Annotated in this window: 55 protein-coding genes, 4 tRNA genes, 1 pseudogene and 1 riboswitch; of the genes and pseudogenes, 24 read left to right on the top strand and 36 right to left on the bottom strand. The window is 41.3% G+C overall.

Features of this window, described 5'->3' with window-relative positions:
- Window positions 1–96: transposase domain-containing protein (locus FTU36_RS10285; RefSeq protein WP_141192730.1), on the top strand; the 96-nt coding region annotated here is incomplete at its 5' end.
- A 102-nt stretch (window positions 97–198) separates the two neighbouring features.
- Here the strand turns inward: FTU36_RS10285 and FTU36_RS10290 are convergent.
- Complete coding sequence (locus FTU36_RS10290; RefSeq protein ID WP_180117790.1) at window positions 199–3,093, bottom strand: valine--tRNA ligase; 2,895 nt, start codon at window positions 3,091–3,093, stop codon at window positions 199–201.
- A 184-nt stretch (window positions 3,094–3,277) separates the two neighbouring features.
- Between FTU36_RS10290 and FTU36_RS10295 the strand changes: the two genes are divergently transcribed.
- The 3 genes from FTU36_RS10295 to FTU36_RS10305 all read left to right on the top strand — a co-directional run bounded on the left by FTU36_RS10295 (window position 3,278) and on the right by FTU36_RS10305 (window position 5,891).
- The gene (locus tag FTU36_RS10295) at window positions 3,278–3,949 is read left to right on the top strand and encodes a hypothetical protein (RefSeq protein ID WP_180055776.1); all 672 of its coding nucleotides are present in this window, start codon (window positions 3,278–3,280) and stop codon (window positions 3,947–3,949) included.
- A 44-nt stretch (window positions 3,950–3,993) separates the two neighbouring features.
- Complete coding sequence (locus FTU36_RS10300) at window positions 3,994–4,800, top strand: SDR family oxidoreductase (RefSeq protein ID WP_078191399.1); 807 nt, start codon at window positions 3,994–3,996, stop codon at window positions 4,798–4,800.
- 74 nt (window positions 4,801–4,874) lie between these two features.
- Window positions 4,875–5,891 (top strand): hypothetical protein, encoded by a 1,017-nt coding sequence (locus FTU36_RS10305; protein ID WP_180117792.1) that lies wholly within the window; start codon window positions 4,875–4,877, stop codon window positions 5,889–5,891.
- Window positions 5,892–5,924: 33 nt separating this feature from the next.
- Here the strand turns inward: FTU36_RS10305 and FTU36_RS10310 are convergent, their stop codons facing one another.
- The 8 genes from FTU36_RS10310 to sdsA all read right to left on the bottom strand — a co-directional run bounded on the left by FTU36_RS10310 (window position 5,925) and on the right by sdsA (window position 16,642).
- The gene (locus FTU36_RS10310; protein WP_168378127.1) at window positions 5,925–6,368 is read right to left on the bottom strand and encodes a YbjQ family protein; all 444 of its coding nucleotides are present in this window, start codon (window positions 6,366–6,368) and stop codon (window positions 5,925–5,927) included.
- 3 nt (window positions 6,369–6,371) lie between these two features.
- Entirely contained in the window at window positions 6,372–6,728 is a 357-nt protein-coding gene (locus tag FTU36_RS10315; RefSeq protein ID WP_078192212.1) for a YbjQ family protein, read from the bottom strand.
- A gap of 150 nt (window positions 6,729–6,878) precedes the next feature.
- Window positions 6,879–8,333, bottom strand: coding sequence for a multidrug efflux RND transporter AdeIJK outer membrane channel subunit AdeK (gene adeK / locus FTU36_RS10320; protein ID WP_078191396.1), 1,455 nt, complete (start codon window positions 8,331–8,333; stop codon window positions 6,879–6,881).
- Window positions 8,333–11,512, bottom strand: a complete 3,180-nt coding sequence (locus tag FTU36_RS10325) for an efflux RND transporter permease subunit (protein ID WP_180005072.1) — start codon at window positions 11,510–11,512, stop codon at window positions 8,333–8,335. The genes adeK and FTU36_RS10325 overlap by 1 nt, the downstream gene beginning before the upstream one ends.
- Before the next feature lie 12 nt (window positions 11,513–11,524).
- Window positions 11,525–12,790: an efflux RND transporter periplasmic adaptor subunit gene (locus FTU36_RS10330; RefSeq protein ID WP_180117794.1), complete on the bottom strand. Its 1,266-nt coding sequence runs from the start codon at window positions 12,788–12,790 to the stop codon at window positions 11,525–11,527.
- A gap of 42 nt (window positions 12,791–12,832) precedes the next feature.
- Complete coding sequence (locus tag FTU36_RS10335) at window positions 12,833–13,429, bottom strand: phosphatase PAP2 family protein (RefSeq protein ID WP_180005070.1); 597 nt, start codon at window positions 13,427–13,429, stop codon at window positions 12,833–12,835.
- Between the two features lie 152 nt (window positions 13,430–13,581).
- Window positions 13,582–15,633 carry a site-specific recombinase gene (locus tag FTU36_RS10340; RefSeq protein WP_180117796.1) on the bottom strand — a complete coding sequence of 684 codons (2,052 nt, stop codon included), beginning with the start codon at window positions 15,631–15,633 and terminating at the stop codon, window positions 13,582–13,584.
- Between the two features lie 31 nt (window positions 15,634–15,664).
- A complete protein-coding gene (gene sdsA, locus FTU36_RS10345) occupies window positions 15,665–16,642 on the bottom strand; it encodes an All-trans-nonaprenyl-diphosphate synthase (protein WP_078191391.1) in 978 nt (325 codons plus the stop codon).
- A 459-nt stretch (window positions 16,643–17,101) separates the two neighbouring features.
- On the opposite strand from sdsA, the gene rplU reads away from it, so the two are divergent.
- From rplU to FTU36_RS10395, 10 genes are all read left to right on the top strand, one after another.
- Window positions 17,102–17,413 (top strand): 50S ribosomal protein L21, encoded by a 312-nt coding sequence (gene rplU / locus FTU36_RS10350; RefSeq protein ID WP_078191390.1) that lies wholly within the window; start codon window positions 17,102–17,104, stop codon window positions 17,411–17,413.
- Between the two features lie 19 nt (window positions 17,414–17,432).
- A complete protein-coding gene (gene rpmA, locus FTU36_RS10355; protein WP_067764378.1) occupies window positions 17,433–17,687 on the top strand; it encodes a 50S ribosomal protein L27 in 255 nt (84 codons plus the stop codon).
- A 181-nt stretch (window positions 17,688–17,868) separates the two neighbouring features.
- A complete protein-coding gene (locus tag FTU36_RS10360) occupies window positions 17,869–18,039 on the top strand; it encodes a hypothetical protein (protein WP_180117798.1) in 171 nt (56 codons plus the stop codon).
- Between the two features lie 92 nt (window positions 18,040–18,131).
- Entirely contained in the window at window positions 18,132–19,259 is a 1,128-nt protein-coding gene (locus FTU36_RS10365) for a YadA-like family protein (protein WP_180117800.1), read from the top strand.
- 232 nt (window positions 19,260–19,491) lie between these two features.
- A complete protein-coding gene (gene lolA, locus FTU36_RS10370; RefSeq protein ID WP_111885313.1) occupies window positions 19,492–20,187 on the top strand; it encodes an outer membrane lipoprotein chaperone LolA in 696 nt (231 codons plus the stop codon).
- Between the two features lie 160 nt (window positions 20,188–20,347).
- Window positions 20,348–21,139: an RsiV family protein gene (locus FTU36_RS10375; RefSeq protein WP_180021965.1), complete on the top strand. Its 792-nt coding sequence runs from the start codon at window positions 20,348–20,350 to the stop codon at window positions 21,137–21,139.
- Window positions 21,140–21,256: 117 nt separating this feature from the next.
- Entirely contained in the window at window positions 21,257–22,528 is a 1,272-nt protein-coding gene (gene serS / locus FTU36_RS10380) for a serine--tRNA ligase (RefSeq protein WP_180066755.1), read from the top strand.
- Window positions 22,529–22,601: 73 nt separating this feature from the next.
- Complete coding sequence (cysG, locus tag FTU36_RS10385; RefSeq protein ID WP_180117801.1) at window positions 22,602–24,002, top strand: siroheme synthase CysG; 1,401 nt, start codon at window positions 22,602–22,604, stop codon at window positions 24,000–24,002.
- A 368-nt stretch (window positions 24,003–24,370) separates the two neighbouring features.
- The gene (locus FTU36_RS10390; RefSeq protein WP_111885295.1) at window positions 24,371–24,850 is read left to right on the top strand and encodes a tRNA (cytidine(34)-2'-O)-methyltransferase; all 480 of its coding nucleotides are present in this window, start codon (window positions 24,371–24,373) and stop codon (window positions 24,848–24,850) included.
- 168 nt (window positions 24,851–25,018) lie between these two features.
- Complete coding sequence (locus FTU36_RS10395; protein ID WP_218954400.1) at window positions 25,019–25,519, top strand: hypothetical protein; 501 nt, start codon at window positions 25,019–25,021, stop codon at window positions 25,517–25,519.
- A 112-nt stretch (window positions 25,520–25,631) separates the two neighbouring features.
- On the opposite strand, the gene FTU36_RS10400 is transcribed toward FTU36_RS10395, so the two are convergent.
- Window positions 25,632–27,281 carry a PT dipeptide repeat lipoprotein gene (locus FTU36_RS10400; RefSeq protein WP_180117803.1) on the bottom strand — a complete coding sequence of 550 codons (1,650 nt, stop codon included), beginning with the start codon at window positions 27,279–27,281 and terminating at the stop codon, window positions 25,632–25,634.
- A 70-nt stretch (window positions 27,282–27,351) separates the two neighbouring features.
- Window positions 27,352–27,747 carry a hypothetical protein gene (locus FTU36_RS10405; protein WP_180055768.1) on the bottom strand — a complete coding sequence of 132 codons (396 nt, stop codon included), beginning with the start codon at window positions 27,745–27,747 and terminating at the stop codon, window positions 27,352–27,354.
- A 152-nt stretch (window positions 27,748–27,899) separates the two neighbouring features.
- Between FTU36_RS10405 and FTU36_RS10410 the strand changes: the two genes are divergently transcribed.
- From FTU36_RS10410 to FTU36_RS10420, 3 genes are all read left to right on the top strand, one after another.
- Window positions 27,900–29,096, top strand: coding sequence for a cupin-like domain-containing protein (locus tag FTU36_RS10410; protein WP_180117805.1), 1,197 nt, complete (start codon window positions 27,900–27,902; stop codon window positions 29,094–29,096).
- 66 nt (window positions 29,097–29,162) lie between these two features.
- The gene (locus tag FTU36_RS10415; protein ID WP_180117807.1) at window positions 29,163–29,975 is read left to right on the top strand and encodes a DUF6502 family protein; all 813 of its coding nucleotides are present in this window, start codon (window positions 29,163–29,165) and stop codon (window positions 29,973–29,975) included.
- Window positions 29,953–30,591: a hypothetical protein gene (locus tag FTU36_RS10420; RefSeq protein ID WP_180117809.1), complete on the top strand. Its 639-nt coding sequence runs from the start codon at window positions 29,953–29,955 to the stop codon at window positions 30,589–30,591. The genes FTU36_RS10415 and FTU36_RS10420 overlap by 23 nt, the downstream gene beginning before the upstream one ends.
- Window positions 30,592–30,652: 61 nt before the next feature.
- Here the strand turns inward: FTU36_RS10420 and FTU36_RS10425 are convergent, their stop codons facing one another.
- The 6 genes from FTU36_RS10425 to rpoD form a co-directional block, all read right to left on the bottom strand.
- Window positions 30,653–32,050 (bottom strand): APC family permease, encoded by a 1,398-nt coding sequence (locus FTU36_RS10425; protein ID WP_111885298.1) that lies wholly within the window; start codon window positions 32,048–32,050, stop codon window positions 30,653–30,655.
- A gap of 265 nt (window positions 32,051–32,315) precedes the next feature.
- Window positions 32,316–33,500 carry an iron-containing alcohol dehydrogenase gene (locus FTU36_RS10430; RefSeq protein WP_111885299.1) on the bottom strand — a complete coding sequence of 395 codons (1,185 nt, stop codon included), beginning with the start codon at window positions 33,498–33,500 and terminating at the stop codon, window positions 32,316–32,318.
- A gap of 3 nt (window positions 33,501–33,503) precedes the next feature.
- Window positions 33,504–34,037, bottom strand: coding sequence for a hypothetical protein (locus FTU36_RS10435; protein WP_168378113.1), 534 nt, complete (start codon window positions 34,035–34,037; stop codon window positions 33,504–33,506).
- A gap of 76 nt (window positions 34,038–34,113) precedes the next feature.
- Window positions 34,114–34,773: a lipoyl(octanoyl) transferase LipB gene (lipB, locus tag FTU36_RS10440; protein WP_168378112.1), complete on the bottom strand. Its 660-nt coding sequence runs from the start codon at window positions 34,771–34,773 to the stop codon at window positions 34,114–34,116.
- A 157-nt stretch (window positions 34,774–34,930) separates the two neighbouring features.
- Window positions 34,931–35,218, bottom strand: coding sequence for a YbeD family protein (locus tag FTU36_RS10445; RefSeq protein WP_180117831.1), 288 nt, complete (start codon window positions 35,216–35,218; stop codon window positions 34,931–34,933).
- Window positions 35,219–35,345: 127 nt separating this feature from the next.
- Window positions 35,346–37,235 carry an RNA polymerase sigma factor RpoD gene (rpoD, locus tag FTU36_RS10450; protein ID WP_180117811.1) on the bottom strand — a complete coding sequence of 630 codons (1,890 nt, stop codon included), beginning with the start codon at window positions 37,233–37,235 and terminating at the stop codon, window positions 35,346–35,348.
- Between the two features lie 399 nt (window positions 37,236–37,634).
- Here rpoD and FTU36_RS10455 point away from each other — a divergent pair, with 399 nt between their 5' ends.
- Together FTU36_RS10455 and FTU36_RS10460 are read left to right on the top strand one after the other, a co-directional pair.
- Window positions 37,635–37,844, top strand: coding sequence for a PA3496 family putative envelope integrity protein (locus FTU36_RS10455; RefSeq protein WP_078191373.1), 210 nt, complete (start codon window positions 37,635–37,637; stop codon window positions 37,842–37,844).
- Window positions 37,845–37,911: 67 nt separating this feature from the next.
- Window positions 37,912–38,436, top strand: coding sequence for a YecA family protein (locus tag FTU36_RS10460; protein ID WP_078191372.1), 525 nt, complete (start codon window positions 37,912–37,914; stop codon window positions 38,434–38,436).
- Window positions 38,437–38,516: 80 nt separating this feature from the next.
- On the opposite strand, the gene FTU36_RS10465 is transcribed toward FTU36_RS10460, so the two are convergent.
- The 5 genes from FTU36_RS10465 to FTU36_RS10485 form a co-directional block, all read right to left on the bottom strand.
- Window positions 38,517–38,933 carry an ABZJ_00895 family protein gene (locus FTU36_RS10465; RefSeq protein WP_180117813.1) on the bottom strand — a complete coding sequence of 139 codons (417 nt, stop codon included), beginning with the start codon at window positions 38,931–38,933 and terminating at the stop codon, window positions 38,517–38,519.
- A 123-nt stretch (window positions 38,934–39,056) separates the two neighbouring features.
- Window positions 39,057–39,467 carry an ABZJ_00895 family protein gene (locus FTU36_RS10470; protein ID WP_078191370.1) on the bottom strand — a complete coding sequence of 137 codons (411 nt, stop codon included), beginning with the start codon at window positions 39,465–39,467 and terminating at the stop codon, window positions 39,057–39,059.
- Window positions 39,468–39,488: 21 nt separating this feature from the next.
- Window positions 39,489–40,100, bottom strand: a complete 612-nt coding sequence (locus FTU36_RS10475) for a DedA family protein (protein WP_180117815.1) — start codon at window positions 40,098–40,100, stop codon at window positions 39,489–39,491.
- A gap of 389 nt (window positions 40,101–40,489) precedes the next feature.
- Window positions 40,490–40,786 carry a hypothetical protein gene (locus tag FTU36_RS10480; RefSeq protein WP_180005055.1) on the bottom strand — a complete coding sequence of 99 codons (297 nt, stop codon included), beginning with the start codon at window positions 40,784–40,786 and terminating at the stop codon, window positions 40,490–40,492.
- 194 nt (window positions 40,787–40,980) lie between these two features.
- Window positions 40,981–41,913 carry a rhodanese-related sulfurtransferase gene (locus FTU36_RS10485; RefSeq protein WP_180025801.1) on the bottom strand — a complete coding sequence of 311 codons (933 nt, stop codon included), beginning with the start codon at window positions 41,911–41,913 and terminating at the stop codon, window positions 40,981–40,983.
- A gap of 189 nt (window positions 41,914–42,102) precedes the next feature.
- On the opposite strand from FTU36_RS10485, the gene FTU36_RS10490 reads away from it, so the two are divergent.
- Together FTU36_RS10490 and FTU36_RS10495 are read left to right on the top strand one after the other, a co-directional pair.
- A complete protein-coding gene (locus tag FTU36_RS10490; protein ID WP_111885315.1) occupies window positions 42,103–42,591 on the top strand; it encodes a DUF1289 domain-containing protein in 489 nt (162 codons plus the stop codon).
- Window positions 42,592–42,654: 63 nt separating this feature from the next.
- A pseudogene (locus FTU36_RS10495) lies at window positions 42,655–43,264 on the top strand (LysE family translocator).
- 86 nt (window positions 43,265–43,350) lie between these two features.
- Here FTU36_RS10495 and ribB read toward each other — a convergent pair.
- A complete protein-coding gene (gene ribB / locus FTU36_RS10500) occupies window positions 43,351–44,010 on the bottom strand; it encodes a 3,4-dihydroxy-2-butanone-4-phosphate synthase (RefSeq protein ID WP_180117817.1) in 660 nt (219 codons plus the stop codon).
- Window positions 44,011–44,113: 103 nt separating this feature from the next.
- Window positions 44,114–44,267: riboswitch (FMN riboswitch) on the bottom strand.
- A 170-nt stretch (window positions 44,268–44,437) separates the two neighbouring features.
- On the opposite strand from ribB, the gene FTU36_RS10505 reads away from it, so the two are divergent.
- Entirely contained in the window at window positions 44,438–46,279 is a 1,842-nt protein-coding gene (locus FTU36_RS10505) for a DUF2157 domain-containing protein (RefSeq protein WP_180021954.1), read from the top strand.
- Window positions 46,276–46,890, top strand: coding sequence for a GDYXXLXY domain-containing protein (locus tag FTU36_RS10510; RefSeq protein ID WP_257224835.1), 615 nt, complete (start codon window positions 46,276–46,278; stop codon window positions 46,888–46,890). Before FTU36_RS10505 ends, FTU36_RS10510 begins: the two co-directional genes overlap by 4 nt.
- Before the next feature lie 73 nt (window positions 46,891–46,963).
- Here FTU36_RS10510 and panD read toward each other — a convergent pair whose 3' ends face one another.
- The 11 genes from panD to FTU36_RS10565 form a co-directional block, all read right to left on the bottom strand.
- A complete protein-coding gene (gene panD, locus FTU36_RS10515) occupies window positions 46,964–47,344 on the bottom strand; it encodes an aspartate 1-decarboxylase (RefSeq protein WP_078192181.1) in 381 nt (126 codons plus the stop codon).
- 150 nt (window positions 47,345–47,494) lie between these two features.
- A complete protein-coding gene (pth, locus tag FTU36_RS10520; protein ID WP_168378106.1) occupies window positions 47,495–48,070 on the bottom strand; it encodes an aminoacyl-tRNA hydrolase in 576 nt (191 codons plus the stop codon).
- Between the two features lie 20 nt (window positions 48,071–48,090).
- A complete protein-coding gene (rplY, locus tag FTU36_RS10525; RefSeq protein WP_078192179.1) occupies window positions 48,091–48,387 on the bottom strand; it encodes a 50S ribosomal protein L25 in 297 nt (98 codons plus the stop codon).
- A gap of 98 nt (window positions 48,388–48,485) precedes the next feature.
- Entirely contained in the window at window positions 48,486–49,439 is a 954-nt protein-coding gene (locus FTU36_RS10530) for a ribose-phosphate pyrophosphokinase (RefSeq protein WP_078191360.1), read from the bottom strand.
- A 37-nt stretch (window positions 49,440–49,476) separates the two neighbouring features.
- Window positions 49,477–49,551, bottom strand: a tRNA-Gln gene (locus FTU36_RS10535).
- A 91-nt stretch (window positions 49,552–49,642) separates the two neighbouring features.
- Window positions 49,643–49,717: transfer RNA gene (locus FTU36_RS10540), tRNA-Gln, on the bottom strand.
- A gap of 28 nt (window positions 49,718–49,745) precedes the next feature.
- Window positions 49,746–49,820, bottom strand: a tRNA-Gln gene (locus FTU36_RS10545).
- Window positions 49,821–49,858: 38 nt separating this feature from the next.
- Window positions 49,859–49,933 (bottom strand) — tRNA-Gln (locus FTU36_RS10550).
- Between the two features lie 3 nt (window positions 49,934–49,936).
- On the bottom strand, window positions 49,937–50,776 hold the full coding sequence (gene ispE, locus FTU36_RS10555) for a 4-(cytidine 5'-diphospho)-2-C-methyl-D-erythritol kinase (protein ID WP_180011570.1): 840 nt from the start codon (window positions 50,774–50,776) through the stop codon (window positions 49,937–49,939).
- Window positions 50,777–50,804: 28 nt separating this feature from the next.
- Window positions 50,805–51,383 (bottom strand): lipoprotein insertase outer membrane protein LolB, encoded by a 579-nt coding sequence (gene lolB / locus FTU36_RS10560; protein WP_180117819.1) that lies wholly within the window; start codon window positions 51,381–51,383, stop codon window positions 50,805–50,807.
- Window positions 51,384–51,392: 9 nt separating this feature from the next.
- Complete coding sequence (locus tag FTU36_RS10565) at window positions 51,393–53,105, bottom strand: hypothetical protein (protein ID WP_180005451.1); 1,713 nt, start codon at window positions 53,103–53,105, stop codon at window positions 51,393–51,395.
- Between the two features lie 78 nt (window positions 53,106–53,183).
- On the opposite strand from FTU36_RS10565, the gene hemA reads away from it, so the two are divergent.
- A complete protein-coding gene (gene hemA / locus FTU36_RS10570) occupies window positions 53,184–54,467 on the top strand; it encodes a glutamyl-tRNA reductase (RefSeq protein WP_180073599.1) in 1,284 nt (427 codons plus the stop codon).
- 55 nt (window positions 54,468–54,522) lie between these two features.
- Here hemA and FTU36_RS10575 read toward each other — a convergent pair whose 3' ends face one another.
- The gene (locus tag FTU36_RS10575) at window positions 54,523–56,451 is read right to left on the bottom strand and encodes a DNA primase (RefSeq protein ID WP_180117821.1); all 1,929 of its coding nucleotides are present in this window, start codon (window positions 56,449–56,451) and stop codon (window positions 54,523–54,525) included.
- A gap of 212 nt (window positions 56,452–56,663) precedes the next feature.
- On the bottom strand, window positions 56,664–57,656 hold the full coding sequence (locus tag FTU36_RS10580; RefSeq protein ID WP_180039560.1) for an outer membrane protein assembly factor BamD: 993 nt from the start codon (window positions 57,654–57,656) through the stop codon (window positions 56,664–56,666).
- Window positions 57,657–57,671: the final 15 nt, after the last annotated feature.

The raw sequence follows: 57,671 nt of genomic DNA on the forward strand, positions 1-57,671 counted from the left end.
GCCTATTTAAGTGATGTGCTGAAAAGGTTGCCGACACATAAAGTGACTCAGATTGAAGAATTACTGCCACATCGCTGGAAATCCAACTCAAATTAAAAAATAGGCATGGGGTTCAGCGGACGCTTACAATTATCCAAACATATTGGAATTAAAAAAATCCCCTCATTCGAGGGGATTTTTTTGAATCAAACTACAGTATTAAAGTGCTGCAATCTGCTCCATATTCGCTTTAATTTTCGCTAACTGATCAGCAAACTCAGCAAGTTTCACTTTCTCGCCTTCAACCACAGCCGCAGGTGCTTTGCTTACGAAACCTTCGTTAGAAAGTTTGTTGGCAATTTGGTCATGCTGTTTTTGAACCTTGTCTAAGTCTTTTTGTAGACGAGCCAATTCCGCTTTAGGGTCAATTAAACCCTTCATTGGAACGAATACAGACACATGACCGACTACAGATGAAGAAGACAATGGTGGTTGTTCAGCATCTGCAAGGAAAGTAATGCTTTCAACTTTTGCCAATGCTTTAAACAACGGCTCAATACGAGCAATCTGTGCTTTTTCAGCATCAGTGGTGTTTTGAAGTAGAACAGGCAACAAGCGAGCATTACCTAAGCCCATTTCACCACGGATGTTACGTACAGCACCAATCAAACCTTGAAGCCATTGCATATCTGCTTCAGCTTGCTCATTCACTAACGCTTGGTCAGCAACAGGGTACTGTGCAAGCATAATCGTTTCGCCCGAAATGTTTAACTTCGGCGCAAGTGTTTGCCAGATTTCTTCGGTTAAGTAAGGCATTAATGGATGCGCTAAACGTAAAGATGCTTCCATCACAGAAAGAAGCACACGACGTACTTCAGCTTTACGCTCAGTTGATACGTTTTCGTCATTTAGAACAGGCTTAGTCAGCTCTACATACCAGTCACAGTATTCATTCCAAATGAACTCATAAATCGCTTGTGCAGCCAAGTCTAAACGATACGTCGCGAATGCTGTTTGCACCGCTTGTTCTGCTTTTTGCAGACGGCTCACGATCCACTGTTCAGGCAATTCCCAAAGGTCTTGACGAGCATCGATACCAATCACTTGCTCTTCGCAGTTCATCATCACGAAACGGGTAGCGTTCCAGATTTTGTTGGCAAAGTTACGGTAACCTTCAACACGTTTCATGTCGAACTTAATGTCACGACCAGTGTTGGCAAGCGCACAGAACGTGAAACGAACCGCGTCTGTACCGTAAGATTGAATACCTTCAGGGAATTCTTTACGGGTAGATTTTTCAATCTTGGCTGCTTGTTTCGGGTTCATCAAACCAGTCGTACGTTTTTGTACTAAAGTTTCAAGATCAACACCGTCAATCAAGTCTAATGGGTCAAGCACGTTGCCCTTAGATTTAGACATTTTCTGACCTTCGCCATCACGTACTAAACCGTGAACGTACACAGTTTTGAACGGTACTTGTGGCGTGCCATCTTCATTCTTCATGAAGTGCATGGTCATCATGATCATACGCGCCACCCAGAAGAAGATGATGTCAAAACCTGTCACCAATACATCAGTTGAGTGGAAGGTATTTAAGAAGTAGTTTTCTGCATCTTTCTTGGCATCACCCGTCCAACCTAAGGTCGAGAATGTCCAAAGTGCAGAGGAGAACCATGTATCCAGTACGTCTTCGTCTTGGTTTAATTGAATATCGGCAGGGATATTGTTTTTCGTACGAACTTCTTCTTCGTTTCGACCTACATAAACATTGTCTTCAGCATCGTACCAAGCAGGAATACGGTGACCCCACCACAATTGACGCGAGATACACCAGTCTTGAATGTTGTTCATCCACGCCATATACATATTGCTGTATTGCTCAGGCACGAACTTGATGCGACCATCTTGCACCGCTTCAATTGCAGGTTGCGCTAACGGTGCAATTTTCACATACCATTGGTCAGTCAATAATGGCTCAACAATTACGCCCGAACGGTCACCGCGAGGTGGTTTCAAGGTGTACGGTTGGATTTGATCTAACCAACCTTCGCTTTCCGCTTGTTCAACCAATTGTTTACGTGCTTCAAAACGCTCTAAACCAATGTAGTCTGCAGGTGCAGGAATGGTTTTAGAAATTTGTTCACCTGCTTTTGCGATATATTCAAATTCAGCCAATACTTCAGCATTTTTGTTGAAGATGTTGATGATTGGCAATTCGCAGCGTTTACCCACTTCATAGTCATTGAAGTCGTGTGCAGGGGTAATTTTTACACAGCCTGTACCAAATTCTTTATCGACATATTCATCTTTTACGATTGGAACGGCACGACCTGTAATTGGGAGGATGATGTTTTGACCAACAAGGTGCGAGTAACGCTCATCATCAAGGGCAACCGCAACCGCAGTATCACCCAGCAATGTTTCAGGACGAGTGGTTGCCACTACAATGTGATCTTTACCATCGTGAGTGCGTAGTGATTTATCTTCAAAGAAATATTTGAAGTGCCACAATGAACCTTGTTCTTCTTTATCCGACTCAACTTCTAAGTCAGAAAGGGCAGTTTGTAATTTTGGATCCCAGTTTACAAGGCGTTTGCCGCGGTAAATTAAACCTTCTTCGTGTAATTTCACGAAAACTTCTTTCACCGCATTCGATAAGCCTTCGTCCATAGTGAAGCGTTCACGTGACCAGTCTACAGATGAGCCTAGACGACGAATTTGACGGGTAATGTTACCGCCAGATTGTTCTTTCCATTCCCATACTTTTTCGATGAACTTTTCACGGCCTAGGTCGTGACGGCTGATGCCTTCAGCGCCCAATTGACGTTCAACAACCATTTGCGTTGCGATACCGGCATGGTCAGTACCCGGCTGCCAAAGGGTATTTTTGCCAGACATACGGTTATAACGAGTCAACGCATCCATAATGGCATTGTTGAAACCATGACCCATGTGCAAGCTACCAGTGACGTTTGGTGGCGGAATCATAATACAGAATGAATCACCTTTTTGAGATGGCTTGAAGTAGCCTCTCTCTTCCCAAGTCTTGTACCATTTTTTTTCGATCTCGGTCGGATCGTAGGTCGTAGCAATATTTTGCGCTGAATCAGTCATAGTCTAAACAGATCAAAAGTGGATAAAAAATTAGATCTATTGTAGCAAAAAAAATGGTGAATTAGGGATGTTGGGCGAATGTTAACTTTTAGGATTTGGCAGTAAATAAAAGAGTCCGTATGATAGGACCTAAGATAAGAAGTATCCATTGATCCCAAAACTAAGATAAAAGGAGCAATATCAAATGACTTATTCTATTTCTTTAAAGATTCAACCTACGACATATCAACGTTTTGAGACGATTCATCAAAAACTTAATGCAGGTGAAACAGAAAGTCAGTCCAAAGCCTTAGGGGATAATCTAGCGGATATTGCATGTGAAATTTTAGATCAAGTTTTTGGTCAAATGGCGCGCATGAATAAGTCTGGAGACAATGAATCCGAAAAAATTATTCAGCAAATACGTGAAACGACCCGTAAATATATGCCGTGGTCTGTGTCTTTTTTCGGCAATGACCGCCTTGTACCGATGGTGAATTATTTATATGGACGTTTTTATAGCGAAGATGGTCAGCATTTTATGCATTACCCGATCGATGCCTCTCTAGCGAATGACTTGCTAGGCTTTGTCAGTCAGATGAAAGACGGGCAAAACCAATATGTGCCGCTCGCGTTGAAAGCATTCACGCAAGTGGTCGATGCAGGGGTGACGCATTTGGTGCGTGAACCAAAAAAAATGCTGAAATTTAATATGGTGGTGGATAAAACTTTAACCGGTGTCATCAATCTCACCACGCAACTCGGATATAAACGCTTCGATAAACTCGGCAAAATTTATGATGCACAATCGATGAGTCAGTACTTTGATCATTTTATGGTGTTTTTGAGCAATGAGCCTGTACTACATAAAGCATAAAATACATATAAATGAATAAATTAGTTATTTAAAGGGATGTCAAAATGGCAAAACGTGATGATTTGAACGGAAAAGTGGTATGGATTACTGGGGCATCTTCAGGTTTGGGTGAAGCTTTAGCGAAAGAATGTGCTTTGCAAGGGGCACAGGTCATTTTGACCGCACGTCGTTTTGAAGAGTTGGAAAAAGTCCGGGTTTCATTATTACATCCAGATCAGCATCTTTCAGTGTGTGCAGACATTACCAATGAAGAACAAGTTCGCCATGCTTATGAACAAGTCCTTGCGCATAAAGGCCGAATTGACTGGCTAATCAATAATGCGGGATTGAGTCAGCGTGCATTGATCACGGATACGACTATGCAAACTGAACGTGCCATCATGGAAGTAGATTATTTTTCGCAAGTCTATTTGACTAAAACCGTTTTACCGACTTTTTTAGCGCAAAAGTCTGGTCGAATTGCTTTTGTTTCAAGTGTTGCAGGCTTATTAGGGACACAGTACCGAGCGACCTATTCTGCTGCAAAAGCTGCCATTCATATGTGGGCGAACAGTCTACGTGCGGAAGTTGCGGATCAAGGGGTGGGCGTATCGGTGATATTCCCCGGATTTGTCAAAACCAATGTTTCATTTAATGCACTCAATGGTGCCGGCAAGCCACAAGGGCATCAGGATGAAGCCATTGAAAATGGTCTAGAAGCCAATGAGTTTGCCGAAACGGTGGTGCAATCTTTGCAACGTGGGGAAGAATACATCGTGGTGGGTGGTTCTAAAGAAAAGCTCGGTGTTTGGGTATCTCGATTATCACCGACAACGTTATATAAAATGATTCGTAAAACCAAAGTGAAGTAAATTTTATCAAGTTTAAATAGTTTAAAAGTCACTCTTAACAGTGACTTTTTTAATGAGTAACGAGATTATAAGAAATGAAAAAGAATAATTTTAACAAATGGGGAATAGCCATCATTTTGTGCGCAATCATTGGTGCAATCGGTACAGTGGCATATTTTTATTTTAAACAGAAAACTCAAAAAATTGAGCAGAAGTCAACGCTCGAAAAGCCTGAAAAAGAAATAGGAACTGTATCAGAACCAGTTATTGAATCTGTTGAGATTGAACCTAAAGTTGAAGCGGCGAGTGCAGAAGTTGTTATGCGAGGACCAAATGAGGGGTGGTTACCGATCGAAGCACTGTTTGATGAAAAAGGATTATTGAAGTCTGAGTATTACAGTCAAAATCCTCAAGATTCAGATGTTGATAAATTACCTTATAGCTCGAATAAAATTGGTGATTTTAAATGGCGAGCTGAATTTCATCCTGTTGATGATTTTAAAGGCGATCAGGCTAGATTCAAAGATCAATGTTTTGGATATTGTGTTTTAGTGAAAGGTAAGTTGCTGACCAGTGTTGAATCGACTGTATTTACGGGCGCATTTATTGCGAAAGATCATTTGATCGAAGTGATTGCACATAAGGGGAGTGGCGCATATATGCCTGTCAACTATACCTTTATCAAAATCGACAAAGCTGGTAATGCAGAGTTAATCTCAGATGATCATAATTCTTACAAAGATCAATTGGCTCGTATCAATCATTCGGGACTCGAGATTGACTTAAAACCATTTAGAAAACTTCAATATTTTCTTCTAATGAATGAATATGGTTTAAATGTGTCGATGCAAAAAACCAATAAGGTGGATGTTGAACCGACTCAGTGTAAAGAGTATTACGAAGGAACATTAGAGGCATGTCCAACTTTATATGGATGTAAAGCTGACATTGTGGTGCAAGATCTGGCACGTGCTTATGCTGGAGATGTTGCATTTAGTTATCATGATCCAAATATTGATGAAAAGAAATTTAATGAAGTTTGCTTTAAAGTTTGTCGCAATGAAAATGTGAGTTATGAAGAGTTTGAAAACACATTGTGTAAAGTAAATTAAATAGTAAAAATGAATTGGGGAGAAGTAGAGAGATCAGATGTCTCTCTTTTGAATTGCTGTTCCATACGCAAAGACTTCGACCATGCCGCCTTGCATACCCAACTCAGTGGTGCTTAAACGCAGGCCCATAATTTGCGTTGCGCCCATCTTTTCAGCTTCTTGCTTTAAACGCACCACGGCTTCACGACGTGCCCGATCGACAATGCTTTCATAACTGGTTAAACGTCCGCCAAAGAAGTTCTGAATATTGGCAATCACATATTTAAAATAATCATGTGAAATCACTACATTACTCGAAATCAGCTGTCCGAAATGTTCAGTAGTTTTAAAACGGTTGTTGTCTATTTGAATATGCGCTAAACGTTTTTCTTGAGCTTCGAGTTCTTTGAGATGTTTTTGTTCGATATGGCGACCGAAGCCCCAGCCAATACAAAAAAGCGCCACAAAGATCAGGACTTTAAAAATAAAGGCATCCATGACTTAGTCCTGAGTTGGAAATGGGTCTGGGAGTTTTGCTGAGTTGGCTTCTACGCGAACAGCCGTGCCATACACAAATAATTCAGAGGCGCCTTGAGCAATATTTGAGGTTGAAAAACGGATGCCGACGACAGCATTCGCGCCTAAGGCACGTGCTTTATCAATCATACGGCTCATAGCTTCTTGACGGGATTCTTCGAGTAGTTCTGTATAACCTTTGAGCTCACCACCCACAATATTTTTTAGGCCAGCCATAAAGTCACGACCAACATGTTTACTGCGGACAGTACTGCCATAAACGACATCAAGTTGTTGTGTAATGGTATGACCCGGAACAGATTCAAGATTACTTAAAAGCATTTTTAGTTATCAATATAAAAAGGTGAATTGAAGATAGGAAACTCTTCAACAAAAAGCAATATGTTCATTTTTATTTTGAGGCTTCGATCTAAAAATGAAAAAGCCCACCGAAGTGAGCTTTTCAAATATTACGGGCTAGGCTAAATCAAATTATTGTTTTGATGCTGCTTTACGTTCGGCAGTAGAAGGTTGGTATTGCACAGCATCAGAAGTGTTGGCTTTGATACCACCACCAAGTGTTTTATACAATTCAACTTGGTTGTTGAGATTTGCTTGTTCAAGCAACAACAAACCTTGCTCAGCTGCATAAGATGCACGCTGCGCATCCAGTACAGTTAAGTAGCTATCAATACCAGCACGGAAGCGGGCATTTGATAGTTTGTACGTTGTATTGGTTGCATCAACTAAACGGCGCTGTGCTGCAATACGGTCACCAATGTTTTGGCGAACTGCAAGCGCATCATTCACTTCACGGAAAGCTGACTGAACTGATTTTTCATAATCAGACAATGCAATTTTCTGGTCAGTTTCAGAAACTTTAATATTGGCCTGACGTGTACCCCAGTCGAAGATTGGAATATCTAGGCTAGGACCAGCAGACCATACAAAGTTGCCTGATTTAAATAGATCACCTAAGTCCGTTGAAGCATAACCCGCAGAACCTGTCAGACTAATCGTAGGGAACAGACGTGCTTTAGCTGCACCAATGTTCGCACCAGCAGCAGACAGTTTGTATTCAGCTGCACGGACATCTGGACGGTTGTTCAACAAATCACTTGGAATACCCGAACCAATGGTATTGGTCGAAGTAATTCGATTGACACGTTGGTTCGGCAGCAAGTTCGCAGGCACTTGTTGACCCACTAATAGGTTCAATAAGTTTTGTGCTTGAGCAATTTGAGTCTTGTAGTTCGCAACATCATTACGTGCAGTTTCTACAGAAATTTGAGCCTGACGAACAGGAACTTCACTGTCGATACCGACATCAAAACGCTTTTTGTTGAGATTATAAGATTCAAGCTGAGCCTTTAAGGTTTGATCCGCAAGCTTCAAGTTTGAGTTAGCGTATGCATAGTTTAACCATGCTTGAGCCACTTGACCCACAAGCGCAATTTGCGTTGCATCACGGGCACTTGCAGTTGCAAGGTAACTGTCTAAAGCATTGTCTTTTAAGCTACGTACACGACCCCAAAAATCAAGTTCATAGGCAGTGACACCTAAACCGACATTGTAAGAAGTTACAGGCTTTTGCGTATTCAACGTGTCTTGACGAAGTACGCTACCACTTGCACCAATGGTTGGTAATTGACCATTGGCAGTGATTTGATACTGTTGTTGTGCACGTTCAATATTTAAAGCAGCCGTACGTAGGTCACGGTTATTGGCTAAAGCTAAGTCAAGAACTTGTACCAGACGTTGGTCAGCAAAGAAATCTTTATATCCTTGCTCAGCCACAGAAGTGCCAGAAGCACTTGCTGTGTAGCTTTCGGGGATATTGGTCTGAACAACCGGCTCTGGACCACGCATGCTTTGGCAGGCAGCCAAAGCAAGCGCAAGTGAAGAAACCGCAATGCTACGACCTGCAATAGACCATACATTTTGCATCACGATAAATGCTCCTGATTATTTTGTTGTTTTGGTTTGTACTTAAAGATACTTCGGATCCATACGTAGAACACAGGAATAAAGAAGATACCAAGTAGGGTAGAACTGATTACGCCACCCAATACACCATAACCTACAGAGTGCTGGCTACCTGCACCTGCACCCGAAGAAAGGGCAAGCGGAAGTACACCAAAACCAAAGGCTAAAGTGGTCATGATAATTGGACGTAGACGCATTTTAGCGGCATGCAAAGTTGCGTCAAACAGATCTTCACCTTTTTCTTGAAGTTCTTTGGCAAATTCTACGATCAAGATCGCATTCTTCGCGGACAAACCAATGACGGCAATAATAGCCACCTGGAAGTAAATGTTATTCGCCAAGTTTGGATTTTTGAAGAACACCATTCCAAGGAAAGTCAGTAATAACGCACCCAATACACCTAATGGTACAACCAGTAATACTGAGAACGGAATAGACCAGCTTTCATACAAGGCAGCAAGACATAGGAAGACGATTAACAATGAAAGTGCGTATAGGAATGGTGCTTGTGCGCCAGACTCACGTTCTTCTAGAGATAAACCAGTCCATTCATAGTCAAAGCCTTGAACGCCCATCGAAGGAAGTTTTTGTACAATTTCTTCCATCGCTTTCATCGCGTCGCCCGAACTTACACCCACACCCGGTGAACCTTGAATGTTCACAGATGCGATACCGTTATAACGTTCAAGACGTGGTGAACCATAAGTCCATTCACCAGTAGCGAAGGTCGAGAATGGAACCATTGTGCCTTGGTTGTTACGGACATACCACTGGCTCAGGTCTTCAGGCATCATACGTGCCGCAGCTTCACCTTGTACATAGACTTTCTTCACACGACCACGGTCAACGAAGTCATTGATGTAAGAACCACCCCATGCCATACCCATTGTGGTATTGATTTCAGCAATGCTGACACCCATAGCACCGGCTTGAGCTTGGTCAATCGTGATTTTGTACTGTGGCGTATCTTCTTGACCGTTAGGACGAACACCCATGAGGCGTTTATCTTGAGCAGCCATACCGAGCACCATATTACGGGCATCGATAAGTTGTTGATGAGTTTGACCTGCAGAAGCTTTTAACTGCAAGTTGAAGCCGGCAGTTACACCCAATTCAGGCATTGCTGGTAATTGGATTGGCATGATGTATGAAGCATCCTTCACGATCATGTTCAATGCCATACCACGTTGAATAATCGCACCCACTTGAGATTCAGGTGATGTACGGTCTTCCCAATCTTTTAACTTGATGAATGCAAGACCTGCGTTTTGACCTACACCTGTGAACGAGAAACCGGCAACACTGAATACAGAATCGACATATTTTTCTTCGTTTTTCAGGAAGTAATCGGTCATTGCAGTGACAGTTTTATCCGTACGCTCAAGTGAGGCATTCGGTGGTAACTGTACCAGTGTCATTACAACACCTTGGTCTTCTTCAGGTAAGAATGATGATGGTAACTTTTGGAATAAAAGCACTAATAAGCCGATTACAACTGCATAAATCACACCAGAGAAAATCTTGTGGTGTGTCATGAAGTTCACGCCGCCTTGGTATTTATGCGCAACTTTATCAAAAGAGCTGTTAAACCAACGGAAGAAACGGGCAAAGATATTGTTGCTTTCAGGTTTGTTTGGATCATGTTGTTTCAACATGGTCGCACATAGGGCAGGGGTAAAGGTCAATGCTACAATCAATGACAGAATCATTGCTGTTACCAGCGTGATTGAGAACTGACGATAAATTACACCTGTCGTACCACCGAAAAATGCCATCGGCACGAATACAGCGGTTAACACAGAGGTAATACCGATTAAGGCACCCGAGATCTGTTTCATTGAGATTTCAGTTGCAGTCACTGGGTCAAGATGATCTTCAACCATGACACGTTCAACGTTCTCTACGACAACAATTGCATCATCCACGAGGAGACCAATCGCCAGTACCATCGCGAACATGGTGAGAGTGTTGATCGAGAAACCAAACATGTTAATGACAGCAAAAGTACCCAATACCACTACAGGTACAGCCAATGTCGGAATAATCGTTGCGCGCCAGTTCTGTAAGAATAAGAACATCACAAAGAATACAAGAATCACGGCTTCTACAAGGGTATGTACAACACTTTCAATCGATAACTTAATGAATGGAGTCGTATCAAATGCAAGCGTGTCTTTTAAACCTTCAGGGTAGTTTGGACGTAGTTCTTTTAAACGTGCTTCAACAGCTTCGGCTGTGTCTAATGCGTTTGCACCAGTTGCTAGTTTGATCGCTACACCACCAGCAGGTTTGTTGTTGAACTTAGAGTCAAACTGATAGTTGTCTGCACCTAATTCAACACGTGCAACATCACCTAAACGTACCTGAGCACCATCACTACTGTTACGCAGGAAAATGTTTTTAAACTGCTCTGGTGTTTGCAACAAACTTTGTGCTGTAACTGTCGCGTTCAGTACTTGACCTTCAGTTGCAGGCGCACCACCTAACTGACCAACAGCAACCTGAGCATTCTGTGTACGGATAGCCGCAGCCACATCACTCGGTGTAACTTTCAGGTTTGCCATTTTGGCTGGATCTAGCCAAATACGCATCGCATAAGAACCACCGAATACTTGGACTTCACCTACACCTGCCACACGGCTGAGAGGTTCAGAAATATTCGAGTTTACATAGTCCTTAATGTCGTCCGCAGTCAACTTACCCGACGGTGAGTGGAATGCTACAACTTGTAGGAAGCTTGCGCCAGATTTGGTGACTTTTACACCTTGACGTTGTACGTCTTCAGGTAATAGCGCTGTCGCAGACTGGAGTTTGTTCTGGACTTGAACTTGGGCGATATCTGGATCGATCCCTTGTTCAAAGTTCAATGTAATAGATGCTTGACCGTTACCCGCACTGTTTGACGAAATATAACGTAAGCCATCCAAACCATTCATTTGTTGTTCAATGATTTGGGTTACGGTGTTTTCAACTGTTTCTGCAGACGCACCAGGGTAAGTCGCAGAGATTGAAACCGTTGGCGGCGCAATGGTCGGATACTGTGCAATTGGCATATTAGATAGCGTGAGTACACCCGCTAGCATAATTACCAATGCAATCACCCACGCAAAAATGGGGCGATGAATAAAGAATTGAGCCATTCAGTCTACTCCTTATGCGTTTGAAGTAGCTTTTTGTTCAGTTTTAGGCGCTGCTTGTTCTGCGGCTTTAGCGTCTGGTTTTGCTGCAGCAGGTTGTTGAGCACCTTGAGGTGCAGCGGCCTGAGGTTGATACGGTTTGGCTACAACTTGTTGCTCAGCTTTCACTTTTGCAATACCGTCAACAATCACTTTATCGCCAGTGTTTAAACCTTGAGTCACGATCCAGTTTGCACCTTGAGTACCGACTGTTGTTACAGGACGAGATTCTACAGCACCTTTTGCATTCACAATCATTGCCATTGCTTGACCTGTAGGGGTACGTGTAATAGCAGCTTGTGGAATAAGGTAAGCGTTTGGAATCACACCCTGAACGATGCGAGCATTGGCAAACATACCCGGAAGCAATAAATGGTTCGGGTTAGAGAACACAGCACGAAGCGTAACCGTACCTGTATCAGGGTTCACACTTGCATCAGAAAATGCAAGACGACCTTCAATTGGGTATTCGCTACCATCTTCAAGACGTAATTTCACTTTGGTGTTATTACTGCTGTCTAAGTTGCCTTTGCTTAACTGTTGGCGTAGACGAAGAAGTTCAGCACTTGATTGGTTAATGTCAACGTACATTGGATCAAGACGTTGAATTGTTACCAATGGATCAGCTTGAGATGCAGTAACTAATGCACCCGCTGTCACTGTTGAACGGTTGGTTTGACCTGAAATTGGCGCACGTACAGTTGAGTAACCTAGGTTAATTTCTGCATTTTTAAGTTCTGCCTGAGATGCCGCAACGTCTGCTTCAGCCAGTTTTACTTGCGCCACAATATCGTCATATTCTTGTTTAGAAATCGCATTTGAGCCAACAAGCTGACGGTAGCGACCTTCTTTAACACGTAACACGCCTAAATTTGCTTGTTGACGTGTTAAAGCAGCACGAGCACTGTCAGCTGAAGCACGGTTTGTACGTGAGTCGATCTCGTACAAGGCTTGTCCTTCGCGAACATAGCTACCTTCTGCAAATAAACGTTTCAGTACTACACCACTGGTTTGTGGACGTACTTCTGAAATTTCATAGGCAGATGTACGGCCTGAAAGTTCAACAGATTGTTCAACGCTTTGCGGTTGGGCAACAATGACACCGACTTCAGTTGGTGGCATTTGCTGTGCAGCAGCAGCTTGCTGTGCATTTTTAGGATCTTTGCTACAACCAACAAGTGCAATACTTGTTGCCAATGCGCAAGCAGTCAGGGCGGGAGCCCAAAGCTTTGCAGACATCATTGTTCCACCTCAATTAGATATTTATCTAAATTATTCATTTGTTTACGCTTTACTGATTTTGATGTAACTCAAATAAAGTAGCGCGATCCAAATAAAACTTATGCTCCAACCGGATAAGACATCTGTCGGAAAATGAACCCCAACATATACTCGCGAAACACCCATACACAGCATCCATAACAATGCCAAAATGGTGATCAAGCGATGTTGAGCATGTTGTCGGTAAATCAAGATCATCAAACACGCAAGCGATGCAGCATAACAACTGTGTGCGCTTGGGAATGAACTCCCGTAAGACGCTACAAGATGGTACATTTCTGGGGGGCGCGGTCTGGTGAACGTAAATTTAAGCAACCATGCAAGGCCGATACTTCCAAAGATCCCTATACTGATAAAAACAATCTCTGTGTATTTTTTATACCACGCAAAGTGTAAACACCATAGCGTGGTGAAAAATAATACAAAAGGCATGCCGCCTAGCGCGGAAAGTCCGATGGCAATTTGATTAAAAACAGCAATACGGTGCTGACTCATCCATTCCACGATATTTAAATCTAATAGATTTAAATAGGTGGGATAAAGCGACAACACACTGATAATTAATGCAAAAAAACCAACAAACAGTAGCGTTCGTGGCATATTTTATTCCTTGTCATTTTAACCGGTTTGAGCTCGGTTAATTAATGGACTAAAGTGTACTCATCAGTACACTTTATTTCAAGTCTGTGTAAATCATACTGATTTTATTTTTTGTGTTCATTTACATCTTACTAAAATAAAACACAAATCTGCTAATGATTGTTCTTACTGGCTTGTGTGCCATCTTCAACTTCAAGTGGGGCTTTTGGTGGCCAGAAAAAGTCACTTGGTCGCGTTAGAAAATGAGTCATCACCAATTTAGCCAGTGGTTTCCATTGTTCAAATCTTACGCGACGTGCCCGTAGTGCCACAATAATGGTTAACGTGAAACTGACGAATAAGTTAGTCAGACCGATCAGAATAACTCCTAAGAATGACACAATGATTAAGCCAATGTCTGGTGAACCATTAATATTGATGAGGCCTTGAATGAAGTTGGCCGAGGCGAAGGCGATATGGCGAATATCTAAAGGTAAACCAAAAATAAATCCAATCGTTCCCATACTGCCTAGCATGATCCCGAATAAGAAGTTACCTGCTAATGCACCTAAGTTTCGCTCAATGTAAGCGGCAAGCTTATCCAGTCTCTCTTGACCCATGATGCGTTTTAACTTTGGATGTGCTTGAATCCGTGGTCCAACTTTGCGATAGATCGCCATGTTGTCAAAGTACCCAGCAAGCAAACCTGATAAAAACAAACATACCCCAGCTATCGCAGCATGTGGCACAGCCAATGAGGTAAATGGATTGAGGTCGTGTAAGGTTTTAGCTGCTTTTGCATGATTCATTAATGGCTCATGTAAAGCCATGTCCCAACTGAGGGCGATCAATGCTGCAACAGGAATCGCAATACTAATGTTGCCTAAGATTGCAATAAACTGGGTTCGAATGATGTTAATAATCAGCGCGGCAAGTTCGGCAATCTGCGCCATTTTCGAGCCTTTACGATGTTGAACTGTCGAGGCAAGGGCGGCAGCTGTCATCGCAGGCTGTTTGGTAGCAACCGTAAAATGTAAGACATGAATCAGCATAAAGCCGAAAGAGTAGTTCAGACTATATGAAATGGCTTGCATGAGCGGTGCCATGCTGACACGGGCCATCAGCACTTTTAAAGTTGCCATACATGCAATGATCACACCGGCACCTGCCGCAGATCGGTACATGCTCATAAAGCCTTGTTTGTCCGTACTTACATAGTGTTCGCCAGTTTTACTTGCGTTTTCGGTGACTTGTAGGGCAACCAATTCACTATTGGTGGCGAGCAAATCGCGCACACTGCGTTCGTTATAAATCGCTGACGTCACATCACTGAGTAAACTACCCATAGACACATAGCGGACATCATCTTCTTCAACAATCAGGTTGAGTAAGATTTCTAAGCGATCTAAACACTGTTCTAAAAGCGACAATAAGTACGTTAGGCTGACACTTACGCCAATTCGTTTGGTCGCACGCCGAATCTTCAGCACCACATCACGACATTGTTCCAGCATTACCAACGCTTGAGAAGCATCTGGCGGTAGCACAGCACTCATTTCTTCAGCACTTTGATGGAGCTTTTTATACTGCTGAATAAAATCATTTATTTCACGGTTTTGCACCAAAAAAGGTGATTCATATTCGGTCAGTTCAGGCTGTGCATTAATAAATTCAGGATATAAGCCAATACCACTTACCCGATAGGACAAAACGGTAATGGCTTTAATTAACTCACGGCGAATTTTCTTTTTTTCTTCCTGATTGCTATGACCTTGATTAAATAGTCGAAAGAGCTGCATCCATTGCTGATCATCAATACTGTCCAGCCAATATTTGTCGCTATGACGATAAAAAACTCGACGGACTAAATCTTGTAATTGAGTTTCGTCATTGATCAGAGGAAGAAAATGTGCGCCAAGCCGTTGGAACAGTTGTCCCCAAAAACCATCGAGAGACAAAATACCTGTGTCCGCATATAAACTGGTTTGTTTATATCGGCTAATGAGTTTTAGGACAAAACTTTGCAAGGTAGAGGCTGCATCTGGCGTGATGAGTAAAGCTTGGATGAAAGCCTGAAATTTTTTCTTAATTTCGTCAGTATTTTTTGTATCTTCTGGTCGAATTCGGTTGACCAATTCGATCAGCAAGTTTTCATCCAGCACAGCCCGAGGGGTATCGAGCTGTTGCTGCATGGTCAAAAAGATATCATTCAGTTTTATATGCATAGGCAATGGGAATTACGAGGAATATTGTTAATTATTGAATTCGGTGTAATGCCAAGTTTGCGAGGTTGATTAAAGCTTGACGATATTCAGTATCTGGTAGCGCTGCTAAAGCGGCTAGTGCTGCCTCAGTTTCTTCAGTCGCTCGTTGGCTACAATAATCAAGTGCCCCAGAGCTTTGTACAATCTGAATAACACGCTCTAAATCTGCCGTACCACCTGTGGCAATACTGCGGCGAATAATGTCATGTTCTTCGCCAGTGGTATTCTTTAAGGCCGAGATTAAAGGTAAAGTTGGTTTACCTTCCATCAAATCATCACCAATATTTTTACCTAATGTTTCAGCATCTGAGGTGTAATCTAAAATATCGTCAATAATTTGAAAGGCATTTCCAAAGTGTCCGGCAAATTTTCTAAGCGGTTCACGGTACTCTGGTGTACCCGTCAAAATCGCGGCACCTTCGGTAGCGAGCTCAAATAAACGCGAAGTTTTACCGTGAATAATATCTAAATAAGTTTGTTCTGTGGTTTCGGGTTGGTGCTGTGATTGAAGTTGTAAAACTTCACCTTCAGCAATTTCACAGGTACCCGTTGAAAAGTCTTTGAGTAATACCTTGCTGTCTAGATCCACCAATAAATCAAAAGCACGAGAAATTAGAAAATCACCCACAAGTACGGCAGTTTGATTATTCCATGTCGCATTTGCGGTTGGGCGACCACGGCGTAAACCCGATTCATCTACTACGTCGTCATGTACCAAGGTTGCGGTATGTAGCATTTCAATAATTGCTGCAAGTTTACGGTGTTTTTCTAAATCTTCTGCACCACAAGCTTTTGCTGCAAGTAAGCACATAATGGGACGCATGCGTTTACCGCCTGCTTCAACCACATGTTTACTGACTGCCATGACCAAGGCAACTTTAGATGTGATCCCTTCATTAATAAATTTGTCCATCGCAGCAAAGTCAGTAGCAACAGGCGCGAGAATATCTTGCTTAAAGTCGATGGTCATATGAAGAGAAACCTCAATAATTTTTGAATTACAGACGTAGTGTAGCAATTTGTTATATGAATAACAGATAAGAACTTACTCAATTGACTTAATCTTAAGTGATTTTTTTCATCAAGCGGAAGTATTGTACTTATTTTTTAACAGACTTTTATCTTTAGCATGTTGTTTGAACAGCATGTTGTTGATGTCAGTCCAGAGTATATTAGCGAATTGTTGCTAAAAATCTATGTCAAACCTTGCCAAAAGCATGATAAGTGAAATAGAGCACTCATTTTAATGGTTTTAATGACACTGTTTATATAATAAACGCATACTCATCTAATATTTTACGGAAATGACTTGTTGTTTTTCGGGTTATCCCTTAAAATCTTTGCCTTTGCGAAACCCCAGTGACGATCGTTTTAAGATCGGTATATCCCTTTACCGGCACGACAACACGGGCATGTTTGGAGTACTTAAATGTACGCAGTAATCCAAAGCGGTGGTAAACAACACCGTGTAGTTGAGGGTGAAACCCTTAAAGTAGAATTATTGAAAGCTGAAACTGGCTCAACTGTTACTTTTGATGACGTGTTGATGCTTGTTAACGGTGACAGCATTCAAATTGGTGCACCAGTAGTAGCTGGCGCTAAAGTAACTGCTGAAGTAGTTAGCCATGGTCGTCACGACAAAATCCGCATCATCAAAATGCGTCGTCGTAAACACTATCGTAAACAACAAGGTCACCGTCAATGGTTCACTGAGTTGAAAATTACAGCTATTTCAGGCTAATTACGAGGAGTAAGTAGACATGGCAACTAAAAAAGCCGGTGGTTCGACTAAAAACGGTCGTGACTCGAACCCAAAAATGTTGGGTGTTAAAATCTACGGCGGTCAATCTGTGACTGCTGGTAACATCATCGTTCGTCAACGTGGTACTGAATTCCACGCTGGTGTAAATGTAGGTATGGGCCGTGACCATACTTTATTTGCAACTGCTGACGGCGTTGTGAAATTCGAAGTGAAAGGCCAATTCGGTCGTCGCTACGTATCTGTTGAAGCGTAAGCTTTAATAGAAAAAAAACCCGCATTTTTGCGGGTTTTTTTTCGTCTGACTAAAATGTGAGGTATTTTTTAGATTGTTACAAATGATGTGCAAATCAATAAATTAACCATAAATAGTGATTTAAATCACAAAAAATAAAGAGCGTAATAGAGGAGTACAAATACAAAAAAAGGATAAGGACATGAATAAAATATTGAATATAGTTTTTATCGGTGCTGACTATCAGAAAAGGAATTGTCCTGATAAAAGCCAACAAATTGCATTTGAAAAGACACTAGGACTTGGTGAAATAACTTCAATCGCTATTAAAGCTGTACCAAAATTACTAGCTGTGAGTATTTTATTTTCTTAGGTTCAATTGCATGGGCTGGTGGGAGTGGCTCGTCATATCCTGAGCATACTTGTAATCGTTGCAATAGTGGAATTCCTGGCCCAGAAGGGCCAATGGGACCTCAAGGTCCTGCTGGTGAAAAAGGCGATACAGGAGCAACAGGCGCTACATGTGCAACCGGAGCTAAAGGTGATACCGGAGCAGTAGGTGTTACAGGTGCAACCGGTAAAGATGGACTCAATGGCCGAGACGGCATCGATGGTAAGGATGGGTTGAACGGTCTGAATGGCAGCAATGGTCTAGATGGTGCAAGTGCTTATCAAGTTGCGGTGAGCAATGGTTATGAAGGCAATGAAGACCAATGGTTAGAAAGTCTACGTGGTGCAGTTGGCGCACAAGGGCTAACCGGTGAAAATGGTTTCAGTGCATATGAACTTGCGATAAAAAATGGATTTGTCGGTACTGAAGTTGAATGGTTGTTGAGCTTAAAAGGAACAGATCCGTACATTAAAATCCAATCAAACGTTGCCAATACAGCACCTAAACCAACTGCGAATGGACAAGATGCGATTGCAGTCGGTGCAGGTAATAAAGCTGATGGTAATCAGTCTATTGCCCTCGGTGTAAACAATATAGTCGGTGGTGATGGATCTGGTGCTGTAGGTTCAAATAACACAGTCACAGGTAATAATACCTATGTGGTTGGTAACAATATCAACACCTCTGCAAATAATGCTGTTGTACTTGGCAATGGTTCAAGCTTTGACCGCAATAATACGGTTTCCGTTGGCTCGGCTGGTGCAGAGCGGCAAATTATCCATGTGGCAGCAGGTACGGCAGACACCGATGCGGTAAACGTGAAACAAATGCGTCAAGCAGATCTAGAAGTGTTAAATAGTTCAAAAGCATATACAGATCAGCATGGGGCAAATGTACTTAATCAAGCCAATAGTTATACCAATCAATGTGTGAATGAATTGAACCATAATTTCAATAAATTTAAAGATAATGTTTACGGTGCTGTTGCTTCAAGTATTGCAATCGCCTCCTTACCGCAACCCACAGATGCCGGATACAACATGTTTAGCGTAGGTATGGGGGCTTGGGAAGGTTCACAAGGCTATGCAGTTGGTTTCAGTGGAGTGACTGAAAGCAATAAATATGTGTATAAATTGGCTGCAACAGGGAACTCTGAAGGTGACTTTGGCGCTGGTGCATCGATCGGTTGGCAATGGAAATAACTCAATATTGGATTATTAAAATTGCTAAATCGTTGTTTAACTATTTGAAAGGCATTTGAATCAAATCAAGTGCCTTTTTATTTTATATTTCTCCATCATGATGAATAAAAAACAGCAATTTGCATTAATAACCATACAAAACTTCTTATTTTCTCTAAATTTAGTCAATGAAAGTGGTTTAAGATGGAGCCATCTAACAAATTGCGTTGATGCAAATATAAAAGGTGAATCTATGAAAATGCTTCGTAAAACCATCTGTGCTATGGCATTAGGTGCAGCGACACTGGCACCGGTTATGAGTACGACAGTATTCGCGGCACCAGTTGCAGCGTCGGAGCAGCAGGCAACTGCCAATTTGGTGAAACAATTATCGGGTATTAAAAGTTTTACAGCTAACTTTCAGCAAACTACAAAAGTGACTAACCCGAAAGCTACTCAAAAGAAAGGTTTAAGTGCGCAGCATATGAACCAAACTTTTACTGGGGTCATGAAAGTTCAGCGTCCGGGTAAATTCTATTGGGAAACAACCAGCCCATCTAAGCAAACCATTGCGACCACAGGTAAAACAGTTTGGATCTATGACCCAGATCTACAACAAGCAGTACGCCAAAGCTTAGATGACCAAGTTGCGAATACGCCTGCATTATTATTGTCAGGTAATACGGCTCAAATCATGAAGTCTTATCGTATTACACAGCCGAATAAGACCAAAACTTACTACACTTTATATCCAAAAAGTGATGATGGTGTGTTTCAAAGCTTAACTATTAGTTTTGGTGCGAAAAATGCGCCGACTTTAATGATTCTCCAAGACTCATTAGGTCAAACAACCCATGTACGTTTCAATAATGTGAAGGTGAATGCGTCTATTCCAGCATCAACCTTTAATTTTGTACCTCCAAAAGGTACGGACATTATTGATCAATAATTCTCATAATCGAAAAAAGCAGACATCCGTCTGCTTTTTTTATGGAGAAATGTAAAGTAAGCAAGCTGAATTTAAGTGAAATTTAGTAGTATGCTGATATTCGCAGGTTGCTTAAATGAAGTGACTTGTGGTTTTGACTGTTGCTATAGGGAATTTTGGGATGAAAAAAAATCATATGAATAATATAGCTTGGGCTGTTTCAGCTGTGGTTTTAATTGGGTCATTAACGGCCTGTCATCCTCGAAATGAACCTGTTGAAGGTGCAACGACGGAACAGAAGCCAGTGGTCGTCGCTGATGCGATTCCACTTATTCAATCGAAATCTGTTGCGATGCAATTGCCGAAAGCACAAGCTTGCGATGCGGAAGGTTGTACCCAATATACGATTCAAACGGTTGAAACCAATGTTGATTGGATTAATCAATATTTTACTGACCGAATTAAAAAGGCAGATCCGATTGCATTTTCAACTGAGCCGAATCAAAAAATTGATTTATCGGACAAGACGGATGCAGGCTTAAGTCAAAGTACCACTTCTGTTCGATACATTAGTCAGTGGGGGCATATTGCAACTTTTGCGATCGAAAGCTATACCTATGCAGCGCATGCTGCTCACGGCATGTCTCATGTCGAATATGTCAATTTTGATTTAAAAGCCAAAAAACGTTTGGCTTTACAAGATGTCTTGGTCAAAGGTGCAGATGCGAAAGTGATTAGCGCATTATTTGATGCCAACTATATGTGGTTAGATAGTCACGATATTGAACGTTCAAAACTACAATTAAGCGATAATTTTTATTATGGCGCGAACGGGATCGTATTTGCTTATCCGCTGTATGAATTGGCGAGCTACGCAGAGGGCATGCCTGAGCTAAAACTTCCATATTTTATGGCTAAAGGGCTATTTAAACCTGAATATTTACCAAGTTTGCCAAATTACGAAACCAAATAAGACAATTTGCAGCAAGATTATTGGTCTAATAAGGGGCAGCTGTAAGCTCGGTCACTGTATTTTTGAGTGTTAAGAGCTTACACTATAGCCAGTTTTTTTCTTTACTTAAGATTGGCTATGATCGACCCGAAATTACTCAGAAATAATATTGAGGCTGTAAACTTAGCCTTAGCAAAACGTGGTGTTCAACTCAACGTAGCAGAGTGGGCAGACCTTGAAGCTCGCCGTAAGGAAATTCAGTCTAAAACTGAGTCGTTACAAGCTGAACGTAATGCTGGTGCAAAACAAGTTGGTCAAATTAAAAAAGCTGGCGGTGATGCATCTGAAATCATGGCACGTATGTCTGCCATTGGTGATGAAATTAAAGCGGCAGAACTCGCACTTTCTGACCTTCAGGCTGAACTCGAAGCCAAATCTTTATCGATTCCAAATTTACCTCATGAGTCTGTGCCAGAAGGTAAAGACGAAAATGACAATGTTGAAGTTCTAAAATGGGGTACACCACGTCAGTTTGATTTTGAAGTCAAAGACCATACTGATCTTGGTGAAATGATGGGTGGTTTAGAATTTGAAACCGCAACTAAATTGACAGGTACTCGTTTTAGCGTACTCAAAGGCCCATTGGCGCGTTTACAACGTGCAATTACCCAATTTATGTTAAATACACATACCTTGGAAAATGGCTATACCGAAGCGTATGTACCGTATTTGGTCAATGCAGACTCTTTACGTGGTACGGGTCAATTGCCTAAATTTGAAGAAGATTTATTTAAACTTCAAGGCGAAAAAGAATACTACTTGATCCCGACTGCAGAAGTGCCTGTAACCAACTTCGTGCGTGATGAAATCATTGACCCAGAACGTTTGCCATTAAAATATGCAGCGCATACGCCATGTTTCCGTAGTGAAGCGGGTTCGTATGGCCGTGATACACGTGGTTTGATCCGTCAACACCAATTTGACAAAGTAGAAATGGTTCAGATTGTAAAACCTGAAACTTCGATGGATGCTTTGGAAGAATTAACGGGTCATGCCGAAGGTATTCTTCAAGCATTAGGCTTACCATACCGTAAAGTCGTTCTGTGTGGCGGAGACATGGGCTTTGGTGCAATCAAAACTTATGATTTAGAAGTTTGGGTGCCAAGTCAAAATACCTACCGTGAAATTTCATCTTGCTCATGCATGGGTGACTTCCAAGCACGCCGTATGAAAGCGCGTTACCGTGCTGACCAAAAGAAAACTGAGTTTGTACACACGCTGAATGGTTCAGGTTTGGCAGTTGGTCGTACTTTACTTGCCGTGATGGAAAACTATCAACGTGCAGACGGTTCAATTGAAATTCCAGCAGTACTTCGTCCATATATGGGCGGTGCTGAATTTATCGATTAATAGTCGATAAAGTGCATACATTTGTGCACAAAAATTGCTTAAGACAATCAGATTTAAACTATTGAGGTCGTGTGTGGATATCTTTCCAATCTCTTTGAAGTTGCAGCAGCAACCTTGTCTGATTGTTGGTGGTGGTCGAATTGCATATCGAAAGGCTGTGCTGCTTGCAAAAGCGGGCGCTCAGCTGACAGTTTGCTCACCCGAAATTGAAGATGATTTATTGACCTTGGTTAATAAAACCCAAGGTCAATATCTCAACTCGATTTATCACGAATCGGTTTATCGAGAAAATGCCATTGCGCTGCGTCAGTTTCGTTTAGTGATTGCAGCAACCAATGACAAAGCGGTCAATCAGGCGGTTTTTGAAGCCTGCGAAGCTGAAAATGTCTTGGTCAATAGTGTTGATGATCCGCCGCATTGCCGTTTTATGGTTCCTGCGATTATTAACCGTTCTCCGCTGGTCATCTCCGTAGCATCCAATGGCACATCGCCAGTACTCTCGCGTCAAATACGCACCCAGTTAGAAAGCTCAATACCGCATGGCATGGGCAAACTGGCTGAGTTCTCAGGTAAGTGGCGCGCAGCCGTTAAATCCAAAATCGTCAATCCAGATGAACGCCGTATTTTTTGGGAAGACTTGTATGCAAGTCCGCTCAAAGAGCAGGTATTTAATGACAATTTGACCGAAGCCAATCGTTTGATTGAACAGGCCATATTGGAATGGAAACAGCCGAAAGGCGAGGTGTATTTGGTGGGTGCAGGGCCGGGTGATCCTGAACTGCTGACCTTAAAAGCCCTGCGTTTAATGCAGCAAGCGGATGTGGTGATCTATGACCGTTTGGTTTCTCAGCCGATTATGGACCTCTGCCGCCGTGACGCTGAAAAAATTTACGTAGGTAAAGCACGATCTAATCATGCTGTTCCGCAAGAAGGCATCAATGCCTTACTGGTGAAATATGCAAGTGAAGGCAAACGTGTCTGCCGTTTAAAAGGCGGAGATCCATTCATCTTTGGCCGCGGCGGTGAAGAAATTCAGGAACTTTTTGCGGCAGGCGTTGCCTTCCAAGTCGTTCCAGGGATTACTGCTGCATCTGGTTGTTCGGCTTATGCAGGGATTCCTTTAACGCATCGTGATTATGCGCAAAGTGTACGCTTCCTGACAGGCCATCTGAAAGAAGGTTCGCCTGAGCTGCCTTGGAATGAGTTGGTTTATCAAAATCAAACGCTTGTGCTGTATATGGGCTTGGTCGGTCTAGAAAAAATTTGTGAGAAACTCATCGCGCATGGGCAGCGTTCAGACATGCCTGTCGCATTGGTTTCTAAAGGGACGACACCTGAACAAAAAGTCGTGGTCGGGACATTGGCGGATATTGCATCTAAAGTCAGTGAATACCAAATTCAGGCGCCTACATTGACGATTATTGGTGATGTGGTGAGTCTGCGTGAACAGCTTCAATGGCATGAGCGAGGATAAGCAACGCAACGCGTTGCCCGAGCGCAAGGCGAAGGCTATGCCTGAGCAAAGAGGATAAGCAAGCTGCTCAATTGTCCAAATGCAAGGCGAAGGCTATGCCCGAGCAAAGAGGATAAGCAGGCTGCTGAATTGTCCAAATGCAAGGCGAAGGCTATGCCTGAGCAAAGAGGATAAGCAAGTTCTGGTATTGTCCAAATGCAATGCGAAAGCTAAGTACAAATGATATGAGTAAGTGGATTGTCCTCGTGTAAGGCTAAAAGCAATGTAGATAAGCAAGCGCTTGTAGTACCATCTAAACTTATGCTTCAGCTTTGAAACTGTAGCCTGAGCTTTAAGCCATTATTTAACTAAAGAGTAGAGAAAAAACTGTGATCCATGTTGTTTTATACGAGCCAGAAATTCCTGCAAATACAGGGAATATCATTCGTTTATGTGCCAATACTGGAGCGCAGTTGCATTTGGTCAAACCATTAGGTTTTGAGCTAGATGATAAAAAACTTCGCCGCGCTGGTTTGGATTATCATGAATGGGCACACATGAAAGTGTGGGAAAACTTTGAAGAATGCCTTGCTGGCTTAAAAGCACAAGGTATTGAGATGGATGCCATTTATCCATTAACCACCAAAGGTTTTGAAACACCGCATACTTCTAATTTAAATCGTCCTGTAGCATTGTTAATGGGGCCAGAAACACGTGGTTTGCCGGAAGATGTCCGTATGATGTTCCCAAAAGAACATTGGATTCGCCTGCCGATGGCACCAAATTCGCGTAGTTTAAACTTGTCTAATGCTACTGCTGTGATTTTATATGAAGCTTGGCGTCAGCAAGACTTTAAAGAATTGGTCTAAGTGTGATCTGTTCAAAAAGCCGCTCTATCGAGCGGTTTTTTATTGGGAATGAACACAGTGAACCATTTACAGCAATGAAGTTTTGTAAAATACGGGCTTAAAAACTTCAGCATCAATATAAAAATGTGTATAAGAACACTGTGAAGAAATAAAACGGGTACTTAAAACTTGAAATCTATAAATTTAAAAGCTTTTGGTGTCGTATTTGCGACCGGATTCATTTCATCAATGAGTTGGGCTAATCCAACCGTATCAACCACAACGGAACAGATACCAGTCACCGTTACTGCAACTACAGAAAATGTTCCAGTTGTACCGAAGGCTGAGGTGATTAAGCCTTTTACTAAGGCTGAAGTGCAGCAGGGCATGCTGGAAATGCAGCAAAGACAAAATCAGCGTATTGAGGAATGGGGGAAAACACTAAAAGCCGACGATTTTGAGCGTTCTTGGTATGGTGGTCGTCAATTGAAAAAGTCCAAGCGTCAGGAAGTATGTGGACTATATCAAGGCTTAGTCAATGAAACATACAGCTTGGCTCAAAAAAATAAAGCGCGTCTTAGCGTTGCTGATCAACAGCTAGTAGCAGATCGAAATCAATTTATTCAAAGTTTGGGATATGAAAAAAATATTGTAGACACCAAGATGGGTTTTAATTGCCGCTTAAAATAAGTGGTTTGCTGAAACCCTTTTGATTCATCTCAATAATTAATGTCCTTGATGCCGAGACATCAAGGATATGGAAAAGTTCAAGGACTTTTAAAAGCTCAAATTACCTCGTAAATTAATCAATTAAATTAAAGTCACTCAGTTCTGTTTGTAGATGTTTTGGATTGTTTGCAAACAGTAGTTGACCACTGGTGTATAACCAACCGAGTTGACCTTGCTGCTGAAGACGTTTCAGTAAGACGTCGTTAAATGTCGACGTTGCAAAGACAGTTTCGCTAAAGACTTTAAACTCACCGACATTGGTGTTTTCACTGTCTTTCATAAACAGCATACCGTTTTTGGTGGTTGAACTCATATCTAAAGCACGGCTGACTAAGCGGTAACCGTCTTTAGCTTGCTCATCGATCATCTCCTGTAATTTTATGCTGCGCTCTACACTATTGCTGCCGGTTGGGTAAGTTTTATAGCGATAGCTGTAAGTGCCATGGTGTGCGCTGCTATTTATACAGGTTGCAACTTTAGGACTATTTTGTTTGCCGTTCAGAACTTCAGGTCGTAAACCTGTGAAATAGCTTTTGAACTGAATAATACGGCAGCCTTGGGCACCCAGTGTATTGAGCATAGTTTCCAGTTGCACTGGGTCTACGAGCGGGGAAACATAGCCGCTGTCATAGGTGTATGTTGCGGTATCATTTTCCTTCTTAATAAAATAATCTTTGAAATTCAGGGCATTGGTTGGTCTGACGCTATGCAAGTATTGATAACCTGATTTGCCTTTTTCATTTAACTGATTACGCCATGTAAAATATATGTCAGCGGTAGAGGGTGCTGTACGGTCTGCAACAATATGATTGAAACGCGTATTTTCATTGGCAAGTTTCATGTAGTTATTAACATTACCATTGTCCAGGGTTTTAGTATCATAGCCAATTAACTTATAACCGCTTTGTCCCATTGTATTGAGCTGAGCCAAGAAGTTTACTGTGTCGGTGGTATTAATAAAATTCTCAGACTTAAAATCTGCAGTTGTGATTTTGGTTTTCGGTTTTAAATTGGTGAAGAATTCATTGGAATTTTTTGTATAGCAGCGGCTGTCCTTGAGTGGGTCGGTAATTAGACCTCGTTGCATGATGATATAGCTTGGATTTGAAATCGTCGCGTTAATTACACAGAAAGAATGATTATTTAAAAAAGTTAAGACACGGTTGCTCGTCGCGCCACCTTTGACTGGTTGAAACTTAATCGAATGATATTCAAAGTTATTTAGTGTTGCAGCCGGCTGTATTTCACTCATGACCATGTCATGAAGTAATTGATAGCGTTTAGAAATAAATTCACCGCTGCAAGTTTTACTTGAACTATTGTGTACCGCATATTTTAGTGCTTCGTTCAGTGAACTGACTGAATTTTCACTGGTTTTATGAATTGAAATTTGTGGCAAATCACAATTACTGTTACCGAGGGCAGAGTTCCCTTGAATCCATTCTCCTGTGAATTTATCCGCTACAGTTGTTGGTGTTGGTGTTGGTGTTGGTGTTGGTGTTGGTGTTGGTGTTGGTGTTGGTGTTGGTGTTGGTGTTGGTGTTGGTGTTGGTGTTGGTGTTGGTGTTGGTGTTGGTGTTGGTGTTGGTGTTGGTGTAGGTGTAGGTGTAGGTGTAGGTGTAGGTGTAGGTGTCGCGCCATCATCATTGGAGCTTGATCCACCACAGCCCACCAATGTCGTAAATACAGCAGCGATAATGCTGATTTTGTGATTATTATTCATGACTAGTGCTCAATAGAGTAAAGTTGTTATGTACGGCTGATGCGGTTGTATAAACATTTAAAATCAAGATTTATTGAACAAGGTGTGATTCAATCCAGCCATTGCCATGTTCTGTAGTGACTTCTATCAAACCTGTTTTAGTCATGTTTCCCGCAAAAATAATATCTGCATTTTTTGACAGTTTATTAATGACTTGGCTCGATTTATCGGCAGTTTTATAAAGCGGTAGATTATTAATTTTAGGTCTAAGTTGCTGTCCCATACTGAAACCATTTGCAGCATAATTTGAATTAGTCGTGGCCTGACTGCCTGTCCATTCTTTTGCGGTATTCGATACTTCTTTGGATGTTTCATTAAATTGATTCAGTGTATTTCTTAAATCACGCATGGTATCGGCAAAACCTGCATATACTGATATTGAAGCTAAAGACAGACTGCTAACGATGACTAAATGACGAATTTTCATGAACTTTCTCCTTTACTTTGTTATGTCATTCCGCGTGATATCTGACGGATTCATAACATTCGCGGTGTTTAAATAATTATAAAATGCGAAAATTTAGCATTTTTAAAATAGATCATTTATACTTCACTTGTAAAGAGGGTGGAGTGGTGAAAATGAATGTAGAAAGCCAGAGTGAACATCTAAAGCAAAGTAAAAATTGGTATCAGTCCTTACCGACGGAATGGCAAAATTGGCTGAATGAAAATATTGAAAATGGTTGCGATGTACAGAAAATAAGTCTAATTTTACAATCACATGGATTAAGCCCAAGGGCGGATCAATACTTATTTTCTGATGCAGACCAACTTTCAGAACAGCTGCAAAATGAACTTTTGGACTACTGTCTTGAGGGCTCAGAGACAGTTGAAATTTTAGAAAAAATTAAGCAAAAAAATATTTCAAATCATTTGATCATTCAGTTTCTAAAGCGTGTAAACAATAACGTAATTTTTAAAAAACTGAAGCAACTACAGCAACAGCAGAATAAACAGCGTTGGCTATTACAGGTGATGGGTCAATTGAATCAATTGAACGACCACATTCCATCCACAATCGATTGCATAGAAACACCTGATTTTGAAACATTTATAGAGCGGTATTATAGCCAGATGCGACCAGTCATTTTAAAAGGTGGGATACAACATTGGCCTGCACTGCATAAATGGAGTCCTGATTATTTTGCACAGCATTTTGAAAATGAGTTGGTTGAAGTCCAGATGCATCGTGAGCAGCATCAAGATTTTGAAAAAAAATCGGTACAATTGAAACGTATTATTTTGATGCAAGATTTTGTCGCACAAATCAAAGCCACTAAGCACAGCAATGACATTTATTTAACTGCGAATAACGCCGCTCAAAATAAGCAATTTATGCAAAAGATTAGTGAAGATCTAGGTGACTTCGCCAAAGCTTATTGTCAAAAAGAGATCAAAGATCGACATTTTTTATGGTTTGGCCCTGCAGGCACATTTACACCACTGCATTATGACTTAACCAATAATATGTTGGCACAAATCTATGGACGTAAAAAAGTGACTTTGATTCCTGCATGGCAAATGCCGTATATGTATAACGATCATTGGGTATTCAGTCAGGTTTCAGACGTCGCAAAGGCTGATCTAGCAGACTATCCACTGTTAGAAAATGTGACACCGTTCGAGTGCATTTTGCAGCCAGGGGAAACCTTATTTATCCCAATTGGTTGGTGGCATAGTGTTGAAAGTTTAGATATCTCGATCAGTGTTTCTTTTACGCATTTTAATGTAAATAATCATTTTTTTACTGAATATCCTCAAGATCTCATCAGATAAAAATTGTGAAGTAGATTAAACAATGCGAAAATTTCACTTATGCAGTCTAATTTTCATGGCAATTCAATGAGCAAACTTCTCACTAATGAGGCAGATCAAAATTTACAGCAAGTATTGGTGCTGATGAATGAGCTGAGCCAATGGCTGATTCGCTCAGGTGTGGGATATACCGAGTTTACTGCTGCATTGAAACCGGTTTTTTTCCAACAAGCTGTACATGAGTTAGAGCGTATCGATCAAAAACCGACGATTTCTGCGATCAGTTTACTTTCTGGTCTACACCGTAAAGACGTGACTGCTTATAAAGAAGTGATTTCTGAGGGTAAGGATCTGACCGAAGCGACTGTTTCTGAGCCAATTAGTGTGCCATCACGTGTGATGGGTTTGTGGCTTGCAGAAGGCTGGGGGGATTCATTGCCCTTTAGTAGTGAGTCGGAAAATAGTTTTGAAATGTTAGTGAAACGAATCTCCACCGAGCGCCATCCACGTTCGGTACTCAATGAGCTTGTTCGTTTGGAAATTGCCATTGAAAAAGATGGGCAGGTGTATTTACAACAACGTCGTTTTATTCCAGATCCTTCGCAGTTAGAAGCGCGTAAAATTTTAACACGAAATGTTCAAGCGCATTTAGAAGCGGGTTTGCATAATTTATTGAATCCTGATGAAATGCCATACTTAGAACAAGCCATTTGTGCTGACGAATTAACAGAAGACTCGATTAATAAATTACATGAAATGAGTTTAGAGCTTTGGCAGAAATACTCACTACAACTTTTAAAACTTGCCGCGGAGCGTTGCGAAATGGATGAGGGAAATCCTGAAGCAAATCGTGTATTTCGCTTTGGAGTTTATCAACATGATACGAAAATTAAACTTTAAGACTTTAACCCTTTGTGGCTTGATCAGCGTTTTAGCGGGTTGTGACATAGAGTTTTTTCGCAGTGGCGGGGTTTCAATTGAAGGTACAGGTGATCCAATCATTGATATCGGTCATGCAGGGGAAGGCCGCGGAACAATTATCTTGGGGACACGATATTTAGAGTTTTCAGCTTCCGTGCAGGATTCTTGTTATGGCGTTGAACGTAAATTAGCCTTCCTCAATCCATTTGATCGTCAGTCGATTGACACAAAAACGTATGTAGAAATACCTGCTGCCCAAGCGGATCTTAATTCGCAAAATGTTCAATTGATCTTAAAAAATACCAATAGCGTACCAGTCACCATTCATTTGCAATGTGATATGCCATTAACCATGCAATTATTCGAGCAGGTTAGACCATATTTTCCAAAACAAGTATGTGATACACCTATAGATATCAAACTCTATCCACAACAACAGCATATATTTGAAGCAGCTGTAAATTTAGAGACTGTTGAAGATGGTATATGGTCACACGGTGATGGAGCATCGGTTGAATTAAAAGGCAATACACCAGACAAGTGTGAAGAAATTTCAATTCAATTTCAGCAATCTAGAAAATCCATACAACCTTAATTGGTATATTTAAAACAAAAAAGGCGCTTTAAGCGCCTTTTTTGTTTAGAGATAAACTTGATTAGAATTTATCATCAAATTCGTTATGTTGCGGCGCAGGGTGTTTAAAACCTTTGGTTTTATAACCAAGGTATAAAATACCAAACATTGCCCACCATAAACCGTATTTCAAAGCAGTTTCTTCAATTTCTAACCACATTGCAAAGATACTGATAAAGCCAAGCATTGGAATAACGACAAAGCTAAAAATATCTTTGGCTGTTTTTGTGCGGCCATCACGAAGTGCATAACGTGAAATCACAGATAAGTTCACGAAAGTAAAGGCTGTCAATGCACCAAAACTAATCATCGAAATGACAATATCAAGATTCATAAAGCCCGCAGTTAATGCAACCGCACCTACGATCATGATGTTATAAGACGGGGTGAAATTTTTCGGGCTGATATGACCGAAGATTTTCTTATTAATAACACCATCACGGCCCATAACATACATTAAACGTGATACACCTGCGTGAGCAGAAATACCTGATGCCATTACTGTCACAATCGCAAAAGTTAACACATAGGATTGGAACAGTGAGCCGCCGACGAGCAAGAGTATCTCTGGCTGTGTTTCAGCAATATTCTTGAAATAGTTACCTGGCTCAGCAGGGAAGAACAGCTGCATGAAGTAGGTACTAATAATGAAGATAATCCCTGCGATTAAAGCAGTTAAGAAAATCGCTTTCGGCAGTGTTTTCTCAGTATCTTTGGTTTCTTCTGCCAATGAACTTAATGAGTCAAAACCAGTGAACGAGAAGCACAGTAATGTTGCACCTGTAATCAGCGCACCCACAGACGTCAGCTCATTCCAAAATGGCTCAAGGCTCCATAATTGATAGCGTTCTGCCGCAGAAATCGGGCCATCAGCATTGAAGCCCATTTGAAGCTTGCTGTAGACCATCCACGTGAAAATACCAATTACTAATAACTGCACAAGTACAATCAGGCTGTTGAAGTTAGCAACAAAACGCGCGCCGCGTAAGTTAATTCCAGTCATGAATGCCGTTAGCACAATGACCCATACCCAGTGGTTTACTGTTGGAAATAGTGCTTCAAGGTAAATCACTGCAAGAATAATATTCACCATTGGAGATAATAGGTAGTCTAACCAAGAAGACCAACCCACCATGAAACCTACGTTCGGGTGAATAGATTTTTGGGCATAGGTATACGCAGAACCCGAAGAAGGGTAGCGACGGATCATATGACCATAACTAATCGAGGTAAACAGAATTGCAATCAGGGCAATAATGTAAGAAGTCGGCACGTGTCGATGACTTTCTTCAGATACTAAACCAAAAGTATCAAATAGAGTCATTGGTTGGATGTAAGCCAAACCAATAATAATAATGTGCCAGAGTCCAAGCGTTTTTTGCAGTTTAGCTGCCGATTGAGTCCCAGAGATATTTGTCAACGGCGTTATCCTCTTATCGTTGATCAAGGATCAGTCATGTTCTAAGGATCGTTTGAGACGAACGATCCCCCCTACGTTTTAAAACAAAAGTGCGCCAATCTACTCCAAATTGGTACATTTTGTCAGTAACTTTGAAATTATTTTTAGCAGAAATTATGCCAGTTTGATTAAAAAATAACTGATATTGCGTTCTGCAAGTGAAAAGCCCGATGTTTAAAAAAACATCAGGCTTAATTTTTCGCTATATTCGCTTATTTTTCAGCAATTACCAAGCTTTTTTTAGAATAGTTTTGAGGTCTTCTAAGCTGGCTTCTTTAGGATTATAAATAATAGATCCATCATTCAGTGCTTTCTCTGCCACTTCATCTAATTGAGCTTCAGTCACTTTACCTGTTTCACTCAAAGTACGTGGTAATTTGGTCAAACTAAACAAGCGGTCACGCATGGCTAAAAGCGTTGAAATGGCTTTTTCAGCGCGGAGGTTGGCCGGTGTTTGTGCATAAATATCAGGACCAGCCAGTGGTAATAGCAATTCAGCAATCTTATCGCCATTCACTTCTTTGTTGTATTCCAACACATACGGCAAGAATAAATTCATGCATAATCCATGGGGCAGGTGAGCGACTGCACCCAGCGCATGACCTAATGAATGCACTAAACCGACCATTGAGTTCGAAAATGCAATTCCTGCCATTGTAGACGCTTGTGCAAGTTCTAAGCGCCCATGTGCATCGCTGGTATTATCTAATACACCAAATAAGCTATTGCTAATTTTCTTGATTGCGGCAGTTGCATAGGCATCTGAAATCGGGTTCGCCGCCATGCACGTATAGGCTTCAATGGCATGCGTCATCGCATCCATCGCTGTCATTGCTGTAAGATGAGGTGGCAAAGTTTGCGTCATACGTGGGTCAAGAATTGCTGCATGTGGCATCAAATAATTCGATGCAAAAGCCATTTTAACATTCTTTTCAGGGTCAGAAACCACAGCGACCATAGTCACTTCTGAACCTGTCCCTGAGGTTGTTGGAATCACAAAAAATGGTTTTAAAGGTTTTGGTAAGTTGTGCGCACCTGAGTATTTCAGTAAGTCATCACCACCTTCAGATACCAAGATGTTGGTTGCTTTAGAGGTATCAATCACTGAACCGCCACCGACTGCAATAATGGCATCACATTGGTTGTCGCGGTAAAGTTGAGCCGCTTTACGTACGGTTTCTAGACTTGAGTCTGGCGGTACATCATCAAAAATATAGCCAATCACCGTCTCGGTACTTTCAAATGCCGCTTCAATCGGTGCAAGTAATTGATTACTGCGAACGCCTTTGTCAGTAATGATCATGGGGCGTTTAGCACCCAACGTAGACAGTTCAAATGGGATGTGTTCTAAAGCAGCATGGCCAGCAATCACTTTTACAGGACAGAAAAATTCGTAATATGGTTTAGCCATGTGTTATGCGCTCCGTTTTAAATAAGACTGGGCTACTTTTAAATAAATATTTGCAGCACCGCTCAGTTTTTCTTTTAGGCTTAAATGTGTTGGATATTCTTTGACAGCCAATTCAGCCACCAATTTAGGTAAAATTAATGCTTCCATTTTGTTGAGACAACGCACCAGTCGGATCGCATAAGACAAATCACCATCGGCGATCATGCGGTCATTGGCAAAGGCTTGTGCGGTACTTTCTTGAAATGAGAAGACCAAAAAGGCATGACTCAAATGCTTAAACGTAATGGTTAAGTCAGGCTTTTGAGTGCCGGGTGTGAGGAGTTTGAGTTGGTGGTCTTCCGTGACTTGCGCGACAAATGCAGCACCATTAGGAAAAACATTCATAGATAAAATAAAATTAACTGGAAATTTAGCAACTTCTTGTTTAATTTCTTCATCGACCTGGCTCGCCATGACCAGACCTCTGCCAATCACATCCATCATGAGTTTGACATAGGCCTGCTGGAGCGCGGGTTTAACGGATTTAGTTGCAATCACGTGTACATCCCTTATCTATAATTATTAAATTTAGAGCTTTTACTCTAAATTATTTTATTTGAGAAAGCAAAGTCTTTTATAGTTGTTTGACTGTTACGTCTTTAAAGTAACCACTGTTTTTCAAAGTATCAATGATATCGACGCATAAGTTTTCAAATTTAGGGTAGTCCTGTACTAAATCTTGTATGCGCACCATTTCCAATCCTGCATAGCCACATGGATTGATGGTATGAAACCCAAATAAATCGCAATCAATATTCAGTGCTAAACCATGATATGAACGGCCTTTACGAATTTTAAAGCCCAAGGAACCAATCTTTCGTTCATTGACATATACACCCGGTGCATCAGGCTTGGCATAAGCTTGAATACCATATTTGTTCAGCAAATCGATCATGAGGGTTTCGGCATACGAAACCAATGTACGAACATTCCATCCCAAACGGTTTAGGTCAAACATGAAATAAGCCACCAATTGACCCGGCCCATGCCAAGTGACTTGCCCACCACGGTCTGTTTGTACCACAGGGATGTTACTATGCACCAAAATATGTTCAGGTTTGCCAGCTTGCCCCTGAGTTAATACATCGGGATGTTGCAAAATCCACAGTTCATCAGGTGTGTTTTCATCGCGCTGTTCAGTGAGTGTTTTCATCTCTAAAAAGCGGTCTGCATAAGGGGTCAGGTGGTTATATTGACGAATAATTAATTCGGGTTTTTGAACAGTTTCAGTCACGTATTTCGTGTCCTTTTCTATCAAAGTCATGTATGGATTATAATGAATTAGACGTACAAAAGGGGGGTTAAATACTGAATTACTTGAGGGTATTACTATTATACTTAGACATAAAAAACACGCCCTAAAGCGTGCTTTTTTATTTAAATCAACAGAATTACAGCGCGGTACGAATGTGTTTACAAGCTGCTAAATCCGCATAGACCGCATGTACTTGTTCTAACTCTTCGAAACGTAATTGAGCAGTAATTGAATGATATTTACCTGTACGAGATGGAGTCACAGTCATTTTACTGCCATCAAAATCAGGAAAATGTTTAACAAAAATTTCATTCACTGCAAGGCGAAGTTCTTCACCTGCATTACCAATCAATTTAATAGGGTAGTCCATAGGGAAGACCCAAAGATGCTCTTGCAATTCACGTGAAGGAGCGTGATTAGTCATATCAGTCATGGGACACCTCATTATTTAAAAATACCTGCAATGAGCAGGTATTTGGAATCATTTGCTACATGCTCATAATATGGGGCGGAAAACCCCATATTCAAGCCTGCATTGTCCTAGTTATAGGTTAATCATTCTCAAGGAAAGAACGTAAGTGTTCTGAGCGTGAAGGATGACGTAATTTACGCAATGCTTTCGCTTCAATCTGACGAATACGTTCACGTGTTACGTCAAACTGTTTACCCACTTCTTCCAAGGTATGGTCGGTTGGCATATCGATACCGAAACGCATTTTCAAGACTTTCGCTTCACGTTCAGTCAAGTTTTCAAGAACTTCACGTGTTGCTTCTTTTAAGCCTTCTGACGTTGCAGCGTCAATAGGAGAGGTGATATTACCGTCTTCAATGAAGTCACCAAGATGCGAATCTTCATCATCACCAATTGGTGTTTCCATTGAAATTGGTTCTTTCGCGATTTTAAGCACTTTACGAACTTTCACTTCGTCCATTTCTAGACGTTCACCTAATTCTTCAGGTGTCGGTTCACGACCCATTTCTTGAAGAAGTTGGCGAGATACACGGTTGATCTTGTTAATGGTTTCGATCATGTGTACTGGAATACGAATAGTACGTGCTTGGTCGGCAATCGAACGTGTAATCGCCTGACGAATCCACCAAGTTGCATAAGTAGAGAACTTATAACCACGACGATATTCGAATTTATCCACCGCTTTCATCAAGCCGATGTTACCTTCTTGGATCAAGTCGAGGAATTGCAAACCACGGTTGGTGTACTTTTTCGCAATCGAAATTACCAAACGTAAGTTGGCTTCAACCATTTCCTTTTTCGCACGGCGAGCTTTTGCTTCACCAATCGACATACGTTTAGAAATGTCTTTGATGCCTTTAACATCTAAGCCAAGTTCTTTCTCGATGTCAGCGATTTTTTGTTGGAATGCCAGAACGTCAGGGCGGACTTTTTCAAGATAGCCTTTCATTTCTGCAGGTGCTTTAGCAATTTGTTCATCTAACCAAGCAAAGTTAGATTCTTGGCCTGGGAATGACGTACGGAATTGAGTACGGTCCATACGACCACGACGTACTGCATAGCGCATAACTTCACGTTCAGAAGTACGGATTTGGTCATGGGTATTACGAATCAAATCAGAGATGATGTCGAATAAACGTGGTGTGAATTTGAACATCATGAACACAGTTGCAAGTGCTTCAAGTGCAGCAGCAGCTTCTTTACTGTTACGACCATGTTTTTCAATTGCGGCTTTAGTGACTAACCATGCTTGTTCAAGCTCGGTGAAACGTGCTTTAGCAATTTCAGGATCTGGACCAGATTCGCCTTCAGAATCATCATCACCTTCAGACTCTTCTTCTTCATCGTCATCATCAAGTTTGACATCTTTAGTTGGCTTGTTGGTTGACGCTTCATCTTCATCGATCTCAGAATCATCTTCATCGATCACTTCTGGGATGGCTTCGTCAGATTCTGGATCTAAATAACCAGAAAGAATATCCGCTAGACGGCGTTCACCCGCTTCATAATCTTTGTATTCTTGCAGTACAACTTCGACTGCATTTGGCCAATAAGCAATAGAATGTAAAACGTCACGAATACCTTCTTCGATGCGTTTTGCAATGCTAATTTCGCCTTCACGTGTCAAAAGCTCAACTGTACCCATTTCGCGCATATACATACGCACAGGGTCAGTGGTACGACCGGGTTCATTTTCAACAGATGCAAGTACAGCAGCGGCTTCTTCTTCAGCAACTTCGTCAGTCGCTTCGCTGCCACCTTCAAACATTGTATCGTCAGATTCTGGTGCACGATCATGTACCGGAATACCCACGTCATTCAACATCTGAATGATGTCTTCAATCTGTTCACTTTCAGTGATTGAGTCCGGGAGATGATCGTTAACCTCGGCGAAAGTTAGGTAACCTTGCTCTTTGCCTCGGCTAATCAGAGCCGCTACTTGAGAAGTAGGGGAAGTCATATCGCTCATCTTTGCTTACTCTTCGTTGAATCTGTGGCAGTAAAAAACCGTGCATTTTAGCACGATCGTCTCATTAAATCTTGTGAATAGCTGGCTTATCCCATTAGGACGGTACAGCATCAAGCTGTCCAATGAGATATTAAAAATTTAAATTCAGTAATTTAGGTGGGGCTGAAATTGTTGTTTTCAAGTTCATCCCATGCATCGATTATTTTACGAGTCATCTTTGACTGTCATAAAAATGAAGGACGCAGGGTGGATTATATCATGCCACAGGTTTTGGTAAGAAAAAAAGACCTATTTTTAAAGTTTAGTTGTTAAAAAAACAAATAAAACTTGACAATATTTTATATCCCATATAAATAGCGGCTAGACCCCTTCAATTTTTTTCATTATGAGGTAGTTTTGGTGTCTTCTACAGATTTTGAACTAGATGATAACTACGGTGATGATGATGTGAATTTCGATGAGGCCAGTGCAAAAACTAGCGCGAAAGAATCGTTAGAAAAGCGCCGACTTATTGATGACCTTCTGGCTCAGCGCCGTCTTGAACGTGAGCTTAAAGATTTTGATTACGACATCGACGATGACGATGATTTTGATGACGAAGAAGACTAAATAGCGATTTAGCATAGCGCTTGAAAATGCTATGCTTACGCATTAAGTTTCTAACTCTGGATTTGAAATGAGTGCTTTAGATTTAGACCTTTTGAGTGACTATCTAGACGGCGATGACAACGAGCATGGTCTAGATTTTGCAGCGACTCATGGTTTTTTGTGTGCAATTGCAGTAGGCCCAGCTTTTGATAAATGGCTAGACGAACTTTTTGATAACAATCAGAAAAAAGTACCTGCTGAAATTATTGCGCAAGTAAAAGCATGGCTCGAATCGATTCGTCAGAATCTTGCCAATGAAGATGGTATTGAATTTCCATTTGAAATTGAAGAAGCCGATGTTGAATCAAGTCTTGGTGACTGGAGTGTTGGCTTCGTTGATGCCATGTTCCTAAACGAAGATGCATGGTTCACCGACGAGTTTGAAGAACAATTGGTTGATTTAACTTTGCCAATCATGGTGTTCAGCGGCATTGATGAAGAAGATCCACAAATGGAATCTTTCCGTCGCAATGGTCAGTTGATGGATGAACTTGCAGAAGAAATCCCAACCAATTTGAACGAATTATATTTGATGTATCACACACCAAATTAATTTCGACGAAATTTAAAAAAAGCACCTTGGGGTGCTTTTTTTAGCGCTGTACTTTTTTAATTCAAAATCAATCTTAATGCTTAACTGCGTTGGGCTTTTAAGAAGCTTTTCGCCATCCATCCAAAAGATAAAGCCAACACGAGATAATGGATAAGTAGCGTAAAGCTGATAGCAAGCAGCCAGACCCAAGCGGGTAATTGCGTTAGCACCATTTGAATAAAGGCTTGGGTTTCTGGGAAGATTAAGAGACAAATGACGGTCGCGACGACACTAATCAGTACCGAAGCCAAAATACAGCTCCAAATCAGGGTTTTCTTTTCAGCCTTATCTGGCACTCGCTTATGGTCTTTGACAAAGCTGGATGCCGCAGAAAAACCGCCCACGATGAGACAGGTAATAGATGAACCACCGGGTAAATCAAAGAAAGATTCAATGGCTGCGACAGCGACCATGGCGAGGGCATAAGCAATGCTAAATGTGATGATGTATTTTTTCATTATTCAATGTTCATGTTTTCGTTATATAAAGGGCAAGTATGGCTTGCCCGAAGTATGTTCATTGAATTTTAAGTTTCAGTGAAGGGGTGATAATTCAGATTTTAACGCAATACATTGAAAAAATTATAATTTTTTAGCACAGTAGTCTGCATACCAACCGTAGGCAATATGAAATATCGTGCCATGAATGGCGACCAAACAAAGCATAACCACAGCAGTTAGCCCAATGCCTGCATTATCTACAGACTTCATAATGCTTTCGGCATTGGGATTCATCAGCACCAAGAACAGCACAAAAAAACTACCAATGATGATTGCAACAGCACTCGAGCCCCAAACCAGTTGGATCTTTTCATGGTTGCTCGGCACACGTTGTTCTTTCTTTACAAAATGCCCAACGCTGATTAATGCACATGCCACCAATGTAGGAATTAAGGTGATACCGCCAAGATTTAATCCAAAGATTAATACGGTAATCAAAAGCACCAAGGCAATGCTATAAACAGCAGCAAAGTGCAGGAGATAGTGTTTCATGAAAGCCCCAAAAACAAAAAATTAACGATGTCGACGTTGATGTCGGCGATACAAAATCCAAGCAATAATGATGACTGTGATCAGAATAATCACATGTCCAACTTTACTAAATATTTGCTGCATTAACTGCTGGTTTTCACCTAAATAAAAGCCTACACAGGCTAAAAAGGTGGTCCAAATAATCGTACCTAAACCACTATAAAACATGAACTTCCAAAATGGCATGCGGCTCATTCCTGCAGGAATACTTATGAGAGAACGCACAGCCGGAATCATTCGGCCAAAAAATACAATGCGGTGACCGTATTGCTCAAACCATGCTAGAGATTTTTTGACATCTGCAGATTTGATGAATAAATATTTTCCATAACGATCGACGAAGCGGAAGATGGATTCATGCTTAAATTTATAGCCAATCCAATACAGCAATGCTGCCGCCAGTAAAGAGCCAATGCAGCCTGAAATAATGACACCAATGAGTAGCAGTTGACCTTGGGAGGCAGAATAGCCAGCCGAGGGCATGATGATTTCTGAGGGGATTGGGGGGAAGACATTGTCAAGGAACATGAGCAGGGCAATACCGAGATAACCCAATTGTTCCATGATTGAAATGATCCATTCAATTAAATTCATGGCAGCCAAGGCAGAGAAAAGGTGTATTTATCCTATGTTGAAAAGCGCAGTGGGTAAAGTTCAGTTTTAGATATTCCTGAAATCACCTAAGCAAAAACAATAAATATTGAGTTCATCTTGTATTAAGTAGCATGTAGGCTTAATTAGAAGGAACATGTAGGCTTAATTAGAAGGAAAATGTATTAATGCGTGATGGCATTAAGCAATGCTGAATGATATAAGATTGAAGAATTGAAAGGCTTGGATCATAGTTTTTATAGTATTGAGTGTACGCTGTTCAGTTTGGATTTTATTTTTGATTTTTGGCGCTTTAGCAGCCTTAAAAATCGTTTTATGTACTGAACAGCGTAGGACAAAGTTGCAATAAGTAGCGTTGCAAGGTGCATAAATTAATCATCATGTTCCATATTTAACAGTGTGTGAATATAGACTTGGCGTAAGCTCAGAGATAAAGCAAATGGAATCACACAAAGTCCAAGAATGTTGAGCATAGTGGGTTGTAAGTGCAATGTATAAGCAATAAATAAGGCAAAAATTGCACCAATGCATGTAGCAATACTGACTATCAAAATATGCGACTGTTGGTTAAGGAGGTGTTTTAATTCTCCTACACTTTCTTTTACACGGGGAGCGGGTAAAACAAGGTGCCTTGAGGTTGCAATAGGAGAGTTGATTAATTTTGGCATAATGCTTTCCTTTTCAATTATCTATAATGATTTTCTCGGATCAATTGATCAGAATAAGCATAAATGCGCGAACTGATTCTCGTAAATAACCAGATATAGTTATTTTGTCAAAAAAATTAAGTCACTGTTGAGAATGCGTAAAAAAAGCCCTAAAAATAGGGCTTTTATTTATATATCGTTACAACAAATTTTCCTTAGAGACGCTTACGTTTTGCTGCCACAATTTGTGATTGACGCATACGGAAGCCTGCTTTTTGCTGTTCAGTAGTTTTGTCGATACAGTATTTGCATGATACGCCGTGTTCGTAGCTCGGAAGTTCAACTTCAGCAGGAGCCAGTGGCCAACCGCATGCGTGACATTTGATATTTTCGCCTTCTTCCATACCGTGAGTGACAGCAGTACGACCGTCAAATACGAAACATTCACCTTCCCACATGCTGTCGGAAGCAGGGGTTTCTTCTAAATATTTTAAGATACCGCCTTTAAGGTGATAAACCTCATTAAAGCCTTCTTGAAGTAAAAGTGAGGTTGATTTTTCACAGCGAATACCGCCTGTACAGAACATGGCAATTTTCTTATCTTTATGCTGCTCAAGCTCTTTTTTCACGTATTCAGGGAATTCACGGAAAGTCTCAGTTTTCGGGTCAATCGCACCCTTAAATGTACCTGCTTTGTACTCATAGTCGTTACGTGTATCAATTAGGATTACGTCATCACGTGTAATTAGTTCATTCCATTCTTTAGGATCAAGATAGTGACCGACTAAATCACGTGGTTTCACTTCCACACCTAAAGTCACGATTTCTTTTTTCAGTTTGATCTTCATTTTACGGAATGGTTTATCCGCACTATGCGATTCTTTGTATTCCATCGCATTGAATCCTTCGTTGAGAAGGAACTGATGGATGATATCTACAGATTTACGGTCACCAGCAACTGTACCGTTAATACCTTCACCTGCCACAATTAGAGTACCGCAAAGGTTGATGGTTTTTACCAAGTCTAAAAGACGTTGTTGAAGATCAGCAGGATCTTGAACTTCTTTGAATTGATAAAGTGCGGCAACAACCCAACCAGAGGTCGCTTGCTGTTCTACAGGTGCAAGCTGTTCTACAGTAGCGTTCATGGAGTACTCCAAATGAATAAAACAAGATAAAAATTAAGGCGCACATTCTACCGCGATTTGGATGAATAAGCGAGTAATGCGGTGGCTTTTAGCCACACATTTCATCATGGCTTCATTTCAGCAGTTTTAGCGTGTATAGTCATGCCGAGTTGTTTCTATCCCATAAATATTGATTGAATGGAGCCGGTTTTGAGTACTGATCGTCGAATTGCCTCGTTGACCCCATGTGCAGGGCGTTGTTCTACGGTATTTGGTGATTCAGTCTGCCGTGGTTGCCGCCGCTTTAACCATGAAGTCATAAAATGGAATACCTATACAGCCGAGCAACACACGGCCATTTGGTGTCGTTTAGATGCGCAGTTAGATCAAATTTTAATACCGATGTTGCCGCAAGCAGATATCGTTCATGTCGAAGGCTTTGTTTTGTCTAAGCGAGTTCGCTTACGTCCAGATGCAAGTAAAGGCCGTAAACTGTATCACGCACTCAAGCTCTGCGAAAAAAACCGTCATTTCACAGATGAAAGTGGACTCGGGATACATTACAAACAGGTGCGACCGTTGTGGGATGAATTTGAGCGTCGTGTTTTAGCACTCGCCACAGCCAGCTATGATTTGGCATTTTTAAGAGCAGATGCCATTCGCTTGCATTTATTGCAAAACATGGATGAAGAGGACTAAGTCCTCTTTTTTTATTTATGAAATTTATCGTGATGTAAAAAAAATAAGTGAAGGAATCTCAGCGTGAATTATTCGGAGTACTTTTTATATTGTGTGGCAGTCATCGTAATGATTGCAACACCTGGACCTGTCATGCTGTTGGTCGCGAGTGCAGGTTTACAAGGCGGATATAAAAAGGCATTTCAAACCATTGTCGGGACAAATTTTGCGTCACTGATTTTGATTGTGCTGTCAGTGTGTATTTTAAAAGGCATTTTAAATGTGAATGCGCACTGGCTCGATGGCATTAAAATACTGGGTTGTATATATTGCTTATATTGGGTTTGATATTTTAAAAGAAGTGATGACACAGCCCACTGAGCAATCTCTGCAGTTAAAAGCAGCTCAAGGGGGCTTTAAGCAAGGACTGATCGTGGGGATTTCAAATCCTAAGGATATTATTTTCTTTGCTTCATTTTTTCCGCAGTTTGTAGGAATTACTCCTCATCTTGATCTGAGTTTAATTGTGTTGACCCTCAGTTGGATCGTTTTAGATTTTGCGACCTTGTCTTTGGTGTATTTATCTTTTCATCGATTGTCGAAATCACGTTGGTATAAAAAATTGTTGGCCCTGTGTGGGTTGATTTTAGTGGTGGTTGCCATCTATGGCATCTATAGCACATTCACGGCTTAATTCTTAACTTGAAATGTGCAGTAAAAAATAAAAAGGCTGATTCAATCAGCCTTTTTATGAACGTGTAGAGCTTTAATTTATTCGAACTAGAGATTGTGCTGTAAGCGATATTGCACAATTTCGTCAATGGTGAGTACAGTCAAATGATGGGTTTGTGCATACGCTAAAACTTGTACGCCATTCGCCATCGTACCGTCTGGGTTGGTTAATTCACACAAAACACCTGCAGGTTTTAAACCGGCTAGACGGGCCAAATCAATAGTCCCTTCAGTATGTCCACGACGGGTCAATACGCCGCCTTCACGCGCACTTAAAGGAAAAACATGACCCGGACGGTTTAAGTCAGCAGCAACAGCACCATCTTTAATTGCGGCTTTGACTGTAGTTGTTCGGTCTTTTGCAGAAACTCCAGTAGTAACACCTTCCGCCGCTTCAATGGTGACGGTAAAGGCAGTTTTAAAATGGCTAGAGTTATCAGACACCATGGGTGGAAGTTCTAAATGATTAGCCTGAGCATCGGTTAAACACAGGCAGACAATCCCTGAACCGTCACGAATCATACGTGCCATGGTTTCTACAGTGAGTGTTTCTGCAGCAACAATCAGGTCGGCTTCATTTTCACGGTCAAAATCGTCCATGACTAAAACAGGCTTGCCATGACGAATGTCTTCTAAGGCTTGCAGCATGCGCTGTTCTGCAGGTGGAAGGGCAGAAAAGAAAATTTCGGGTTGAATTAAACTAGACATTGAAACGCTCGCGTAAATTTTAGATACGGTTGAACATTTCAGGACATGTGAAATAGTGGCGTTACGATATATATTGAAAATGATCAATGATATAGAGATGTGACGTCGTCTTCTTTCATCCGGACTATACCGTCGGCTCAGGCATTGCACCTGATCTGCGAATCGCGTTTAAACGATTGGCTCGTGGGCTTTTTGCAGGGCGTTCAACCCAGCAAATTTACCACCGGTGGGGAGTTTCACCCCGCCCTGAAGCGATGTGTCTTGAGTATAGACCTGTTTGTGTGGTGATGGGGAATTATTGCGTAGAATCATTTGCAAAATTTTAGATAAGTAAAGTTATAAGATTGGATTTGTAAGCATTTTTATAAAGTGTGCCAAAGCATGCTATCGTGCCAATAAATCAACCATGATTGCATAATGATAAAAAATGACGCTTCCTCAGCATTCTCAGCAGCAGAATATAAAGCTGCATCGTTCACAGTTAGATCAAGAGTTTTCAACAGATCTGTTCCAAGATGTACAGGTCATTCGGTATCTGCAAGTGATCGGTGTTGCACTGATAGCAGCCAGTTTCGTGTATTTGATCGCGGCAAACTGGCTGATGTTACCCAAATTTATTCAATTGGCAATTCCAATGTTGCTGTTGGTACTGAGTGCTGTGACGAGTGTATATTTTGTAAGGCATGCTTGGATTCAGCAAAGCTTAGATGCTTTAAGTGCTTTGTTGCTCGGATTAAGTTTAGCTGTGATTGGGCAGGTCTATCAAACAGGAGCAGACAGTTATCTGTTATTTTTGGTCTGGGCTTTGCTGCTTTTACCTTGGTTATCTCGACCGAATATTGGAGTCTTTGCGTTACTGTGTTTGATCAGTCAATTGGCATTATTTTTATATTTTAAACAAAGCTATTTAATCGTTGATCATTCATGGTGGTATTTACTCTGCATGAATGTATTGACCGCAATATGTGTGACCTTGTGTTTGAAATATTATGCTGCACTGCGCTTTGTATTTGTTGCATTTATTACACTAATGTCGATGTATTGCATGTTTTTATACTGCGGAAATGGGGCAGAGCAGTATCAATGGCAATATTTAATTTTTGCATTGTTGCTTCCAATTTATCTGATTATCTATTTTTATCGACAACATCGTGCATTAGAAACCAGTTTACAAGCTGCAGGTCTCGCCGCGAGTTTCAGTATTTTGATTTTCCAATGGGCAGAACATATTTTATCTGACTCGAGTGCAGGATTGTTGGTTTTTGCCTTGCTGATATTTGCTTGGTTTGCGGTGATCAGTTGGGCACTGATGAAATTTCTGCCACAGACTAAATTTGCGGTTATTCCTTTAGCGATTGGGGCATGGTTCGCAGGCATTATTTTATCGAGCTTATTGCTGACCTATTGGAAGGCGTTTTCAATCGTCATGGGCTTAGTTTTTGTGGCTGTGGCTTGGTGGTTGATTCGACGAGCTAAAAGTATCTTTAGTCGCCAATTTGCTTACTGCTTATGGGTATGTGGCCAATCTGCGGTCTTCATACATACAGAGAGCTTGACCGATAGCATTGGGTTTATTTTAGTATTACAAATTGGCGTTATCTTGCTCTGTTTGTTTAGTCGAATGCATTGGTTTATTGTTTTTATTCAACTCATTGCAGGATATGGCCTTGCAGTGGCCACACTATTTGATGCCGATCTTTTTATGAGCGATGAACATGTCATCTTAGCTGTGATTGGATTGAATTATATTCTACTGATTTTCTTGCTCGGGAGTGCAACAGCTTGGTTGCACTCGATGTATCGAAAAAGTGTTGTGTTGTGGATGTTATGCATCGTATTGGCGGGTGTGGTGTTGCAGACCTTGTCAAATAACGTTCTACATTTTGAACAGACCCAACATGGTGTTCTTGACCTGTTTATCGTTTATCTACTGCCTGTGGTTTGGCTTGGCCTTTACATCGCAAATCAGCAAAAACAGACGGGGCGCGAAAAATGGCTGTTACTGCTATTGGGCCTTGTGCTGATTGCGATGGGCTATTTTGAAATTTTCTTGTTATTGGTTTTATTGGCATGGGCGCAGGTCTATCAGCAATCTTTGGTTAAAGCCCTTTGCATCGTGTTGATCATTTTTAGCTTATGGATGCTGTATTACAATTTAGGGTTGAGCTTTTTACTGAAAAGTTTAACGATTTTGATCTCTGGTCTTTTGCTGCTTGGCATCACCAAAATGTTAACTGCGATACAGCATAAACAAGGGGAAGGAGCATGATGAACATACTCAATAAAAAAATGCTTCCTATTGGTTTGGCTGTACTCAGTATTCTTTTATTTGTACTGATGATTGCACGGCATGAATGGCATCTGGCAAACAGTCAGAGTATTTATGTAAAGCTGCAACCGGTCGATCCTCGCTCTTTGATTCAAGGAGATTATATGGCCTTGAATTATCAGCTCTATTTTGGTGGTCAGCCTTCTGAAGAGCAATCTGCTAATGGGCAGACTGCCAAAGCGAACAAAGAAGAAAATGTACACCGTGACTATTTTGTAGATCAAAAAAGTATTGTGAGTTATGTGCAGCTTGATGCACAGCGTAGAGTGATTCGAACCAGTTTCAATCCAAAGTTATTAGTGCAGTATCCAAGCTCATCTACAAAACTGGTGCTCAAAAATCCTGACAATAGATTTGAGGGTTTATATCCCGCTGCAAGCAGCTTTTTGTTTGCCGAAGGCTTGGAACCGTGCTATCGCGATGCGCAATTTGCAGAGCTGAAAGTACAGGAAAATGGTCAGCCCTTATTGGTGGGTCTAGTGGGTGAAAACCTGCAGTCACTTCTGTGTGAGCAGAAGAAAGTTTGGTGGAAGGGGCCACGAAGTGAATAAAAGCGGATTATGTGATTGATCGCATAAAAAAGCCCGCAAATTTGCGGGCATTTAGAATCTTTGAATGCTTGAATTAAGCAACTTGAACTGGAATACAGTTCGCTGTGTGGTTCACTGTGTTATTTGGGTTCGCATAGACTAAACGTGGCTTATGTGCATTTGCTTCAGCTTCTGTGAAATCGCCAAAAGTTGCAATAATCATCAAATCACCAATATCTGCTTGGTGAGCAGCACCGCCATTTACAGAGATAATGCCAGAACCTTCTTCACCACGAATGGCATAAGTGGTAAAACGCTTACCATTAGTCACGTTCCACATATGAATTTCTTCATATTCACGGATACCGGCTAAATCTAGAAGAATACCGTCAATTGCACAAGAACCTTCATAATGTAATTCTGCTTGTGTAACGACGCAACGGTGGATTTTAGCTTTTAATAAACGAGATAGCATGGCTAGCGTCTCCTTGGTAGACCTAAGATCGTATCTTATGGTGGAACAATCTCTTGAATGCTGGGTGAGCAGTCAAATGCAAGCGCATTTTGCTCTGAAATCATTCAGATGGCAATAAGTATTGTTCAACAATTTGTGGAATTGTCAGTTCTATTTGTAAGCGTTGATCTGGTTCATGGCTTGCTGAATCTCACCACTTACCAACAATTTAGTACGTGATAAGGCATGTGCAATAGCATCATCCATTAAACCTTGTTCACTACTTGGTGCTTTACCTAAGACATGGCCTGAGACACGCTCTTTAGAACCAGGATGACCAATACCAATACGTAAACGATGGAAATTTGGACCAATATGCGGGACGATATCGCGCAAACCATTATGACCACCATGACCACCGCCAGTTTTCAGGCGAATGACACCAGGGTTCATATCAAGTTCATCGTGTGCGATAAGCATTGCTTCGGGAGCAATTTGATAGAATTTGGCGAAGGGAACAACACTTTGACCAGAGAGGTTCATAAAGGTTGTAGGTAACAGCAGACGAACGTCTTGACCTTCGATATTACCACGACCACTGATGCCTTTATATTTAGGATCAGCTTTAAGTTGGATGCCATATTGTTCTGCAAGACGTTCTACAAACCAGAAGCCTGCATTATGGCGGGTTTGGGCATACTCAGAACCTGGGTTACCCAAACCAACAATCAGTGAAAGTTTACTCACTCATTTACACCATTTAACACTTATGCGCGTTTGAAGTCAGCGTGCATAGGAGTGTTTTTAGCTGGGTGACGTTGTAAAGCTTGGATTTTAACGCTTTCAGCTTTACCGTCAATGTTGATTTCAACAACTTCTTCAAAGAATGCGTTGTTTTCTAAAGCTTTAACAAGTTCGCGAAGTTCCAAAGTAACTGCTACAGGTTCAGCTGCACCACCGTAGATGATTGCTGGTACTTTATTTTGAAGACGAAGGCGGCGGCTCGAACCTTTCCCTTGTACTGCTTCTTCACGTGCTACTGCATTTAATACGAAGTTTGCCATGATAGACATTCCTATTTAAGTTTAATTGACTAGACCTTCGACCAGTCTAGTGATAGAAAGCCCCACCAAAAGGTAGGGCTTTTAAATTTAGCGCTATATTATAGATAAGAATCGAACATTGCGCTAATAGATTCTTCGTTGTTAATACGACGAATTGTTTCAGCAACCATACTTGCAACTGAAACTTGGCGAATCTTACCAAGAGCTTGAGCTTCTTCTGAAAGCGGAATGGTGTCTGTTACAACCAATTCGTCAATCACAGAGTTTTTCAAGTTTTCTAAAGCTTTACCAGAAAGTACAGGGTGAGTTGCGTAAGCAACAACTTTGCGAGCACCAAAAGTTTTTAGTGCGTCAGCAGCTTTACACAATGTACCTGCTGTATCCACCATATCATCAACGATGACACAGTCACGGCCTTTAACGTCACCGATCAAGTGCATTACTTGAGATTCATTCGCTTTTTGACGGCGTTTGTCGATGATCGCAAGATCGATATCACCCATTTGCTTAGCTACAGCACGCGCACGTACTACACCACCAACGTCAGGAGAAACAACCATTAAGTTGTCGTGTGACTGTTGACGAAGATCTGCTAAAAGTGCAGGAGTACCGTAGATGTTGTCTACAGGAATATCGAAGAAACCTTGGATTTGGTCAGCATGAAGGTCGATCATGACAACGCGGTCAATACCAACAGTTGTGAGCATATCTGCAACAACTTTTGCTGTAATTGGCACACGGCTTGAACGTGGACGACGGTCTTGACGAGCATAACCAAAGTAAGGAATGACAGCAGTGATACGACCAGCACTTGCACGACGCAAAGCATCAGCCATAACTAAGATTTCCATAAGGTTATCGTTAGTTGGGGCACAAGTTGGTTGTACGATGAATACGTCTTTACCACGAACATTTTCAGTAATTTCGACAGCGATTTCACCGTCAGAAAATTGACCTACAGATGCAGCACCTAGAGGGATGTGAAGGTGGCTAACGACTTTTTGGGCGAATTGTGGATGTGCAGATCCACTAAAAACGACAAGATTGGGCATGAAGCACCCTTGGCGGTTGGCAAATTAGGGAATTAGATGGCAGGGGCGGCTGGATTCGAACCAACGGATGCCGAGATCAAAACCCGGTGCCTTACCACTTGGCGACGCCCCTAATGCGGCAGAACTTTAATATTTTTGCGGTATTTTGTCAAGTTGAAACAACAAAGATACTGCAAATTATGCTCTGTCTTTTTTGAAGTAAATGGCAGGGGCGGCTGGATTCGAACCAACGGATGCCGAGATCAAAACCCGGTGCCTTACCACTTGGCGACGCCCCTAAATTGATGAAATAGCGAATAAAGTAAATGGCAGGGGCGGCTGGATTCGAACCAACGGATGCCGAGATCAAAACCCGGTGCCTTACCACTTGGCGACGCCCCTAATACTTTACAGCAATTACATCTACAGGTGAAAAATGATGGCAGGGGCGGCTGGATTCGAACCAACGGATGCCGAGATCAAAACCCGGTGCCTTACCACTTGGCGACGCCCCTATATCAAACTTCAAAATGACGTAATGGTGATTCTTGTAAGCTGCGAACCAAGTAAGATTTACATGGTGCATTTTTCAATATGTCATCAATATTCATATTTTCAGTCACTTCAGTAAATACACAAGCACCTGTACCTGTAAGCTTTGCTGCACCGAACTGATCTAAGTACTGCATTGCTTCATCGACTTCGGGATATAAGCTTCGTGCCACAGGCTCAAAGTTATTTCCAAAATCAGATGGCGTTTCCTGATAGCCGCAAAATTTAGTGGGCTTTGAGTCTCTTGTCAACGTTTTTTGTGAAAAAAGCAGTTGAGTGCTGATAAAACAGTCAGGTTTCAGCACAATGTACTGTTTTTGAGCTAAATCTATGAATGTTAAGTGTTCACCGATGCCTTCAGCCCATGCATTTAAACCATGTACAAACACGGGAACATCTGCCCCAAGTTGTAAGCCGAGTTCTGCTAGTTGTTCAGTATTTAGACCACATTTCCACAGTTGATTGAGCACAATAAGGGTTGTTGCTGCATTGGATGAACCACCACCGAGCCCTGCACCCATCGGAATATTTTTTTCGATGTGGATTTTTTGTGCAGTCAGTGCTTTAGCAAACGGTTTGAGTATTTGAGCAGCACGATAAATTAAATTTTGCTCTAGATTGACGCTGTTTAAGCCCTCAATTTGAATAAAATTTTCATCAGCAGAATTTGCAAGTGGGTGAAATTCCATCCAATCAGATAAATCGATGAGCTGAAAAATCGTCTGCAATTCGTGATATCCATTAGGACGTCGGCCAGTAATGTGCAAAAACAAATTGAGTTTTGCAGGAGAAGGTACACGAATCACAGAAGTCATAGCTCAGCTTTTAGGCAAATTAACGATTTTGAATCACCATTGTAATACGGTTTTCCTGACCGGATTCAAGTGCTTGTTTTAAAATTAACTTGTTCGGTACCGTCGCAGTCTCGTTATAGCTTAGGTCAACCGTCCAACCATCTTCAATAATCTGTTGTGGGCGCTGTGCAGTATCGCGTTGAATTTTTGCTTGTGTGGTTGCAGGGCGCGCCTGTACCCAGTCGACGAGGTGGGTAATGGGAGCTTGCCAACCAGTAGCACGTTCCAGTAATTCTTCAGGTGTTTCTGCTTCAATTAAACCGGTTTTTGCACTGTTTAACTGAACTTGACCGGGTTTACCGCTGATTTGAGTTTTTCCAACACCTAATATGCCACTCAGTTCGATATCATATTCATTGCGGTCTTGAACCCAAGTAAAAAAAGCACTTCCTGACTGTTGTGGCGTGCGCACACCAATCTTACCTTGTAAGTTGAATTGATTTGCAGCGACTTCTTCAGGGCTGGATTGATCGGGTGTTTTAACATATTGCTGACAACCGGTAAAAAATAAAGCGCAGCAGGTCAGGGCAGATACCCCAAATTTTGAAGATACTTGCATAAAGTCTTTCTAACTCTTTTTCATGGGTTGGGGTAACAATAACGAATGTAGTTGCTCTAATTGCGGATCATTCGGATGTTTTTGTTGGAGTTGTTGTAACAACGCGTCAAATTTATTCATATCACCTTGCATGAAGACTGATCGTGCGTAGCGAATGCCAATTTTTAAACTATTACTCAGTTCATACGCTTTGGCCAAAACCGATGCAGAGGTACTAAAATCATTTTGCAAATAACAAATATAACCGAACGTATCTAAAATTGAGGCTTGCTCAGGAGCATATTCCAAGGCATGTTCGACATATTTTCGGGCTTCATCTAAGCGTCTATTTTGTACCGCCAAGGTATAGGCATATGCATTTAAATAGGTCGGGCTATTGGGTTCAATTTCAAGTAATTGTTTTAGTAATTGGTCGAGTCTATCTTTATCTTGATGGGCGTCGAGCAGTAGAACTTCGGCATAAATGAGCTCTGGATCTTCAGGTAAGTTTTTTACCGCTTCATCAAGTAAACGAACTGCTGCTTTTTTATTGTTCATGCGTTTTAAAATATCTGCCTGAGCAAGATATAAGAAACTGGCATGTTGAGGATAATTAACCCGCTCTTGGGTTAAAAAGCGCAGTGCATCATGCAGCTTATTTTGCTGGCTAAAAATGCTGATCATATTGCGCCGTGAAACTGTATAAAGACTGCCATCAACAAGGCGATAATAGGCTTTTGCCGTTTCATAATGCTGTTTGCGTTCAGCATTTACTGCGAGATAGTAATACGCTTCATTTTGGTATTTGCTCGAATAACGTAACTCCACCAAATACTTTTCGGCTTTTTCATAAAGCTCTAAGTCAATACTGGTCAAACCTGCCATAAATAGCGGTTCTTCAGCAGATGGCCATTTCTTTAGTATATCTTCGAGTTTTTCTAGACCTAATTCTGACTGATTGATTTTAATTAAATATTTTGCTTCTGCTAAGCGAACTTCCATATTGTTGCGGTGTTTACGGCTGGATTTTTCGAACCATTTTAAGGTTTCTTCTTCATCGCCTAACGACATAAGTAAATTGGCTTTCATTAGGATATAGCCAGTCACTTTCGGGCGTTTTTTCAGTGCTAAATTAATGGTGTCTAAGGCATCAGCAAAGGCACCATTTTGAGCTTGTAAACCTGCGACTAAGACCAAAATAGAAGGGTTGGTTTTTTCCTTGCTAGCGGTCAGTGCTTGAATCAGATAAGCGCGATCTTCCTCTGATTCAGGGGAAATACCCGCCAAAATTTGTTCTAAATCTGCATTTGGGTCAATGGTTAAAATTTTATCAAGTGTTTCGGCGGCAAGCTCATATTCATGGGCTTTCAAAGCAATATGTGATAAATAAAATAATGCTGGTACATCTTCAGGTTCTTGCACAACCCAATGTGTGGCAATGTCTAAGGCTGCTTGTAAATCATTTTGCTCAATAGCAACGTTTAAAGCACGCTGTTTGACCATGGTGGATTTACTTTTGATCGCAAGCACGGTGTAATTATGAAGCGCGGTTGGAATGTCGTTATAAGCTAAGGCAAATTCTGCAATCATACTTTGTTTAATTGCATCATATCCTGAATTTGCATGGTAAACTTCTCCCACGGCCCGAATTGGGGCAGTAGAAGCCATGCTACCAACAAGTAAGAATGTGGTAGAATACTGCTTTATTGTCTGGCCGTTCAGTCGGCTATTTGTTAGACGCAATTTTTCTTGATCCAAGTAATGCTTTTTATGACGCCGATAATGCACAATAGCATAAATTTAGCGAAATGATGATCTGATATGTCTTTCTTTGCATTGGGTGTCAACCATCAAACCGCCTCTGTAGAACTGCGCGAACAGATTGCATTTAACCCTGAAAAGTTAACAGCGCTGCTTGAACAGCAAAGCCATGCACCTGAACTCAATGACATGGTGGTGGTGTCTACATGTAATCGTACCGAAGTCTATGCGATGTCTGAAAATGCAGACGTGGTATTGAATTGGCTCGCCCAATCAAATGGTATCGATGTAAAGCAATTGTCAAATCATGTGTATCGTTATGAAAATGCACAAGCGGTGACACACCTCATGCGTGTGGCTAGCGGCTTGGATTCGCTCATGCTTGGTGAGCCTCAAATTTTAGGTCAAGTCAAAACGGCTTTGTCCTTAGCCAAAGATGCCGAAACCGTTTCCCCAAATTTAAACCGTATTTTTGAATATGCCTTTTATGCGGCAAAACGTGTGCGTTCTGAAACAGCCGTTGGAAGTCATGCGGTGTCGATGGGCTATGCTGTTGCTCAGCTCGCTTTACAGGTCTTTAGTCAGCCTGAAAAATTGACGGTGATGATTGTTGCTGCTGGTGAAATGAATAGCTTGGTTGCAAAGCATTTGGCCGAAATGGGTGTGGGCAGAATTATTATCTGTAACCGTACACGTGCCCGTGCCGAAGCTTTATCGCAAGAGATTGCTCATCGTGTAGAAGTTGAAATTATTGATTTTGCAGATTTGGCAGACAATTTACATCGTGCAGATGTAATTTCAAGTTGTACCGGAAGCTTGCATCAAGTGATTTATTTTGCGGATGTCAAAGCAGCACTGAAAAAACGTCGTTATAAACAAATGCTATTGGTTGATTTGGCTGTACCACGAGATATTGAAGCCAAAGTTGAAAGTCTAGATGGCGTTTATTTATATGGTGTCGATGACCTGCAAACTGTCATTGAAGAAAATTTGGCTCAGCGTCGTCAGGCGGCAGTTGAAGCCGAAGTCATGGTCAATCAGCTTGCGACAGATTTAATCACGCAGCAAAAAGTGAATTTGGCTGGCTCGACGATTCATGCATACCGTGAACATGGTGAGTCATTGCGTCAAGAAGAACTGGCTTTGGCGCTGAATCGTCTACAAAAGGGCGAAGATGCTGCGAAGATTATGCAAGAAATGTCACATCGTTTAACCCAAAAGTTGCTGCATCCAACTTCTATCGTGCTGCGAAATGCAGCAATGGCGGAAGACCCTGCTTATTTTGAAATGTTAGAACAAAATTTAGTTAATGTGGCTGAAAATCGCCGTAAACCAAAAAAATAAATAAGCTGATTCATTGAATAGCATGTCGTTCACAGCTTGAACTTGAAGTTAAAACTTAATCTTCAAGGAGGGTGAGCGATCTTTTTTTATCAATATCATAAATACGTTGTTTTAAATTACGCATTTCAGCAAGGCTAGAAAACTTATTCGACTTGATCTTGAGTTGTAAGAATTGATATTGCAATTTTGTCGATAAATCTGCTGCAAGTTTATCTGCCTGTTCAGGTGATGACGTATAGTCACTGATATTGGCATGCTCTAAAATATGTTGTAATTCATGATGATGCGCTGCACATGCACCGAGTACATAATAGGTCGATAACTCTGGGTCATCAGGCAATTCATCAAAAATCACATTGAAAATATTTAAAACGTGATAAAGCAAGAGATCTTGTGAAACTAAGGCGCGTAAAGGCTCAAAATGAATGTAGAGATAAGGATGATTGATTAAAATCGCAATCACATATTCTTCGGCATCAATTTTTGTACTAAAGCTCAATGATGCATCATTATTAACTTGAGGCTGCCACTTTCGGCTAAACCCTAATTTTTCACGGAAATATTGTTGTAGCAAATAACGATATGAACCACCTTTCGGCAACAGTTCAGTCAGTTGTCTCAGTTCACCCATCACCTGACTTTTACCCTCAGGTGAACTGACATCATGATTTTGCGTTAAATGTGCAAAAACAAATTCAGAAAGAAGCGGTGAGGTGTCCAGTAACCGTCGAAAATTTTCAATACCTTCACGACGGATCAATGAATCTGGGTCATGGTCATTCGGCAAAACAAAGAATTTAAGTTCACGACCATCATTCAGCAGTGGGAGGGCAATTTCGAGCGTACGTCGAGCTGCTTTTTGACCTGCGGCATCTCCATCAAATGCAATGGTAATACGGCTATTTTGCTTAAATAAAATGTTTAAATGTTCAGTATTACTGGCAGTCCCTAAAGTCGCTACAGCGCCATGAATGCCATATTGCTGTAGGGCAATGACATCCATATAACCTTCGACCATTAACCAATCTTGGGCTTTTTGTTTACGGCCTTCGTATAAACCATAAAGTAACTGATTTTTATGGAAAACTTCGGAGTCTGGAGAGTTGATGTATTTCGGTTTGATTTCATCATTTAGGGCACGACCACCAAAACCGACCACACGACCTTTCGCATCTCGAATCGGGAAAATCACCCGCTCACGCAGTAAGTCAAAGTCACGACCACTATCACTGGTGCGAATCAAACCGAGAAGTTTGAGTCCTTCGATATCTTGTGGAAAGGCTTTTTCCAGATGTTGCCAATCTTCAGGGGCATAGCCTAAGCGCCAATAGGCGATGGTGTCTGCACTGAGACCCCGTTGTTTAAAATAAGCTTGCCCAATTGGACTGAGCGGAAGTTGTTGTTCATAAAACTGTGCGACATTTTCCAGCAAGTCATATAAGTTTCCATCTTGCGGCACATCTTCAAAAGCATTGGCAACTTGGTCAAAGTGAGCAAACGGATCGCTCCCATAAAAGGCTTCTTCGCTATTTTGAAACTCAGCAAATGGGTCGTGTTCGAAATTTACTGCAGCAGGAGCAGTCTGTGTTTCGCCTGTTTGGGGCGTCAGAGCTTTTGTTTCGATTGCAGGTTTTTGTACAGGTTTAGGTTTAGATTCGCGCTTATATTTGAGTTTATTGGAATCGTTATTGTCTTTCGGTAGTTCAATACCTGTTTGGCTTGATAAATCCTTCATTACTTCAATAAAGTTACGGCTACCAATATCCATTAAAAAACGGATGGCATTACCATTGGCCTGACAACCAAAGCAGTGAAAATATTGTTTATCACGATAGACATGGAAAGATGGCGATTTTTCCTGATGGAATGGGCAGCATCCTGAGTAAGTGCGTCCAGTCTTTTTCAATTTCACAAATTGACCAATCACATCGACAATATCGGTGCGATCTAAAATTTGATCAATTGTATGTTGAGGAATGGCCATGCTATTTTATCTGTCTATCTATTGAATTTGGGCAGTTCGTGAAATATGTTGAAATCAGCAATGCTGTAAGTTCAGGTGGAGATGTAGTACAGCATCGACCATCGAACTATTGTATACCTTTTAATCTAACCGAATCTGTAGATCCTGAAAAGATAAAAGGGCAAGTATTCTAACTTGCCCTTTGTGAAAAATCGACCTTCGTTGCGACTATATTATTCAGCTGATTCTGACGACTCAGTTTTTTCGCTATGAGGACGATCCAATAAGCCAAAGCTTAAACGATTGGTTAAACTGCGTTTTTCTTCATCAGTTTCAACTACGTCTGTAGAGGTTTGCTCAGACATCGTCTGTGCTTCTTTACCGAAAATACCCAAAGTTGCACGGTTAAGGAAGCTGCCTTCACTACGTGCAGCACGCATATTGAGAGTACCGTCTGACTTCACAAGTTTTGGATAGTTCAGTTTAAGTACTTCAATGTATTGCTGAGACGTGGTTTTATCACCAAGTTTGTCATAACCATAGGCAACCGTCGCTAGAGCTTCTGGAACTTGTGGTGCTTGAGGATAATGTTCGATCACCCAAAGTGAACGTTCAACAGCAGCTAACCATGCTTTACGCTTCACATTAAAACGTGCCGCATTCATCTCGCTTTCAGCCAATTCTTGACTGATGAACTTCATACGTTGTGCGGCATCGACTGCATATTCGCTCGATGGGTAGCGACGGATAAAGTCGACAAAGTTTTGATAAGCCACTTTGAGATAGCTCACATCACGATGCGATTGCTTTAAAGAAGTATAGCGAAGCAAACCGTTGTAGTTTTGCTCCATGTTTGAAACACCACGCACGTAGTACGCATAATCAACTTGCGGATGTTGTGGGTTCATACGAATAAAACGGTCTGCAAGTGCAATCGCACCTTCATAGTCTTTTTGCTGAAACTTTACATACAATAGTTCAAGTTGTGCTTGCTGCGCATAGTTACCTGTAGGGTAGTAGGTCTCTAGAGCTTCAAGGTGTTTTGCTGCATCTGTATATTGGTTACGTTCAAGCGCTTTTTGTGCTTTTTCGATATAAATCTGTTCGCTTGATTGTGGACCTGTGTCGACCACTTCTTTCTTTGGATTACTGCTACAGCCTACCATTGCCGATGCAATGCCTATTGTTAGAGCAAGCATTGTCATTTTATATTTTGGTAGCGACATAAAAATTCCTCTGTT

Origin of the sequence: Acinetobacter sp. YH12096 (assembly GCF_013419215.1) — a bacterium.
GTDB lineage: Bacteria > Pseudomonadota > Gammaproteobacteria > Pseudomonadales > Moraxellaceae > Acinetobacter > Acinetobacter amyesii.

Excerpts from the sequence above, each read along its gene's own strand:
- FTU36_RS10465 (WP_180117813.1), bottom strand. The coding sequence starts at position 38,933 with ATGAAAAAATACATCATCACATTTAGCATTGCTTATGCCCTCGCCATG.
- FTU36_RS10530 (WP_078191360.1), bottom strand. The coding sequence starts at position 49,439 with ATGCCCAATCTTGTCGTTTTTAGTGGATCTGCACATCCACAATTCGCC.
- hemA (WP_180073599.1), top strand. The coding sequence starts at position 53,184 with ATGTCTTTCTTTGCATTGGGTGTCAACCATCAAACCGCCTCTGTAGAA.
- serS (WP_180066755.1), top strand. The coding sequence starts at position 21,257 with ATGATCGACCCGAAATTACTCAGAAATAATATTGAGGCTGTAAACTTA.
- lolA (WP_111885313.1), top strand. The coding sequence starts at position 19,492 with ATGAAAATGCTTCGTAAAACCATCTGTGCTATGGCATTAGGTGCAGCG.
- FTU36_RS10360 (WP_180117798.1), top strand. The coding sequence starts at position 17,869 with ATGAATAAAATATTGAATATAGTTTTTATCGGTGCTGACTATCAGAAA.
- FTU36_RS10430 (WP_111885299.1), bottom strand. The coding sequence starts at position 33,500 with ATGGCTAAACCATATTACGAATTTTTCTGTCCTGTAAAAGTGATTGCT.
- rpmA (WP_067764378.1), top strand. The coding sequence starts at position 17,433 with ATGGCAACTAAAAAAGCCGGTGGTTCGACTAAAAACGGTCGTGACTCG.
- FTU36_RS10575 (WP_180117821.1), bottom strand. The coding sequence starts at position 56,451 with ATGGCCATTCCTCAACATACAATTGATCAAATTTTAGATCGCACCGAT.
- FTU36_RS10315 (WP_078192212.1), bottom strand. The coding sequence starts at position 6,728 with ATGCTTTTAAGTAATCTTGAATCTGTTCCGGGTCATACCATTACACAA.
- FTU36_RS10410 (WP_180117805.1), top strand. The coding sequence starts at position 27,900 with ATGAATGTAGAAAGCCAGAGTGAACATCTAAAGCAAAGTAAAAATTGG.
- FTU36_RS10305 (WP_180117792.1), top strand. The coding sequence starts at position 4,875 with ATGAAAAAGAATAATTTTAACAAATGGGGAATAGCCATCATTTTGTGC.
- FTU36_RS10400 (WP_180117803.1), bottom strand. The coding sequence starts at position 27,281 with ATGAATAATAATCACAAAATCAGCATTATCGCTGCTGTATTTACGACA.
- FTU36_RS10340 (WP_180117796.1), bottom strand. The coding sequence starts at position 15,633 with ATGCATATAAAACTGAATGATATCTTTTTGACCATGCAGCAACAGCTC.
- FTU36_RS10480 (WP_180005055.1), bottom strand. The coding sequence starts at position 40,786 with ATGCCAAAATTAATCAACTCTCCTATTGCAACCTCAAGGCACCTTGTT.
- FTU36_RS10485 (WP_180025801.1), bottom strand. The coding sequence starts at position 41,913 with ATGAACGCTACTGTAGAACAGCTTGCACCTGTAGAACAGCAAGCGACC.
- ribB (WP_180117817.1), bottom strand. The coding sequence starts at position 44,010 with ATGTCTAGTTTAATTCAACCCGAAATTTTCTTTTCTGCCCTTCCACCT.
- FTU36_RS10445 (WP_180117831.1), bottom strand. The coding sequence starts at position 35,218 with ATGACTAATCACGCTCCTTCACGTGAATTGCAAGAGCATCTTTGGGTC.
- rplU (WP_078191390.1), top strand. The coding sequence starts at position 17,102 with ATGTACGCAGTAATCCAAAGCGGTGGTAAACAACACCGTGTAGTTGAG.
- FTU36_RS10505 (WP_180021954.1), top strand. The coding sequence starts at position 44,438 with ATGACGCTTCCTCAGCATTCTCAGCAGCAGAATATAAAGCTGCATCGT.
- lolB (WP_180117819.1), bottom strand. The coding sequence starts at position 51,383 with ATGCAAGTATCTTCAAAATTTGGGGTATCTGCCCTGACCTGCTGCGCT.
- FTU36_RS10420 (WP_180117809.1), top strand. The coding sequence starts at position 29,953 with ATGATACGAAAATTAAACTTTAAGACTTTAACCCTTTGTGGCTTGATC.
- FTU36_RS10475 (WP_180117815.1), bottom strand. The coding sequence starts at position 40,100 with ATGAATTTAATTGAATGGATCATTTCAATCATGGAACAATTGGGTTAT.
- rpoD (WP_180117811.1), bottom strand. The coding sequence starts at position 37,235 with ATGAGCGATATGACTTCCCCTACTTCTCAAGTAGCGGCTCTGATTAGC.
- FTU36_RS10300 (WP_078191399.1), top strand. The coding sequence starts at position 3,994 with ATGGCAAAACGTGATGATTTGAACGGAAAAGTGGTATGGATTACTGGG.
- FTU36_RS10470 (WP_078191370.1), bottom strand. The coding sequence starts at position 39,467 with ATGAAACACTATCTCCTGCACTTTGCTGCTGTTTATAGCATTGCCTTG.
- sdsA (WP_078191391.1), bottom strand. The coding sequence starts at position 16,642 with ATGACCATCGACTTTAAGCAAGATATTCTCGCGCCTGTTGCTACTGAC.
- FTU36_RS10330 (WP_180117794.1), bottom strand. The coding sequence starts at position 12,790 with ATGATGTCTGCAAAGCTTTGGGCTCCCGCCCTGACTGCTTGCGCATTG.
- FTU36_RS10580 (WP_180039560.1), bottom strand. The coding sequence starts at position 57,656 with ATGTCGCTACCAAAATATAAAATGACAATGCTTGCTCTAACAATAGGC.
- FTU36_RS10375 (WP_180021965.1), top strand. The coding sequence starts at position 20,348 with ATGAAAAAAAATCATATGAATAATATAGCTTGGGCTGTTTCAGCTGTG.
- FTU36_RS10460 (WP_078191372.1), top strand. The coding sequence starts at position 37,912 with ATGAGTGCTTTAGATTTAGACCTTTTGAGTGACTATCTAGACGGCGAT.
- FTU36_RS10290 (WP_180117790.1), bottom strand. The coding sequence starts at position 3,093 with ATGACTGATTCAGCGCAAAATATTGCTACGACCTACGATCCGACCGAG.
- FTU36_RS10335 (WP_180005070.1), bottom strand. The coding sequence starts at position 13,429 with ATGCCACGAACGCTACTGTTTGTTGGTTTTTTTGCATTAATTATCAGT.
- FTU36_RS10510 (WP_257224835.1), top strand. The coding sequence starts at position 46,276 with ATGATGAACATACTCAATAAAAAAATGCTTCCTATTGGTTTGGCTGTA.
- FTU36_RS10295 (WP_180055776.1), top strand. The coding sequence starts at position 3,278 with ATGACTTATTCTATTTCTTTAAAGATTCAACCTACGACATATCAACGT.
- FTU36_RS10405 (WP_180055768.1), bottom strand. The coding sequence starts at position 27,747 with ATGAAAATTCGTCATTTAGTCATCGTTAGCAGTCTGTCTTTAGCTTCA.
- panD (WP_078192181.1), bottom strand. The coding sequence starts at position 47,344 with ATGCTATCTCGTTTATTAAAAGCTAAAATCCACCGTTGCGTCGTTACA.
- rplY (WP_078192179.1), bottom strand. The coding sequence starts at position 48,387 with ATGGCAAACTTCGTATTAAATGCAGTAGCACGTGAAGAAGCAGTACAA.
- FTU36_RS10310 (WP_168378127.1), bottom strand. The coding sequence starts at position 6,368 with ATGGATGCCTTTATTTTTAAAGTCCTGATCTTTGTGGCGCTTTTTTGT.
- FTU36_RS10365 (WP_180117800.1), top strand. The coding sequence starts at position 18,132 with ATGGGACCTCAAGGTCCTGCTGGTGAAAAAGGCGATACAGGAGCAACA.
- FTU36_RS10415 (WP_180117807.1), top strand. The coding sequence starts at position 29,163 with ATGAGCAAACTTCTCACTAATGAGGCAGATCAAAATTTACAGCAAGTA.
- adeK (WP_078191396.1), bottom strand. The coding sequence starts at position 8,333 with ATGCAAAATGTATGGTCTATTGCAGGTCGTAGCATTGCGGTTTCTTCA.
- FTU36_RS10325 (WP_180005072.1), bottom strand. The coding sequence starts at position 11,512 with ATGGCTCAATTCTTTATTCATCGCCCCATTTTTGCGTGGGTGATTGCA.